Raw genomic sequence first — 55,474 nt, 5'->3', positions numbered from 1 at the left:
GAACAGTGGGCAGCAATACTCAATCTCCGCTGATCAGCGTAGGATCGGGACTCATTTGACGCGAATCAAACCGCCAAGGCTGGTGGGACGTCACAATCTGACGCGTACGTAGCAGGATGCAGGACCATGTCGATGAGTCAACACAGCCCCAAGATTTTCGCCGGCGCGCTGATCGCGCTATTGCTGGCGGCCGGTGGCCTGGGCTACTGGAAATCCTTGCATGACCGCCTGCCCGAAGGCCTGGCCATGGGCAACGGGCGGCTCGAAGCCACCGAAGTCCAGATCGCCAGCAAGGTGCCCGGGCGCCTCGCCGAAGTACTGGTGGATGAAGGCGATAAAGTCAGCCGCGGCCAGTTGCTCGCCCGCATCGATACCCGAACCCTCGAAGCCCAGCGCGCCCAGGCCGAAGCCGAAGTGACCCGCGCCCGCGAAAACTACGCCGCCGCCCAGGCCAACGTGCAATTGCGCCAGAGCGAACAACTGCTCGCCAGCCAGGAGCTGAAGCGCATCCGCGAGATGTTCCAGCGTAAATACGCCAGCCAGCAGTTGCTCGACCAGCAACAGGCGCGCTTCGACACCAGTAACTCGGCGGTGGTCGCCGCGCGGGCACAGCTTGCGGCGATCAAGGCGGCGATTGGCGCCGCCGAAGCCCAGGTCGCGCAACTGACCAGCGAAATCGACGACAGCAGCCTGCGCGCGCCAATCAATGGCGTGATCCAGCTGCGCCTGGCCGAGCCGGGCGAAGTGCTCGGTGCCGGTGGCCGGGTGCTGCTGCTGATCGACCCCAGCGACCAATACATGAACCTCTACCTGCCCGCCTCCACCGCTGGCCGGCTGACCATCGGCGACGAGGCGCGGATCGTCCTTGACGCCCTGCCCGACCAGACGCTGCCGGCGAAAGTCAGCTTCGTCGCGGCCAAGGCCCAGTTCACACCCAAGCAGGTGGAAACCCGCGACGAGCGGCAGAAGCTGGTATTCCGGGTCAAGCTGCGCCTGACCGCCCCCGACGCCGTGCCCCAGGCCAAACCCGGCATGCCCGGCGCCGGTTATGTGCGCACCGCCACCGTGGACTGGCCGGCCAACCTGCAATGAACGGGCTGGCCCTGCAAGCCCGGGGCATCCGCCACCGCTATGGCGCGCTGGAGGCCCTGCATGACATCACCTTCGACCTGCCCGCCGGCACCCGCTGCGGCTTGATCGGCCCGGACGGAGCGGGTAAATCCAGCCTGCTGGGGCTGATCGCCGGGGTCAAACGGCTGCAGCAGGGTGAACTGGATGTGCTCGGCGGCCCGATCGGCAAGCGTTCGCACCGCAGCAGCTTGTACCCGCGCATCGCCTTCATGCCCCAGGGCCTGGGTGGCAACCTGTACCCGGACCTGTCGATCAGCGAGAACATCCGCTTCTTCGCCACCCTGTTCGGCCTGTCCCGCGCCGAATGCGACGCGCGCATGCACACGCTGCTGGAGGCCACCGACCTCGCGCGCTTCGCCGAGCGCCCGGCGGGCAAACTGTCTGGCGGCATGAAACAGAAACTCGGCCTGTGCTGCGCGCTGATCCACGAGCCCGATCTGCTGATCCTCGATGAGCCCACCACCGGTGTCGACCCGCTGTCGCGGCGGCGCTTCTGGGAGCTGGTCGAGCATGTGCGCCAGCAACGCCCGCAACTGACGCTGCTGGTGGCAACGGCCTACATGGAAGAGGCCGAACAGTTCGAACACTGCCTCATGCTCGACCGCGGCCGGCTGATCGGCGCCGGCGCCAGCCATGAGCTGGCCAATGTCACGCCCAGCGGCAAGCTGGACGAAGCCTTCACCTACTTCCAGGGCGACAGCCACCACAACGCCGAGCCGCTGCACATCCCGCCGCGGGACACCGGCGACGCGAGCATCGCCATCGAAGCCCACGAACTGACCCTGCGCTTCGGCGACTTCACCGCCGTGAACAAGGTCAGCTTCGCCATCGGTCGCGGCGAGATTTTCGGCTTCCTTGGCTCCAACGGTTGCGGCAAGACCACCACCATGAAAGTCCTCACCGGCCTGATGCCGGCCAGCGAAGGCAGCGCCACCCTGCTCGGTCGCGCGGTGGACGCCAAGGACCTGGCCACGCGCAAGCGGGTCGGCTTCATGTCGCAGAGCTTCTCGCTGTACGGCGAACTCAGCGTGCGCCAGAACCTGGAACTGCACGCGCGGCTGTTCGACCTGAAACCCGCCGACAGCACGCCGCGCATCGCCGAGCTGATCCAGCGCTTCGACCTCGGCGACGTCGCCGACCAGCAGTCCGGCGCTCTGCCGTTGGGCCTGCGCCAGCGTCTGTCGCTGGCCGTGGCGGTGCTGCACCGTCCGGAAGTGCTGATCCTCGACGAGCCCACCTCCGGCGTCGACCCGGCCGCCCGCGACGACTTCTGGCGATTGCTGATCGAGCTGTCGCGGGAACAAGGCGTGACCATCTTTCTCTCGACCCACTTCATGAACGAGGCGCTGCGCTGCGACCGCATCTCGCTGATGCACGCAGGCTCAGTGCTGGCCTGCGACACCCCGGCCGCCTTGCAGGTGCAGTACGGCGGCGCGACCCTGGAAGACGCCTTCGTCATGTGCCTGGAACACGCCCAGGGCGGCGCGCCCGAGACGCCCGCAACCAATCTCGACACACCGGCGGCTCCCGCCAGTCCGCCGCCTCGCCGGGGTTTCAGCCTGAACCGGCTGGTCGCCGTGGCCAGCCGCGAGGGCAAGGAACTGCTGCGTGACAAGGTGCGCCTGGCGTTCGCCCTGCTGGGTGCGTTGTTCATGATGGTGATCTTCGGCTTCGGCATTTCGCTGGATGTGGAAAACCTCGCCTTCGCCGTCTACGACCAAGACCAGAGCCCGCAAAGCCGGGCCTATCTCGAAGCCTTCCGTGGCTCGCGCTACTTTGCCGAGCAGCCGCCAATCCGCGATCCGCGACAACTGCACCAGCGCCTGCAGCGCTCGGAGATCAAGCTGGCCCTGGAGATTCCCCCCGGCTTCGGCCGCGACCTGCTTGCCGGTCGCCAGCCGGTGGTCGCGGCCTGGCTCGACGGCGGCATGCCGTTCCGCGCCGAAACCAGCCGCAACTATGTCGAAGCGGTGCATCAGGCCAATCTCGAACAACTGGCGGCGCTGAGCAGCCCGGCGCAGCCGCGCCAGGCAGCGGTCAAGCTGGAGACGCGCTTTCGCTACAACCAGGATGTGGTCAGCGTGAACGCCATCGGGCCCGGGGTCATGGCGCTCATTCTGGCGTTCATCCCGGCCATGCTCACCGCCCTCGGCATCGTCCGCGAAAAGGAGCTGGGCTCGATCACCAACTTCTACGCCACGCCGCTGACCCGCCTTGAGTTCCTGCTCGGCAAACAGGCGCCGTACCTGGCGGTGAGCCTGGTCAACCTGGTGCTGCTGGTGGCGATGAACCGCTGGCTGTTCGGCGTACCCTTCAAGGGCAGCGCCCTGGCACTGGCGTGCGGCGGTGTGCTGTACCTGCTGGCGACCACCAGCCTCGGCCTGCTGATCTCGGCCTTCACCCGCACCCAGATCGCCGCGATCCTCGGCACCATGATCCTCACCAGCCTGCCGACCATCCAGTTCTCCGGGCTGATCGTGCCGCGCTCATCCCTCGATGGCTCCGCCGCACTGATGGGCCAGTTGTTCCCCGCAGGCTACTTCCTCGATATCGCCGTCGGCACCTTCACCAAGGCCCTGGACCTGCGCGAGCTGTGGCCGCAATGCCTGGCGCTGCTCGGCTTCTTCGTCGGGTTCACCGGGCTCAGCCTGATCATGCTGAAGAAACAGGAGGCCTGATGCAGCGTCTTGCCCACATTCTGCGCCTGGGTCTGAAAGAGCTGACCAGCCTGCGCCACGACAGCGTCCTGCTGCTGTTCTTGCTCTACGCCTTCAGCGTGGCGATCTACATGCCAGCGGCGGGCTCGGTGATCGGCGTGCACAACGCCAGCGTCGCGGTGGTCGATGAGGACCAGAGCCTGGTCTCGCGCAAGCTGACCGAAGCGCTGCAGCCCCCGGAATTCCAGGCCGCCGTGCCATTGGCCTACGACCAGCTCGACCGCAGTCTGGACAGCGGCCTGTACACCTTCGTCATCAATATTCCGGTGAATTTCCAGAGCGACCTGCTGGCCGGGCGCTCGCCGGAATTGCAGATCAACGTCGATGCCACGGCCATGAGCCAGGCGTTCATGGGCGCCGGCTATATCGGGCGGATCTTCGAACGCGAGTTGCTGGACTACGCCAGCCCTGCCGGCAGCAGCAGCCGCAGCCCGGCGCTGCTGGAGCCTCGCGCGCTGTTCAACCCGAACCTGGAAGGCGGCTGGTTCCTGGCGGTGATCCAGATCGTCAACAACATCACCATTCTTGCGATCATCCTCACCGGCACCGCCCTGCTGCGCGAGCGCGAGCACGGCACCCTAGATCACCTGTTGGTGCTGCCGCTGACCGCACTGGAAATCATGCTCGCCAAGATCGGCAGCAACTTGCTGGTGGTGGTGTTGTGCACCTGGGTGTCGCTGGAGGTAGTGGTGAAGTGGGCGCTGGGCGTGCCGTTGGCCGGCTCGCTGCCGCTGTTTCTGGGGGTGACGGCGCTGTACCTGTTCGCCAGCACGGCGCTGGGGATTTTTCTCGCCACGCTGGCGCGCTCGACGCCGCAGTTCGGGTTACTGGCGATCCCGGTGATCATCCCGATGCTGCTGCTCTCGGGCGGCAGCACACCGCTGGACAGCATGCCGCAATGGTTGCAGTGGGTGATGCAGTTGTCGCCGTCCACCCACTTCGTCAGCCTGGGCGCCGCGATTCTGTTTCGCGACGCCGGCACCGCAGTAGTGTGGCCCGACCTGCTGGCCCTGGCGGCGATCGGCCTGGCATTCTTCGCGATCGCCCTGGCACGTTTCCGCCGCAGCCTGGCCTCGTGATTACTGAACGATCAGGTTGTTGAACAGCAGGTCTTCGACGACCGGCCGCCCCTCTTCGTTGGCCAGGACCTGCTGGACCTGCTTGAGGGCTTCCTGACGCAGTTTTTCCTTGGCTTCGACGTTGCTCATGCCGTCCAGGCTCTGCTGGGTGAACAGTGCCACCAACTGGTTACGGATCAGCGGCTCGTGGTGCTTGACCGCAGCTGCGTCGGCATCGCCTTCGACCTTCAGCGCAACATCGGCCTTGTACACCCGCAGGCGCGGGCTGCCATCGAGGGCATAGTTGCCAACCAGGGGCGGCGACAGGCTGATGTAAGCAACCTTCGGCGCTGCTGCTTCTTCCTTCTCTTCGGCCATGGCCGCCACTGGCAGCGTCAGCGCCAGTACCATCAAGATCCACGCTTTCACGAATTCGCTCCTCAAACAGTTGGCGCCAGCATACCCAGCGCGCCGGCCAAACCCAAGCCCGGGCTTATGCCAGCCTATTCAGGCCAGGCCATGCTCGTTGACCCGGCACCTTGCATACCTACACTTATCGGCCACCACCCGCAAAGGAATAGCCCTGATGAAAGCCGTGTTGTGCAAAGCCCATGGTCCGGCCCGTGATCTGGTGCTGGAAGACGTCGCCAGCCCGACGCCGAAGAAGAATGAAGTCCTCCTGGACGTACACGCCGCCAGCGTCAACTTCCCGGACACCCTGATCATCGAGGGCAAATACCAGTTTCAGCCGCCGCTGCCGTTCTCGCCGGGTGGCGAGGCCGCCGGGGTGGTCGCCGCGGCGGGCGAGAATGCCGGCGCGCTCAAGGTCGGTGACCGGGTCATGGCCCTGACGGGTTGGGGCAGCTTCGCCGAACAGGTCGCGGTGCCGGCCTATAACGTGCTGCCCATCCCGGAAGGCATGGACTTCGCCACCGCCTCGGCCTTCGGCATGACCTACGGCACCTCGATGCACGCGCTGCGCCAGCGCGGCCAGTTGCAGGCCGGCGAAACCTTGCTGGTGCTGGGTGCGTCTGGCGGCGTTGGCCTGGCGGCCGTGGAAATCGGCAAGGCCATGGGCGCGCGGGTGATCGCTGCGGCCAGTAGCGCGGAGAAACTGGAAATCGCCAAGGCCGCGGGCGCGGACGAACTGATCGATTACAGCCAGAACAGCCTGAAAGACGAGATCAAGCGCCTGACCGGTGGCAAGGGTGTCGACGTGATCTACGACCCGGTGGGCGGCGACCTGTTTGACCAGGCCGTGCGCGGCCTGGCCTGGAACGGCCGACTGCTGGTGGTGGGCTTTGCCAGCGGTCGAATCCCGGAGTTGCCGGCCAATCTGGTGCTGCTCAAGGGCGCGGCGGTGCTCGGCGTGTTCTGGGGCTCGTTCGCCCAGCGCCAGCCAGCGGACAACGCGGCGAATTTCCAGCAACTGTTTGCGTGGTTCGCCGAGGGCAAGTTGAAGCCGTTGGTGTCGAAGACCTATCCATTGGCCGAGGCCGGGTTGGCAATCGAACAGTTGGCGGGGCGCAAGGCGGTTGGGAAGTTGGTGGTGAAGGTCAGATAAACCGACGTTGCAGCCCTTCGCGAGCAAGCTCGCTCCTACAGTCAGCGGCACTCAGTGTAGGAGCGAGCTTGCTCGCGAAGCGGCCCCCAAGGCTCAATCACTGACCATGGCAGCGCCTGTACCGCGCCTCCAGATTGCGGTCCGGCATGGCATGGCTGCGCAACGCTTCCAGGGTCTGCTCGACATAGTCGCGGGTCGTGCCGTAGCGCCCTTTGGCGCTGGCGAGGATATGGGTGAGCAGGCTGTCCGGCAGATTCCCCGCGTAGCACGGCAGATGCCGCTCCAGCACGAACCCCAGCGCCTGCACCTTGCTGCCGTCATCCAGCCGGCAATTCAGCCAGTGCGGACGATACGCAGGGTACGGCATCTCGCGCTGCCACAGCGCCAGCAACGAATCCTGCAGTTTGTCTTCCGGCAACCGATAGGCGAACCCGCTGCACGAACCACCCCGGTCCAGACCAAACACCAGCCCCGGACACTCCGGCGTGCCGCGATGCTCATGCGACCACAGGTACAACCCGCGGTGATAACCATGAACCCGCCCGCGCCGCCGCTCGGTGGACTGGCACTCCGGGCGCCAGATCAACGAACCGTAGGCGAACAGCCAGACCGGGCCGCCTTGGTGCAGGGCCATGGTTTGCTGGACAGAGTCGAGAAGTTGCTCCCGGGACAATTGCTGACCGAAATCAAGTACCGGGGGATACGCAAGGGGAAAAGGTGCAGATTCGATTACCGACATAGCCGCCGCCAAAGTTCCTCGTGAAATACCGAAGTACCTCACTATAGAGCCAACGCACTCAATAGACACTTACCGTACGGCAGACAACGGTTCGGAAACAAGCCCCCGCTCGCCTAAACACCGCGAAATACGGGAGTTTCAGAAGATCGAAGGACACTATTACAAGTGTAGCGATACTTTTTCGCGGCGCAGGCAATAATTAAAAGGCGGGCGTTTGCTTATAAGCCTTACTTGGACACTCGGTTATAAACCGGCGCGCTGTTGCAACGCGCCTTATTACTCAAGTTAGCCGCGTGGGGCATAAGCGAATACATCGGCGCGCATCTGGTGCGCATCCATGCCGGCATTCACCAGGGCATCGAGGGTGGCATAGACCATGGCCGGCGAACCGCTGGCATAGACATGGATCCGCGACAGGTCGTCGAGGTCCTCGCAGACCGCCTCGTGCAGCAAGCCGCAGCGCCCGTCCCAGCCACACAGGTCGCTCACGACCTTATGCAGGAACAGGTTCGGCAGTTGTTCCCACTGCGCCCACGCGTCGATGCTGTAGAAGTCCTCAGGCCGGCGCACGCCCCAGTACAGGTGCACCGGGTGCTTGAAGCCCTGTACGCGGCAATGCTCGATCAGGCTGTGCATCTGCGCCATGCCGGTGCCTGCAGCGATCAGCACCAGCGGACCTTCCGGCAATTCGGCGAGGTGGGTGTCGCCGAACGGCATTTCGATGCGGGCCATGCGGGTGCGCTGCAGTTGCGCGATCAGATCCAGTGCGCTCTTTTCCCGCGCCAGCACGTGCATTTCCAGGTCACGGCCACCGTGCGGTGCCGATGCCAGGGAAAAAGCCGCCTTGTCGCCGCTTTCGCGCTCGATCAACAGGTACTGCCCGGCGTGGTAGCGCGGCGGTTTGCCGGCTGGAGCGCGCAGACGCACGCGCCAGACATCGCCACCCACCTCGGCGCACTCGCTCAACTGGCACGCCAGCGTGCGCACGGGCAGCTCGCCCAGGGCGAGCACGCCGTCCCAAAGCAGGATGCAATCTTCCAGCGGTTCAGCGATGCAGGTGAACAGCTCACCGTGATCGCGGACTTCACCGTCCTGGCGCACCCGGCCCTCCACCAGCAGGGCGGCGCAGACGTGGCAGTTGCCATTGCGGCAGCTCTGCGGGCAGTCATAACCCAGGCGCTGTGCCGCTTCCAGAATCCTCTCTCCGGGCTTGAGCGCCAGTACGGCTCCGGACGGCTGCAAGGTTACCTGCATCAATCTATTCCCAACTGGTTCCACAGTTCATCGATCCGCTTGGTAACGGCCTCGTCCTTGACGATGACCCGGCCCCACTCACGCGTGGTTTCGCCCGGCCACTTGTTGGTGGCGTCCAGGCCCATCTTCGAACCGAGGCCCGAGACCGGCGAGGCGAAGTCGAGGTAATCGATCGGCGTGTTCTCGATCAGCACCGTGTCGCGCTTGGGGTCCATGCGCGTGGTGATGGCCCAGATCACGTCGTTCCAGTCCCGCGCATTGACATCGTCGTCGGTGACGATAACGAACTTGGTGTACATGAACTGTCGCAAAAACGACCAGACGCCCAGCATTACCCGCTTGGCGTGCCCCGGGTACTGCTTCTTCATGGTGACCACCGCCATGCGGTAGGAGCAGCCTTCGGGTGGCAGGTAGAAGTCGGTGATTTCCGGGAACTGCTTCTGCAGGATCGGCACGAACACTTCGTTCAGCGCCACGCCGAGAATCGCCGGCTCATCCGGCGGACGGCCGGTGTAGGTGCTGTGATAGATCGGCTTGGTGCGGTGGGTGATGCGCTCGATGGTGAACACCGGGAAGCTGTCGACTTCGTTGTAATAGCCGGTGTGGTCGCCGTACGGGCCTTCAGGCGCGGTTTCGCCGGGGTGGATCACGCCTTCCAGGATGATCTCGGCGGTCGCCGGCACCTGCAGGTCGCTGCCACGGCACTTCACCAGCTCAGTGCGGTTGCCCCGCAGCAGGCCGGCGAAGGCGTATTCGGAAAGGGTGTCTGGCACCGGCGTGACAGCGCCGAGGATAGTCGCCGGGTCAGCGCCCAGGGCCACGGCCACCGGGAATGGCTTGCCAGGATTCTTCTCGCACCACTCGCGGTAGTCGAGGGCACCGCCGCGGTGGCTGAGCCAGCGCATGATGACCTTGTTGCGGCCAATCACCTGCTGGCGATAGATGCCGAGGTTCTGCCGTTCCTTGTTCGGCCCGCGGGTGACGGTCAGACCCCAGGTGATCAGCGGCGCGACGTCGCCTGGCCAGCAATGCTGGATCGGCAGCATGCCCAGGTCGACATCCTCGCCCTCGATGACCACTTCGTGGCAAGGCGCGTCCTTGACCACTTTCGGTGCCATGGCCACGACCTTCTTGAAGATCGGCAGCTTGGACCAGGCGTCCTTGAGCCCTTTTGGCGGCTCGGGCTCCTTGAGGAAAGCCAGCAGCTTGCCGATTTCCCGCAGTTCGCTCACCGACTGGGCGCCCATGCCCATGGCCACCCGCTCCGGGGTGCCGAACAGGTTGCCGAGAACGGGAATGTCGTAACCGGTGGGGCGCTCGAACAACAGTGCCGGCCCCTTGGCCCGCAGTGTGCGGTCGCAGACTTCAGTCATTTCCAGGACCGGCGAAATGGGGACCTGGATGCGCTTGAGTTCTGAGCGCTGCTCCAGGCCACGGATAAAGTCGCGCAAATCGCGATACTGCATGCGTGAGCCTCGTATTGGCCGTATCGGTCGGGACGGGCAGTGTAGCGCCGAACCGGGCCAGTCAGAATAGTCCGTAAGATAGATAGCAAAAAGCCGGGTTTCCCCGGCTCTTGCCTACAGCGAGTGCTTACTTGCGCTTCATCGACAGGAAGAACTCGTCGTTGGTCTTGGTCTGCTTGAGCTTGTCGACCAGGAACTCGATGGCGGCGATTTCGTCCATCGGGTGCAGCAGCTTGCGCAGGATCCACATGCGCTGCAGTTCGTCGTCGGCGGTCAGCAGCTCTTCGCGGCGGGTGCCCGAACGGTTGATGTTGATGGCCGGGAACACACGCTTTTCAGCGATGCGACGGTCCAGAGGCAGCTCCATGTTGCCGGTGCCCTTGAACTCTTCGTAGATCACTTCGTCCATCTTCGAGCCGGTTTCAACCAGCGCGGTAGCGATGATGGTCAGCGAACCGCCTTCCTCGATGTTCCGTGCGGCACCGAAGAAACGCTTCGGTTTTTCCAGCGCGTGGGCATCGACACCACCAGTCAGTACCTTGCCGGAGCTCGGGATCACGGTGTTGTAGGCGCGAGCCAGACGGGTGATGGAGTCGAGCAGGATGACCACGTCTTTCTTGTGCTCGACCAGGCGCTTGGCCTTCTCGATGACCATTTCGGCCACTTGCACGTGACGGGTTGGCGGCTCGTCGAAGGTGGAGGCAACCACTTCGCCGCGCACGGTGCGCTGCATTTCGGTCACTTCTTCCGGGCGCTCGTCGATCAGCAGGACGATCAGGTGGCACTCGGGGTTGTTGCGGGTAATGTTCGCCGCGATGTTCTGCAGCATGATGGTCTTGCCCGCTTTCGGCGGGGCGACGATCAGGCCGCGCTGGCCTTTGCCGATCGGGGCGCACAGGTCGATGACGCGACCGGTGAGGTCTTCGGTGGAACCGTTGCCGGCTTCCATCTTCAGGCGCTTGTTAGGGAACAGCGGCGTCAGGTTTTCGAACAGGATCTTGTTCTTCGCGTTTTCAGGACGGTCGAAGTTGATGGTGTCGACCTTGAGCAGTGCGAAGTAACGCTCGCCTTCTTTTGGCGGCCGGATCTTGCCGACGATGGTGTCGCCGGTGCGCAGGTTGAAGCGACGGATCTGGCTTGGCGAAACGTAGATGTCGTCTGGGCCGGCCAGGTAGGAAGAATCCGCCGAACGCAGGAAGCCGAAGCCGTCCTGGAGAATCTCCAGCACGCCGTCACCGGAAATTTCCTCGCCGCTTTTCGCGTGCTTCTTCAACAGGGAGAAAATCACATCCTGCTTGCGCGAACGGGCCATATTTTCTATGCCCATCTGTTCGGCCATTTCTAGCAGATCGGTAATCGGCTTTTGCTTGAGTTCAGTCAGGTTCATAAGGGGATTGAGGTAATCATGTAAGAAGGGAGATTAAGCATCTGGCTTAATGAGGCCGCGCCGCAGAGAAGGCGACAGGATCGCGCACAAGTTCGAATTGGAAGGCGGCGGCGGTGTGCAGGGGGCATTGAAGAAACAATGCGAGGCCGAATTTAACACCTGCTTTTTCTGGCGTCTAGTCACCAGAATGAGAAAAGCCCCGACAAATGCGGGGCTTTTACAGACTCAGATATTGGCGTCGATGAACGCTTGCAACTGAGATTTCGACAGGGCGCCGACCTTGGTGGCTGCAACCTGGCCGTCCTTGAACAGCATCAGGGTCGGGATACCCCGAACACCGTGCTTGCCCGGAGTATCCGGGTTTGAGTCGATGTTCAGCTTGGCGATGGTCAGCTTGTCGTTGTAATCCTCGGCGATAGCGTCCAGGACCGGAGCGATCATTTTGCAAGGACCGCACCACTCAGCCCAGTAGTCGACCAGTACAGGGCCCTCAGCCTGCAGTACGTCGGCCTCGAAGCTGGCGTCGGTAACGTGTTTGATAAGATCGCTGCTCATGGAAATCTCCAGGTTCGGAAGCAAAAAAACGTTGCCCATCATAACGGCCCTCTCTGCCGACAGGAAGCCGCCAGCGATTGAGTCTGTCTATGGTAGTTCATGATCTTGGGTATCGGCTGTCACACAAAAGACACAATTCCTACGCGAAACTGCGCCATATCAAGCCTTGCACTGCTCCGCGTTGGCGTAAACCGACTATCGTGGCAGGATTGCCGGGTTAACGACCGAGAAGCCATCACATGCCGCATTCCACTGCCAAGAACCTTTCCCTGATCGCCGCCATTGACCTTGGCTCCAACAGTTTCCATATGGTTGTAGCCAAAGCCCATCACAGCGAAATCCGCATCCTCGAGCGGCTCGGCGAGAAGGTTCAACTGGCGGCTGGCATCAATGAAGAGCGCCAGCTCAACGAAGAATCCATGCAGCGCGGCCTCGATTGCCTCAAGCGCTTCGCCCAACTGATCAACGGCATGCCCCAGGGCTCGGTGCGCATCGTCGGCACCAACGCCCTGCGCGAAGCGCGCAACCGTGGCGAGTTCATCCGCCGCGCCGAAGAAATCCTCGGCCATCCGGTGGAAGTGATTTCCGGCCGCGAGGAAGCCCGCCTCATTTATCTGGGTGTTTCCCATACCCTCGCCGACACCCCTGGCAAGCGCCTGGTGGCCGACATCGGCGGCGGCAGTACCGAGTTCATCATCGGCCAGCGCTTCGAACCGCTGCTGCGCGAAAGCCTGCAAATGGGCTGTGTCAGCTTCACCCAGCGTTATTTCCGCGACGGCAAGATCACCCCGGCACGCTACGCCCAGGCCTACACCGCGGCGCGCCTGGAACTGATGAGCATCGAAACCGCCCTGCACCGCCTGGGCTGGGATGAAGCCATCGGTTCGTCCGGCACCATCCGCGCCATTGGTCTTGCCATCAAGGCAGGCGGCCTGGGCAACGGTGAAGTCAACGCCGAAGGCCTGGCCTGGCTCAAGCGCAAGCTGTTCAAGCTGGGCGAGATCGAGAAGATCGACTTCGACGGCGTCAAACCTGACCGCCGGGCGATCTTCCCGGCGGGCCTGGCGATCCTCGAAGCGATTTTCGACGCCCTCGAACTGCAACGCATGGACCACTGCGACGGCGCCCTGCGCGAAGGCGTGCTCTATGACCTGCTCGGCCGCCACCATCATGAAGACGTGCGCGAGCGCACCCTCACCTCGCTGATGGAGCGCTACCACGTCGATCAGGGCCAGGTCGCCCGGGTCGAGCGCAAGGCATTGCACGCCTTCGACCAGGTGGCCACGGCGTGGGATCTGCAGGACGGGATCTGGCGTGAACTGCTGGGCTGGGCGGCCAAGGTGCATGAAGTGGGCCTGGACATCGCCCACTATCACTACCACAAGCACGGCGCCTACCTGATCGAACACTCCGATCTGGCCGGCTTCTCCCGCGAAGACCAGCAAATGCTGGCCCTGCTGGTACGTGGCCACCGCCGTAACATTCCCAAGGACAAGTTCGCCGACTTCGGCGACGAAGGCGTGAAGCTCATTCGCCTGTGCGTGCTGCTGCGCTTCGCCATCCTGTTCCACCACATCCGCGGCACCCAACAGATGCCGAAGGTGGAACTGCACGCCAATGGCGACAGCCTGGCCATCGCGTTCCCGGATAACTGGCTGGAAGAGAACCAGTTGACCCGGGCCGACTTCGAACAGGAAGCCGAGTGGTTGGCCCGGGTCGGTTTCGTCCTCAGCGTACGATAAGCACCGGATTGCTCAGGCGCTCGAGCAGAGTCGCCTGAACACTGCGTGGGTTCTGGTTGCCGGTCGGCGTGCTGCGTACGTAGCGGCCGTCCGGTTGCAGGATCCACGAGTGGGTGTTGTCGGTCAGGTACCCTTCCAGCTCTTTCTTCACCCGTAGCAGCAGTTTCTTGCCCTCGACCGGGAAGCAGGTCTCGACGCGCTTGTCGAGGTTGCGCTCCATCCAGTCGGCGCTGGACAGGAAGATCTGCTCATCGCCGCCATTGAGGAAGTAGAACACCCGGGTGTGCTCCAGGAAGCGGCCGATGATCGAGCGCACCTGGATGTTGTGCGAGACGCCGGCGATGCCCGGACGCAGGCAGCACATGCCACGCACCACCAGATCGATGCGCACGCCCGACTGGCTGGCCTTGTACAGCGCGCGGATGATCTTCGGATCGGTCAGCGAGTTGAACTTGGCGATGATGTGCGCCGGCTTGCCTTCCACGGCGAACTGGGTTTCCCGCGCAATCATGTCGAGCATGCCTTTCTTCAGGGTGAAAGGCGCGTGCAGCAACTTCTTCATGCGCAGGGTCTTGCCCATGCCGATCAACTGGCTGAACAACTTGCCGACGTCCTCGCACAGGGCGTCGTCGGAGGTCAGCAGGCTGTAGTCGGTGTACAGGCGGGCGTTGCCGGCGTGGTAGTTGCCGGTACCCAGGTGCGCGTAGCGGACGATCTCGCCGGCTTCGCGACGCAGGATCAGCATCATCTTGGCGTGGGTCTTGAAGCCGACCACACCGTAGATCACCACGGCACCAGCGGCCTGCAGGCGGCTGGCCATCTGCAGGTTGGACTCTTCGTCGAAGCGCGCGCGCAATTCGATCACCGCAGTGACCTCCTTGCCGTTACGCGCCGCGTCCACCAACGCATCGACGATTTCCGAGTTGGCGCCGCTGCGGTAAAGGGTCTGACGCACGGCCAGGACGTGCGGGTCCTTGGCGGCCTGACGCAGCATGTCCACGACCGGGGTGAACGACTCGAACGGGTGCATCAGCAGGATGTCCTGCTTGCTTACCACGCTGAAAATGTTCTCGCTGTTCTGCAACAGCTTGGGGATCGCCGGGGTGAACGGCGTGTATTGCAGCTCTGGATGGCTGTCCAGGCCGGTGATGCTGAACAGGCGGGTCAGGTTGACCGGCCCATTGACCTGATACAGCTCGCTCTCGCTCAGGCTGAACTGCTTGAGCAGGTAGTCGGACAGGTGTTTCGGGCAAGTGTCGGCGACCTCAAGACGCACTGCGTCACCGTAGCGACGGGAGAACAGCTCGCCGCGCAGGGCGCGGGCCAGGTCTTCCACATCTTCGGAGTCCAGCGCCAGGTCGGCGTTACGGGTCAGACGGAACTGGTAGCAGCCCTTGACCTTCATGCCCTGGAACAGGTCGTCGGCGTGCGCATGGATCATCGACGAAAGGAATACATAGTTGTCGCCAGGACCACCGACCTCTTCCGGCACCCGGATAACCCGCGGCAGCAAGCGCGGCGCCGGGATGATCGCCAGGCCGGAGTCGCGACCGAAGGCATCGATACCTTCCAGCTCGACGATGAAGTTCAGGCTCTTGTTCACCAGCAACGGGAACGGGTGAGTCGGGTCGAGGCCGATCGGCGTGATGATGGGCGCGATCTCGTCGCGGAAGAAGCGACGCACCCAGGTCTTGAGCTTGGTCGTCCAATGACGGCGACGGATGAAGCGGATCTGGTGCTTTTCCAGCTCCGGCAGCAGCACTTCGTTGAGGATGGCGTACTGGCGCTGCACTTCGTGGTGCACCAGGTCGCTGATCCGCGCCAGTGCCTGGTGCGGCTGCAGGCCGTCGGCGCCGGCCTGCTCGCGAGCGAAGGTAATCTGCTTCTTCAGGCCCGCAACACGAATTTCGAAGAACTCATCCAGGTTGCTGGAGAAGATCAGCAGAAACTTCAGCCGCTCCAGCAGGGGATAGGACTCATCCAGCGCCTGCTCCAGCACACGGATGTTGAACTGCAACTGCGACAGTTCGCGATGGATGTAAAGGCTGCTTTCATCCAGGCCCGGCACCGCGACAACGGGTGCCGGAGCAACCGCCGGCGCCTCTGCCGGGGGAGCGGCGACCACCTCGGGTTCTGGCGGGGTTTCCACCAGTTGCTCGGGAACGGCTGGTGCATCCTTAACAGCGTCTTCGATCAGTGCTTCGTTATTCATCTTGCGTTCCTGAAGGGCGTTACTGCCCTCTCATCAATTGTGCGGCGCGTACAGCGAAGTAAGTCAGGATGCCGTCGGCGCCCGCTCGTTTGAAAGCGGTGAGCGATTCGAGAATGACGCCCTCGGAGAGCCAGCCATTCTGGATCGCAGCCATGTGCATCGCGTACTCGCCACTGACCTGGTAAACGAAGGTCGGCACCTTGAACTCGTCCTTGACCCGCTGAAGGATATCCAGATATGGCATGCCTGGCTTGACCATGACCATATCGGCGCCTTCGGAGAGGTCGGCTGCCACTTCGTGCAGCGCCTCATTGGTGTTGGCCGGATCCATCTGGTACGAGGCCTTATTGGCCTTGCCCAGATTGAGCGCCGAGCCCACCGCATCGCGGAACGGACCATAGTAAGCGCTGGCGTACTTGGCCGAGTAGGCCATGATGCGCACGTTGACGTGGCCGGCCAGTTCCAGGGCTTCGCGGATGGCCTGGATGCGGCCGTCCATCATGTCCGACGGAGCGACCACCTGGGCGCCGGCTTCGGCGTGGGACAGGGCCTGGCGGACCAGTGCATCGACGGTGATGTCGTTCTGCACATAGCCTTCTTCATCAAGGATGCCGTCCTGACCGTGGGTGGTGAACGGGTCAAGCGCGACGTCGGTAATCACGCCCAGTTCCGGGAAGCGTGCGCGCAGGGCGCGGGTAGCGCGCTGGGCGATGCCTTCGGGGTTCCAGGCTTCGGCGCCATCGAGGGATTTGTTTTCCGACGGGGTCACCGGGAACAGTGCCAGCGCCGGAATGCCCAGCTCGACCCACTCCGCCGCCGCTTCCAGCAGCAGGTCGATGCTCAGGCGCTCGACGCCTGGCATGGAGGCCACTTCCTCGCGGCGGTTTTCACCGTCCAGCACGAATACCGGCAGGATCAGATCATCGACAGTCAGGACATTCTCGCGAACCAGGCGACGAGAAAAGTCATCACGACGGTTGCGACGCAGGCGGGTAGCTGGGAACAGACGATTGGCAGGGGTAAAGCTCACGGCAGACTCCTGAGCCCGCGCGGACAGGCGGGCGCGACAGTTATAAGCGGCCATTATGACGCTTGTGTGACAGGCGGGGACAACCCTGCGACCTACAGACGCAGGCATTGTCCCTTGTAGGAATTGTTCACGTCGAGACACATTTGGACACTTTCCCCAAAGCGCCCGAAGGGGTAGGCTGCGCGTTCATTTCGCCAGCATCCAGAAAATGCTTCAAGAATTCCTGCAAGATTTCGGCTACTTTGCCCTTTTTCTAGGTACGTTTTTTGAAGGCGAGACCATCCTGGTACTGGCCGGATTCCTTGCGTTCCGCGGATACATGGACATCAACCTGGTGGTGCTGGTGGCGTTCTTCGGCAGCTATGCCGGCGATCAGCTCTGGTACTTCATGGGCCGTCGTCATGGGCGCAAGTTGCTGGCACGCAAGCCGCGCTGGCAGTTGATGGGCGACCGGGCGCTGGAGCATATCCGCCGCCACCCGGACATCTGGGTGCTGAGTTTCCGTTTCGTCTACGGCCTGCGTACCGTGATGCCGGTCGCCATCGGCCTGTCCGGTTATCCACCACGCCGCTACCTGTTGCTCAACGGCATCGGCGCGGCAGTCTGGGCGCTGGCCCTGGGTGCCGCCGCCTACCACTTCGGCGCGATTCTCGAAGGCCTGTTGGGCAACGTGAAGAAGTACGAGCTATGGGTGCTCGGCGGCCTGCTGGTGCTCGGCGCCCTGCTGTGGCTGCGCCGCCGGTTCAAGGCCGCGCGCATTGCCAAACAGGAAGCGGCGGCTCAAGTACAGGCCGATCAGGCTGAGCAGGCTGTAACCGAGCAGCGCGACCCACCCCAGGGCGGTGACCGGCCCTAAACCGGTCACACCGGCCAGCGCATAGGCCGGCAGGTTCAGCCCCAGCCGCGCCAGTTCCAGGCGCCGCGCCCAGGGACGGTTCTCCAGCGCCGTCCCCAACACGAACAATCCAAACGCCATCATCCCCCAGCCCAGCAGCAACGCTGCCAGCGGCAGGTGCCCGCCTGCGTTCATCAGATAGCTGCCCAGCGCCACATAGACCGCGAATTGCAGCAGCACGTAAAGCTGCTGAGCCCCACCCAGTGGCACCTCGAACTTGCGGAAATTCGTCAGATCCTGCTTCGCCTGTGGATAACGTTGCACCACATCGGCCGGCCGCCAGCCAGTCGGCATGAACCAGATCCGCAGCTTGTCCCACCAGTGCCCTGTACGCCGCGCATCCGCCCAGAGCTGGGCGTAGAACTGCAGATTGGCCCACAGCGGATTCCAGCTCGCCAGCGGCGTGGTCACCCCGAACACCACGGGTTCGTTATCGTCTTCTTCGAGGAAGGTGCCGAACAGCCGGTCCCAGAGAATGAACACGCCACCGTAGTTGCGATCTATGTAGATAGGATTCTGCGCATGGTGGACGCGATGATTGGACGGCGTGACAAACAGCCATTCATACCAGCCGAGCTTGGGAATGTGCCGGGTATGCACCCAGAACTGATACAGCAGGTTCAGCGCGCCGACGCTGACGAACACCAGCAGTGGCACACCCAGCACCGCCAGCGGCAGGTAGAAGATCCACGACAGCAGAAAGCCGGTACTGGTCTGACGCAGCGCAGTAGAAAGGTTGTAGTCCTCGCTCTGGTGATGCACCGAATGCGCGGCCCAGAGGATGTTGCGTTCGTGGCCGAAGCGATGCAGCCAGTAGTAGCAGAAGTCATAGGCAACAAACGCCAGCACCCACACCCACCAGGCATCTGCCGGCAATTCGAACAGCGCCAGATGCTCCAGGGCAATGGCGTAACTGACCAGCCCGACCCCCTTGGTCAACAGCCCTGTGGTGGTCGACAACACCCCCGCACTCAGGCTGTTGACGGCATCCGCCAACCGATAATTGCTCACGCCACGCCAGCGGTCAGCCAGCAGTTCGACCGCGATCAATACGAAGAAAAACGGCACGGCAAGCAGGATGAAGTCCATGGCGAGTCCATTTTCTGGCAATGGATCAAGATTAGGCCCGCAATGCGGGAATCCCTATGGCGACAACTGCCAAATTAGACGACATTTAGCGCCTCGAATCGGGAGTAGAAAGCATGACCAAAAAAGTTGCTGTGATTCTGTCAGGCTGCGGCGTCTACGACGGCGCGGAAATCCATGAAAGCGTCATCACCCTGCTGCGCCTCGACCAGCGCGGCGCGCAGGTGCAGTGCTTCGCGCCGAATATCGCGCAACTGCACGTGATCAACCACCTCACCGGCGAGGAAATGCCCGAGTCGCGCAATGTGCTGGTGGAGTCCGCACGGATCGCCCGCGGCAATATCAAGGACCTGCGCGAAGCCGATGCCAACGACTTCGACGCGCTGATCGTGCCGGGTGGCTTCGGCAGCGCAAAAAACCTCTCCAACCTGCTCCTTGAAGGCGCCAACTGCACCGTGCACCCGGATGTCCTGGCCCTGGCTGAAGCGTTCGCCGAAGCCGGCAAGCCGGTAGGCCTGATCTGCATCTCGCCGGCGCTGGCGGCGAAGATCTACGGCCCGGGCGTGGTCTGCACCATCGGCAACGATGCCGAGATCAGTGCAGCCATCGTCAAGATGGGCGGCACCCACGAAGAGTGCGATGTGCACGGCATTGTCGAAGACACCGCGCGCAAGTTGGTCAGCACCCCGGCCTACATGCTCGCCCAGTCCATCAGCGACGCCGCCGGCGGTATCTACAAGCTGGTCGACCGCGTACTGGAACTGACCCACGAAGGTGAGTGACCGAGGCTAGCCGGGCTGACGGCTCGGGCCTCAGCCCGGGAACTGCCGCGCCAGCCGCGTCAGGATGCGGTCGAGGGCATTGGCGAACGCCTGCTTTTCGCGTTCGCCATAAGGCGCCTGACCGCCGCCGACCTGGCCCTGCTCACGCAGGTCGGTGAACAGGTTGCGCACCGCCAGGCGCTCGCCCATGTTGCGCTCATCGAACTCGCGGCCACGCGGGTCGAGGGCAGCGACGCCCTTCTTCACCAGCCGGTCGGCCAGCGGCACATCACTGCAGATCACCAGTTCGCCGGGGACCGCGTGTTCCACCAGGTAATCATCGGCGGCATCCGGCCCGCTCGGCACCACGATCAGCTTTACGCAGGCGAAAGGCGGCTTGGCCTGGGGCCCGCCGGCCACCATCACCACTTCAAATTGACGCTTGAGCGCGAATTTAACGATCTGATCCTTCGCGGCCTTGGGGCAGGCGTCGGCATCGATCCAGATACGCATCATTGAGTTATCCACAGCGAGACGAAACAGGCGGGCAGTATCCCCGCTCGCCCGCCCCGCTTCAAATCAATGCGCCGAAACGCGGCGCCGCTCGCTGAACCAACTGCGGCCATACAGCACCACGATCGCCAGCAGAGCTGCGGCCTGGGCGGCCAACGAATAAGCGTCGGCGTGGATGCCCAGCCAGTCGAAGTCGAAGAACGGCACCGGCCGGGTGCCGAAGATCCCGGCCTCCTGCAGCGCCTTGACGCCGTGCCCGGCGAACACCACCGATAGCGCGCACAGCAGCGCTGCGTTGATGCTGAAGAACAGCGACAGCGGCAACTTGGCCGAGCCACGCAGGATCACCCACGCCAGCCCCACCAGCAGCACCAGCGCCGTGGCGCCGCCCGCCAGCACCGCCTGATGCCCGGCCGGGCCGGCCTGCAACCAGAGGGTTTCGTAGAACAGGATCACCTCGAACAGTTCGCGGTACACCGAGAAGAACGCCAGCATGGCAAAGCCGAAGCGACCGCCGCCGCCGACCAGGCTGCTCTTGATGTAGTCCTGCCAGGCCGCGGCATGCCGACGATCGTGCATCCACACGCCGAGCCAGAGCACCATCACGCAGGCGAACAGCGCCGTGCAGCCTTCGAGCAATTCGCGCTGCGCGCCGCCCACATCGATCACATACGCGGCCAGCGCCCAGGTGCCGAAGCCCGCCAGCAACGCCAGCCCCCAACCGATGTTGACGCTGCGCACCGCCGCCTGCTGCCCGGTGTTGCGCAGGAACGCGAGGATGGCCGCGAGCACGAGGATCGCCTCCAGACCTTCGCGCAACAGAATCAGCAAGCCCGAGATAAAACTCAGCGACCAGCTCAGGCCATCACTGCCCAACAGGCCGGCGCACACCTTCAGCTTGGCTTTGGCCTCGGCCAGACGCTGGCTGACCTGCTCCAGCGGCAAGCCGTCCTGAAGCGACTGACGGTAAGCCATCAGGGCTTTTTCGGTGTCTTTGCGCACGGTGCTGTCGACGTTGTCGAGCGAGCTTTCCACCAGTTCGAAGCCTTCCAGATAAGCCGCCACCGACAAGTCGTAGGCTTGCTCGTGGTCGCCGCGCTGGTAGGCCGCCAGGCTCTGGTCGAGGGTGGTGGCGGTGTAGTCGAGCAACTGCCCCGGACCGCGCTGGACCTGTGGCGGCTTCGCCCGCTGGGCACGGAATGCAGGTAGCGCTTGCGCGCCTTGGGCCGCTTCGATTTCGGCCGGGGTCTGACGTGCCAGGTCGGCGAGGTTGAACGGTTTGTCACTGACGGCCTTGGCCGGGTCGGCACTGAAACCGGCGATGTAGGTAGCCAGGTCCCAGCGCTGACGCTCGTCGAGCTGGTCGGCGAAGGACGGCATGTCGGTGCCTTCGATGCCCAGGCCGAGGGTGTTGTACAGATCGAACAGGCTCAGGCGGTCGAGACGCGCGACATCCCGCAGGTTAGAGGGCGGCGGCTCCAGACCGAGGCCCGCCGGGCCATCGCCAGCACCGCTGTCGCCGTGGCACACCGAACAATGCTGGGCATAGAGCGGCGCGCCGCGTGTCGGGTCGGGGGTGATGACCGGGGCCTGGCTGACTTCATACGCCAGTGCCAGTTCAGCGCCCAATTGCCGGGCCTGACGCGTCACGCTGGCGCCATCCTGATGTTCGCTGATGGCCTGGCGCAGATGACTGACGCCGTCCTGCAACGCCTTGCGCTGAGGCCGCTCCGGCAGGTCGGCGAGCAACCCTTGCAGGGCCCCGACGAACTCCAGTTGCTTGCCATGGCCGGCCTTGTCCACCGCGTTGCCGGACTGCACCGTGTCCGGGTAATCCGCGCCGATGGCGTCCAGCAGGTGCAACGCCTTCGCCGCCCCCTCGACAGGTTCAGCCAGTGCCGCGGCACTGCCCAGGACCAGCATTGGCCACAACAGCCAGGCGAACAAGCGGGAGCGGGAAATCATGGGGCCAGTCTCGGACGGTAGCGATGAGGCGAATATTGTTCACCGCCGTCCAGGCGGGCTCAAGACGAATCGTAAAAATTAGCAACAATTTCATTAATCGCCCTTCCGAATGCCGCGGAAGTTACCGTTCATCGGGCACTTCGGAGATAATGGCACTCGTACTGGCACTCACCTTCGGTAACAATCCGCACGTCTTGGAGTAACGAAGTCCGCCCCTATACTGCGCGCCTTTCGTTATGCCCTAACGGAATCAAAGAACAATTCAAAAGCACTTTTCGGCCTTCCGAAAGACCCCAACCTCTGTTCAGGGAAGAAGCAATGAAGTCCCGTGTCTTCACCTTTGCCGCGCTTTTCGTGGCACTCCAGCTGACAGGCTGCTCTGTGTTCCGCAGCTACGACAGCGAACTCCAGGAAACCAACCAGCACCTGAGCAGCGGCAACATCGATGCCGCCCTGGCCGTGCTGGAGAAAAACAACACAGGTGAAGACAAGGATCTTCTCTACTACTTCGAAAAAGGCGAGTTGCTACGCTCCAAGGGCGACCTGAGCGGCAGCCAGACCGCCTGGCGCGCAGCCGACGGCCTGGTGTTCAAATGGGAAGAGTCGGTCAAGCTCGATACCGAGAAATACCTGAGCCAGTTCGGCAGCTACCTGGTCAACGACAAGGTTCGCCGCTACGAAGGCTATGACTATGAAAAAGTCATGCTGACCACCCAGATGGCCCTGAACCTGCTCGCGCAGAACGACTTCGACGGCGCCCGCACCGAAATCAAGAAAACCCACGAGCGTGAGGCAGTGATCGCCGAACTGCGCGACAAGGAATACCTCAAGCGCGAGGAAGAGGCCGAGAAGGAAGGCGTCACGACCGAGTACAAGGACCTGCGCGGCTACCCGGTCGCCGCCCTTGATGCGCCCGAGGTCATCGGCCTGAAAAACAGCTACCAGAGCGCCTTCAGCCATTATCTGTCCGGTTTCGTATACGAGGCCCTGGGCGAACAGGGCCTTGCCGCACCAGGTTATCGCAAGGCTGCCGAACTGCTGCCCAACACGCCGTTACTGGAACAGGCCCTGCTCGACCTCGACAAGAGCGCCGACAACAGCAGTGAGCCCGCCCCCGTCGCCAGCAAGGACAAGGGCAAGCGCAAAGGCAAGGCCAAAGAAGTCGTCGTGGAAAAACCCAAGAGCCAGGACAGCGACGTGCTGATCGTGGTCCAGAGCGGCCTGGCGCCAGCCCGTGATTCGATCCGCATCCCGTTGCCGCTGGTGATCAGCGGCAATCTGGTGATCACCCCGCTGTCGTTCCCGATCATCCGTGAAGACACGTCCACCGCCCATGTCGGCCAGGTCACGCTGGACGACAAGTCGCTGTCGCTGACCACGCTCAACAGCACTTCAGCCATGTCTCGTCGGGCCTTGCGCGACGACATGCCGGGCATCATCCTGCGCACCAGCGTGCGCGCCGTCACCCGTGCGGTGGCGCAGAAACAGATCAACGACGTCAACCCGCTGGCCGGCCTGGCCGTAGGCATCGCTTCGGCCATCACCGAAGGCGCTGACACCCGCACCTGGCGCACCCTGCCCAACGAAACCCTGGTCGCCCGCGTGCGCCTGAGCCCGGGCGAGCACCAGTTGAGCCTGCCTTCAGGCCTGGGCGGCAGCAAAATCGTGGTCAACGTCGATCGTCCTTATCAGGTCGTTTCCCTGCGCGTCGTTGGCAACCAGGTCTTCGCCGCCGGCTCCGCCAGGCTCCTCACACCTCCGGCTCCGGCAGCCGCCGTCGCCACCCTCAAGTAACCAAGGACTGTCATGCGCTTCAAACTCGCCATCGCCCTCGCCGCCGCCTTGCTGGCCGGTTGCGCCACACCGCCGCCCGCTCCCGGCAGCGCCGCCAGCAAAGTCGTGGTCATGGGCAAGCTGAAGAACATCGAGACCGGCCCGATGCGGGTCGCCCGCGAAAACGGCTTTCTCACCGTCAAGGTCGCGCTGAACAACACCAGCGGCAGCAACAAGACCCTCTTCTACCGTTTCGCCTGGCTGGGCAACGACGGCTTCCCCGTCGCCGATGAGGAAAGCTGGAAAACCCTGACCCTGTACGGTTCGCAATCCAGCGTCCTGCCAGCGATTGCGCCAGTTCCCCAGGCCACCGATTTCCGCCTCGAAGTCCAGTCTCAGTAATTTTTTTCCGGAGTTTTCTACATGAAGTTTGTCCAGCTTTCCCTGCTCGCCGCCGTCGTTGCCCTGGCCAGCGGCTGCTCGTCGCCCTCCCCCGTGCTGGGCGGCAAGAACATCAGCTACGGCGACAGCAAGGCCGTCGAACTGGTGACCAATGAATTCGGCTCCACCGACCTGCAAATGATCGCCGAAACCATGACCCGCTCCCTGGCCCAGTCCGGCGTGCTGCAAGGTCGTCCGGTGGTTCAGGTCTACGACGTGAAGAACAAGACCAGCGAGTACATCGATACCCGCGAGATCACCACCTCGATCAAGACCCAGTTGATGAAGTCCGGCACCGCCCGCTTCGCCAGCGACAACAACCAGATGCAGAGCCAGGTCGACCAGCTCAAGCTGCAGAACCAGAGCGGCCTGTACAAGAAAAACACCGTCGCCAAGACCGGCAACATGATCGCCGCCAAATACCGCCTGGAAGGCTCGATCAGTTCGATTGTCAAGCGCAGCGAGGACTACAAGGACGTCTTCTACAAATTCAGCCTGCAACTGATCGACGTCGAAAGCGGCCTGGCCGAGTGGATGGACGAGAAAGAAATCCGCAAGACCACGGAGCGATAAGCGATGCGCGCATGGATGGGAATTCTGGGCCTGGCCTGCGCCTTTGGCGTACAGGCGGCCCCCAAGGTGGCGGTCACCGACCTTGCGTATCAAGAACGTGTGGAGCAGTACATCCACATCGTTTCTGCGCAGAACAGCTCGCAGGCGAGCATGTATCACGCCAGCGGCTCGTCGAGCTACAACGAGTTCGAGAGCAGCCAGAGCTACATCGAGCAAACCGAGCTGCGCAAGTTCAGCGGCGACATCAAGGGCGAGATCATCAAGTCCGGGATGTTCCAGTTGGTGCAGGGCACACCCTACACCGCCGACGCCAAGGGTGACGTCTACGACATCATCAAGCGCATCAAGGCCGGCCACTTCAAGGGCGCAGACTATGTGCTGTTCGGCACCTTGTCGGATGTCGACTTCGAGCAGGACACCAACGCCATCGACAACACCAACAGCTATTCGGCGGTGTTGGGCCTGACCCTGGTGGCTGACTTCAGCCTGATCAACACCCGCACCTACGAAATCACCTCGGCGTTCACCGCCATGGGTGAAGGCCAGCAAACCAAGCTGGTCAACGGTCGCGACGCGAAAATCAGCCTGAGCCGGCCGAAGGTGGTGCGTGAAGTGTCGAAGGAGCTGGGCATCGATGTCGCCCGGCAACTGGCCGAGCAGTTGGGCGGACCGGTACCGGGACAGCCTCGCAGCTACCAGGGTGGCAACAACCTGCCGCCGGATGAGCCAGCGCGGGTTCTGCGCTAAGGCACAAAAAAGCTCGCTTCAAGCCCCTTGCCCAAAATGCCTGGGGCTTGAAACGAAGCAGCGGTCAGGCAACACCGGCTTCAAGCCTCGCAGCCGCAAGATGGCGCTCGCGAAGCAAGAGAAAGAGTGGCAATGCCAGTGACGGCCCGACGGCAAGGCTGCACAACGGCAACCACAGTCGAGGGATCGCCAGCCTGCGACCTTCGGCAATCACGAACACAATGACCACCAGTCCTGAAACCAGGACATCAGCCCAAGCGAATGCTGCGATGGAGTCAGCGGTTGCCTGCTGCAACAGCAGCGGTACATCGAGGCTATGCGCCGCAAGCCAAGGGACGAACTGCGAAAGGGGCAACGCCGCGCCCGCAAAGCAGAAGAAAAGATAGATGACCTGCATGTGAACTCCTGTAAGGGCCAACCTGGCGTCATGCCAATCACGCCGCCACTGGCCGTCTCTGGCTGAAATGGTCGGCTAAAGATCTCCAAATTGCTTACAGCCTGGCGCCGCAGCGTACGCCATGCCTGAACTCGCGCGAAACAAAAAAGGCGACCTTCTCAGGTCGCCTTTTGCATTGCAGATCGAATCAGACCGGCGCCCGGCGAATGGTCGCCAGCAAGGTCGCCGCGCCCAGGAACAGGCCAGCGAAGGTGCGGTTCATCCGGCGTTGCTGCTTCGGCGTACGCAGCAGGCGCAGCACGCGAGAGGCCAGCCCGGTGTAGCCGGCCATCACCAGCAGGTCCACGCTGATCATCGTCACGGTGATCGCCACGTATTGCGGCAGCAGCGCCTCGTGCGGGTTGATGAACTGCGGCAGCACCGCGAGCATGAAGACCAGTGCCTTGGGGTTGCTGACGTTGACCAGGAAACCACGGAACACCAGGCTCAGCGGTTTGCCGATGGGCCGGACCGCAGCGTCGTCGGACAGGTCAGCCGGCAATGCTCGCCATTGCTTCACTGCCAGGTAGATCAGATAGGCCACGCCAAACCACTTGATGATCTGGAACGCCGTGGCCGACGCCGCGAGGATAGCGCCGACGCCGGCGGCAATGATCGCAATCTGCAGGATCAGGCCCAGTTGCAGGCCCAAGGCGTTCCAGTAACCGCGCCAGAAGCCATATTGCAAACCGCAGGACATGGAGGCGATAGCCCCTGCACCCGGCGACAGACTGATTACCCAACAGGCGGCGAAAAAAGCCAACCACGTTTCCAGCGACATGACACACCTCGGCCAAAAAATCGGTTCAAGGCCTCACGCTAATCCGCCGGAAAAAAAATCACCACAAAATTTTGCAGCGACCGCTCAATGACCGCTCGACTTGTCATCGGTCACCAGTGGCAAGACATCAGTGCCGCGCCAGCGCCGCACGGACTTCTGGAAGAACTGGCTGTTCGGCACCTGCACCAGCGCGCCGCCGGTTTCCGGCAGTTCCACCAGGGTGGTGAACAGCAGGTTGATGGCCGTGACCCGGCCCTTGATGCCCGGCTTGTCGGTGGTGTCGACCAGTTCCACTACGTCGCCGATGCGGAACGGGCCGACGGTGAAGATCAACACCGCGCACAGCAGGTTCGATAGCACGCTCCAGATCGCGAAGAACGCCACCGCAGCGACCGCGACAAAGCCCGACAGCGCCGTCCACAACACCGTGGCGGAAACCCCGAGACGCTCCAGCACAAACAGCAACGCGCTGCCCATGATCAGCCAGCGCAAACCACCGCGCAGCGGCACCATCAGTTGCGGCGGAAGCGGGTAGCGCTCGCTCAGGCGTTTCAGGCAGCGGGCAACCACGCGTTGCAGAACGAACGCCACCACCAGGATCAGCAGGATCTGCAAACCCATCCAGAACGGTCCGATCCACTCCACCGGCAACATCTGCCGCAACGACTCCATCAGGACAATGCCTCCAGCTCCGCCTGCATGTTTTCCAGCACTTCGAGCGCTTCCATCCAGGCTTCTTCCAGTTCTGCCTCGCGACTTTTGAGCTGGGCCTGACGGGCCAGCAGGTCACGCAGTTCGTCCTTGCGGGCGGCCTCGTAAACACCGCTGTCGCCGAGACTCGCTTCGACTTTCGCCAGTTCCGCGTGCAGCTTGCCCAGCTCGGCTTCGAGCTTGTCGGCCTCGCGCTTGTGCGGCGCCAATTGTTGGCGCAGGGCTGCGGCGGCCTGGCGCTGGGCCTTCTTGTCGGTCTTGTCGGGGTTGGCCGACGTCGTACTGACCGGCGCGTTGCGCTGGCGATACTCCACCAGCCAGCGAGCGTAATCGTCGAGGTCGCCATCGAAGGCTTCCATCTTGCCGTCGGCGACCAACAGGAACTCGTCCGTGGTGCTCTTGAGCAGATGACGATCGTGAGAAACCACCACGACGGCGCCGCTGAATTCCTGCAGCGCCATGGTCAGCGCCAGGCGCATTTCCAGATCGAGGTGGTTGGTCGGTTCGTCGAGCAGCAGCAGGTTCGGCCGCTCCCAGGCGATCAGCGCCAGGGCCAGGCGGGCTTTCTCGCCACCGGAGAAATTCAGCACCGGCTCATCGCAGCGATTGCCACGGAAATCGAAACCGCCGAGGAAGTCGCGCAGCGTCTGCTCACGCTCGGTGGGTGCCAGGCGCTGCAGGTGCAGCAACGGGCTGGCCTTGCTGTCGAGGGAGTCGAGCTGGTGCTGGGCGAAGTAGCCAACCACCAGATTCTCGCCACGGACCAGGCGACCGGCCAATGGCTCCAGCTCGCCCGCGAGGTTTTTGATCAGCGTCGATTTACCCGCGCCGTTCGGGCCCAGCAGGCCGATACGGGCACCCGGTGCCAGTTGCAGCTTGATCTTCTCCAGCACGGTTTTGTCGCCATAACCCAGGCGGGCTTCGGCGAGGTCGAGCAGCGGGCTGGAGATCTTCTCGGACTCACGGAAAGCGAAGTCGAACGGTGAGTCGACGTGGGCCGCCGACAGTTCTTCCATGCGTTCCAGAGCCTTGATCCGGCTCTGCGCCTGACGGGCCTTGGTCGCCTGGGCCTTGAACCGGGCGATGTATTTTTCCATGTGGGCGCGCTGCGCCTGTTGCTTCTCGTACGCCTGCTGCTGTTGCGCCAGGCGCTCGGCCCGGGCCCGCTCGAAGGCGCTGTAGCCGCCGCGGTAGAGCGTCAGCTTGCACTGCTCGACATGGGCGACGTGATCGACCACGGCATCGAGGAAATCACGGTCGTGGGAGATCAGCAGCAGCGTGCCGGGGTAGCCCTTGAGCCAGTCTTCCAGCCAGAGGATCGCGTCGAGGTCCAGGTGGTTGGTGGGTTCGTCGAGCAGCAGCAGGTCGGAGGGGCACATCAGTGCCTGCGCCAGGTTCAGGCGCATCCGCCAGCCACCGGAGAAGTCGCCGACACGGCGGTCCATCTGCTCGTTGCTGAAGCCCAGTCCGGCCAGCAGCTTGCGCGCCCGCGCATCGGCGGTGTAGCCGTCAGCGCTGTCGAGCTCGATATGCAGTCGCGCCAGGGCGATGTTGTCATGGGCGGCTTCGGCGGCGACAAGCGCGTCCTGGACCTTGCGCAGGTGCACATCGCCGTCCAGCACATAGTCCACGGCCAGGCGGTCGAGGGTGTCGACCTCCTGGCGCATGTGGGCGATACGCCAGTCGCCGGGCAACTGACAGTTGCCGGCATCGGGGGTGAGCTCGCCGCGCAGCAAGGCGAACAGGCTGGACTTGCCGGCGCCGTTGGCACCGATCAAACCGGCTTTATGGCCGGCGTGCAGGGTGAGCTCCGCGCCTTCTAGCAGGCGTTGCGGACCACGCTGTAAAGTGAGGTTCGAGAGTCTGATCATAATGGCCGCGGAGTCTACCAGCTTCGATGGCAACTGGCGCGAGTGGGACCATGCACACCGACCTGTGGAATTTCGCCATCGGGCTCTATGCCCGGCCTGGCGTGGAACAAGCCTGCCTGGAACTCCAGGCGCAGGGCGCGGATGTCTGCCTGCTGCTGTGCGCGGCGTGGCTGGACCGACGCGCAGTCGTGCCCAGCGATGAGCGCACCGAGCAATTGCGGCAACTGTCTGGCCCGTGGCAGCGCGAGGTGGTGCAACCGTTGAGGTCACTGCGACAGCAATGGCGCGCGCAAGCGACTGCGGACAGCCAACTGGCGGCGTTGCGCGAGCGAATCAAGGGGCTGGAACTGGATGCGGAGCGCCTGCAACTGGAACGTTTACAGGGTATTTGTGCCGGCTGGCCGGACGGGGACAAAGCCCCGCCGGATAGCTGGCTGGCACGGCTGGCGCCGGCCATCTCCCATCACCACGACGCGCTGCAGGTGCTGCGCGCCGCAGTGGTGACGACTCAGGAAGCCGTCGACGGAGATTGAGTGGTTGCTGCTGGAGCGCTGGCTGGAGCGGACGCCGCAGGAGCCGGCGACGCTGCCGGTGCTGGTGCTGGTGCTGGTGTAGCGGCAGGGGTAGCGGGCTTGGCGGCAGGTTTCGCTGCTGCTGGCTTGGCAGGAGCCTTGGCGGCGGCGGGTTTGGCTGGCGCTTTGGCAGCAGCCGGTTTGGCTGGCGCCTTGGTGGCCGCTGGCTTGGCTGGAGCCTTCGCGGCTACCGGTTTGGCCGGTGCCTTGGCGGCGACGGGTTTGGCTGCTGGCTTGGCCGGGGCTTTGGCGGCGGCCGGTTTGGCGGCTACTGGTTTGGCGGCGGCAGGCTTGGCAGGCGCTTTGGCTGCGGCAGGCTTGGCAGCCGGTTTGGCTGGAGCTTTGGCGGCTACCGGCTTGGCAGCAGGTTTGGCCGGCGCCTTGGCAGCAGCGGCTTTCGCGGCTGGCTTGGCTGGGGCTTTGGCAGCTACCGGTTTGGCGGCTGGCTTGGCCGGCGCCTTGGCGGCAGCAGCTTTTGCGGCTGGCTTGGCAGCGGCTTTGGCAGCTACCGGCTTGGCGGCAGCTTTGGCCGGGGCCTTGGCAGCAGCAGCTTTCGCGGCGGGTTTGGCGGCAGGCTTGGCAGCAGCAGGCTTGGCGACAGTTTTGGCCGGCGCCTTGGCAGCAGCGGCTTTTGCGGCTGGCTTGGCAGCAGTCTTGGCGGCTGGTTTCGCGACAGGCTTGGCCGGTGCGCGAGTGGACAGAGCCTTGGACGCGGCTTCACGAACTTTGCCGACACCCTGCGCCAGCTTCAGGCTTTGCTGCGCATCACGCTTGAGTTCAGCAATATAAGTCCGGGTTTGCGCTTGACGCTCTTTCAACGACTCGAGCAGTCCTTCCAACTCACTTACTACACTTTTTGCCTTGTCCTGCGCCTTGGCTTTACCAACGGCAGCAGCATCCTGAAGTTTGAGGCGAGACTTGTGCAGTTTTTCCTGAGCCTTGCCACGTTGTTTTTCCAACTTGGACAGGAGTTTTTCCGCATCAGCCAGCGCTTGCGAGCAGGCGTTCTCCAAATGCTCGAGCAGGCTGCCCGAGAGTTGTTGTAGCAGGTGCAAAGGCGTATTGACTGGCTTCTTGTTGGCCGACATGGCTTACCTCCTGGCTGACGAAATTGCGGCTCATACTAGACCTGTGCTGCTATCGCCGCTAGGGCATGTTGACCGCAAGGGAGACGCCGCGTTGCATGCCTGGGCAAAGTTGTTATCGCTGCAGCTCGAAAACAAGTGTAGATGCTGTATTTCCGACTGCCGATAATTAACTAATTGCTCCATGCCGACGGCATAATCAACACCGCTCGAAACTCTTCTTCGGTCTTTTCGGAGCCTGCCCGTGCCGCGCTATTTGTTGCTGTCATTAGTCCTCATGCTGCCGCCGGCTTTCGCGGAACAGAACACCCCCGCCACATCGGATCACGACCTCGCCTACAGCCTTGGCGCCAGCCTGGGCGAGCGCCTGCGCCAGGAGGTTCCGGGGCTGCAACTCCAGGCGCTGATCGAGGGACTGCAACAGGCTTATCAGAACAAGCCGCTGGCGCTGAGCCAGGCGCGTATCGATGCCGTCCTCGCCAGGCACGACGAGCAGGCCACTGCCGCCGCCGCGCAATCGCAGGTCGAGCAGGCACTGGCAGCGGAAAAGCGCTTCATGGCCAACGAGCGCGGCCGCGCCGGTGTGCGTGAACTCAGTGACGGCGTGCTGATGACCGAGCTGCAAGCAGGCAACGGCGCCAAGCCGAAAACGGGTGGCAGGGTGCAGGTTCGTTATGTGGGGAAATTGCCGGATGGCACGGTGTTCGATCAGAACAACCAACCGCAGTGGTTCAAACTGGGCAGTGTGATCGAAGGCTGGCAAACGGCGTTGCCGGAGATGGCGACAGGTTCGAAGTACCGCCTGGTAATCCCTTCGGCGCAAGCCTACGGGGCGGACGGTGCGGGCGATCTGATCGCGCCGTACACGCCGCTGGTATTCGAGATTGAATTGCTCAACGTTGCCGACTGACAGGCCGGCAACGTCATCGCACATGGATCAGGCCTGAGTGGCAACCTCTTCCTTGTGCGCGGTGTGCAGCACCTCGATCAGGCAGTCTTCCAGCTCGAAGCGCTCGCGCAACTGCCCACCGAGCTTACTCAGCTCTTCGGCGAAACGCTCGGCGTCCTTGCATTCACCTTTGTGGCAATTGTCGTTGAAGGTCAACGCGAGCTGAGTGCTGTCGTTGATGCGCGGGTTGATCTGTTCGGCCAGTTTCAGCCCACCATCATCGCCAAACGCCTTGGCTTCGCTGACCAGCTGTTCACAGATTTCGAAGTGCCAGGCGGAAACATAATCCACGAGAATCTCGCAGAAGCGACCATTGGCTTTCTTGTCGGCAAATGCCTGCTTGGCATCGCGCAACTCGCGGAACGCAGTTACCAACTCTCCGCGCTCGTTCAGCCAGCGGTCAATGAGCTTGTGAACCCCACCCCAGCGTTCCTGAGCATTCTGACAACTATCTAACATGGCGGTCTCATCCCTAGTGGGTCGTGCCCCTGCGCCCCGTATCTCAAGGCTGAGATACAAAAAGGAATAACGGCAGAACGGCATTGAGCAGCAGTGTTTTCGGTATGCGTGCAGGGGAGATTATTCCCGCACGCCCTTGGCTTCAAGGTACGCAGGTGACTAGTTTCATACAAGTGTTTAAGCCTGCGACGCATCGCCACCGGTGATTCAAACGACCGGCGGCCCCCTTTCATGACCGCGCCGGGTTGGGCGGGTTCACCTCACGCCAAGGTAACAATCTCGACACCACCATCACACCGAGCCCGAGAAACGCCAGCAGGCTCAATTCCGGCACACTCAGGTCCATGAAACTCCAGGTGATCGGCACGCATTCGGCCGCCCCCACCAACATGCCTTGCAACCACTCTTCGAGGCTTCCCTGCTCGACCAGATAGTCCATCGACTGCAGGCAAGGCGTGTCGCCAGTAGGAAAAAGCCCCTGCAGCCAAACATGCCGGGTTGCGAGCAGCGCACCCGCAATGGCCAGAGCCAGGCACAACCCGAGATACCTGCGAGCAACCCGGTGGGGCGGGCGATGAATCAGCCCGCACAGGCAGACCAGTGAGAACCCCGCCAGCAACAGTCGCTGCCCCTGACACAGCGGACAGGCAACCTGCCCCAGACCGAATTCGAGGTAAAACGCGCCGCAAAGCACCAGAAAAGAAGCCAGGAAAGCCGGGAAGAAGATTGAACGCAGACAAGCCAACGGCATGGCAAAACCAAGGCAGGAAAGAGATTGCGCAACGGTAGAGGAAACGCCCCCGTTGTTTCAAGAAGCAACCAAGTAGACAAATCGCTGATTTTTCTGGAATTTTCGCTGAACAGGATAGGAAAAATCCTCAAACCTGCGCAGGAAGAATTACCCTGCAACCACCGCGGACCAACCCTGCCGGTCAGCCCGCGGCGTCGATCACGCCCGCACCGGATCCGGCAGCGGCAACGCCAAGAGGCGTTCGTCGAGCAGGCCCAGGCCTTCCTGGAACAGCACGTTGCTGCGCTCGTTGTCGCCCAGACCGGCCAACAGCCGCGCCAGTTCGGCGCAGGTTTCCGGGTTGCGTTGCAGGCGCAGGCTGGCTTCCAGATAGTCGCGGGCTTTGCCCCACAGACGGTTCTGCAGGCTCAGACGGCCCAGGGTCAGCAACAGGCTCGGATCGTCGGCGTGCGTCTTGAGCCAGCCTTCGGCGGTCTGCAACTGGCGCGCCGGATCACTGCCGCGCACCAGGCCGTAGAGGCGCGCGAGATGGCTTTCGTACTCACGCTTGAGCGCGGTGCGCAACACTTCCTCCGCAGTGCTCTCGGCGCCCAACTGGCGCAGTTGCTCGGCGTAGGCCAGCACCAGTTGCGGCTCCTGGCGCTGGGCGTTGGTCAGTTGTTGCCAGGCACGCTCCAACGATTGCCGGGCTGCCTGACCATCGTCCTCGCGCTGCACCGCCAGGCTCAGGTTCTCGCCCCAGGCACGACGCTCGAGGTCCGCCAGCTCCTTCGCCGACAGCACCTTGTCTTTGCGCAACTCCGGCATCAGCCGAATCAGCGCCGACCAGTCGCCACGCTGCTGGTACAGACGCTGCAACTGACGCAGTACCTGCGCGTTGTGCGGATGACGCTCATGCATGGCCTGCAGGGTGACCAACGCAGCCTCGGTATCGCCGCGATCGACCTGTAGCTGCGCGTGCGTCAGGGCGATGGCCAGTTCCGCCTGTGGCTGACGTTCCAGCGCCCGCTCCAGCAGGTTGTCACTGTCTTCGGTACGGCCCAGCTCGTTGGCGGCACGAGCTGCACCGAGGTAGTACAGCAGTGGCTGGCGTTCAGCCTCGGCGGCGCGGTGCAGGTGTTTTTGCGCACTGGCCCAGCGACCTTCGGCGAGGTCCATCTGGCCCTGCTCGATAGCGATACGGGTACGGCGGCTACGGTTGTGCCGCGACCATGGATTGACCAGCCCGGTGGAGGTGAACACCAGACCGATCACCACGCGCAGCAACCACAACGCCAGAATCACGGCCGCCACCAACGCGAGGGTCGCCCACAGGCTCGACTCGTATCGGAACGTATCGTACGCGATCAGGACATAGCCGCTGTGCCGGGCCACGGCGATACCCAACAGGGTGGCGACGACGATCGCCACCACCACCAGCAGGTAGGCGCGCTTCATGGCTTGGCCTCCGGGGTTTTATCTTCGACGGGCTGACGCAGTACCGCTTCCTCGGCCGGCATATGACGCCGCTCGAGGTACGCCTGCACGGCGCTGAGGCTTTCGGCCAGGTCCGGCGTCACCACCGTCACCGGCGCCTTCACCAAAGCATTGAGCTGGTCGAGCATCAAGCGGCCCTGGTCGTTATCGCGGTTGAAGTTGGCCAGCAGCACACCACGGGCCTCATCCAGTGCCTGGGTGTAGACCTTCGCTTCGCCATTGAGTGCAGCCCACTGCGCCTGCTCCAGCGCCAGGCTGAGGGCCAGGCGCACTTGGCTCAGCGCCTGCCCGGCGAGCAGCGGCTTGATGTTCTGATCGGCATTGAAATCGATGCGGAAGTAGCGGGAGATCTGCTCCCACCATTGCGACCAGCGACTGACGCCATCGCCATCGGCAGTCAGGCCGGACAAGGATTCACCGCCAGCCTTGAACTCCGGCGCCTGCACATTGAGCTGCACCACCTGCTCACGCAGTGCGGCCAGCTTCAGGAACAAGCCGGTGCGGTCCGGCTGCTCCACGCTGTTCAGCGCGGCCAGGCTGCGGGCCAGTTGCTCGCGGGCGGCGAACGAAGCGGGGTCGCTCTGTTCACGCAGAATCTGATCCGCACCTTCGACCAGCGCGCGGGCGCTGGCGATATCCTGCAAGGCGGACAAGCGCAAGCTGGCCAGACGCAGCAGGTGCTCCGCCTCGGCCAGGCGCCAGTCCTTGCGGCTGGCTCCGAGCACGGTTTCGAGGCGCTGGTTCAGGCGTTGCTGATCACCCTGCAATTGCGCCACCAGACGGCGGCGGTCTTCCAGCTCGCTGGCCGGCGGCAGGCTGCTCAATTGGGCCGAGAGTTGCTGCTCACGGGCCTGCAGGGCTTCGGTCTGTTCGTTCAGTTGACGTACCTGGTCAACCTGGAGCTGGCTCGACTGCTGCAAGTGACGAACCTGCCATAACCCCCAGCCTCCGGCAGCCACACCCGCGGCGCCGAGCAGCAGGGCGAGGATCGCCAGACCATTGCCAGAGCGCCCGGATGACTCGGGCGCGGGTTTCGTCGAAGCCTCGGACGTCGTTTGCAGATCATCGTTGGGCAAGGCTGTTTCGCTCACGTATCCATCCTTTGCATTGGGGCGCGTCGCATCAGCTTAGCGCCTTAGAAAGCGGGTGCAGGGGTTTCCCGCAGCGCCGCCAGCAAAGCCGCGGCACTGGCGCCGCGACAATCCACCACGTTCTGCGCACCGGCCTGGCGGGCAATTTCAGCCACCCGCGGGCTCGGTACGAACAAGGGCAACCGCGCCAGACGCGGCCAATCCTGCGCGGCCAGCGCCCGCAGGTGTTCAAAACCCTGTCCACTGCTGACCACCAGGCCATTCAGGCGTTCCGCCGAGACCCGCTGCGTCAGGGTATTGGCAGGGTAGTTCGGCAAGCCACGGCGGTACAGCGGCAGATAGTCGACATGTGCACCGAGCGCGGTCAACTGCGAGGCCAGCAGTTCGCGACCGTCTTCACCGCGCAGGATCAACACGCGCGGTGCCGGACGGGTCAGCGCCGCCTGCAATTGCGGCAAGCGCAACAGGGCTTCGCTGTCATCGCCGTTGTCGGGAAAGTGCGCCGTCAGACCATGGCTTTCGAGCACGCCGGCAGTGCCGGCACCGACACTGAACCAGGCCAGTTCAGGCAACTGCGGCCAGTGCTCGGCAAGCAACTCGAGGCCAAGCCGGGCTGCCGGTTTGCTGACCACGATAACTGCGCAGTAGCGATCGAGGTTGTGTATCAGCGCCTGATACTGATCCAGGACCGTCAGCGCCTCGATTTCCAGCAGGGGCATGCAACTGCCGTATGCACCCGCCTCGGCGAGGGTGGCGGCCAGCGCCGCGCAGTCCTCGGCGGGCCGGGTCAGCAGCAGCCGCCAGCAGGTCACGGGTGACCGGCCTCGCCGTACACAGCCTTGAGGATGTCGCCAGCGCCTTGCGCCAGCAGTGCCTCGGCGACCTGGATACCCAGCGCCTCGGCTTGCGCACGCGGGGCGCGGGCGTCGGCACTGAGCAGCGCGCCGCCACTGGGCTCGCCCACCAGACCGCGCAGCCACAGTTGCTCGCCTTCAAGCACGGCGTAGCAGGCGATTGGCACCTGGCAGCCACCGTTGAGGTGCTTGTTCAGCGCGCGTTCGGCGCTGACGCGGTCGGCGGTGTCAGCATGGTGCAGCGGCGCCAGCAGGGCGTGGATTTCGTGATCGGCACTACGGCACTCGATGCCCACCGCGCCCTGGCCGCCCGCCGGGAGGCTGTCGTCGATGCTGATGGAGGCGGTGATGCGGTCTTCGAAACCAAGGCGGATCAGGCCGGCGGCGGCGAGGATGATCGCGTCGTACTCACCGGCATCCAGCTTGGCCAGGCGGGTGTTGACGTTGCCGCGCAGGAAGCGGATTTCCAGATCGGGCCGGCGTGCCAGCAACTGGGCCTGACGGCGCAGGCTGGAGGTGCCGACGATGCTGCCGGCCGGCAGCGCTTCGAGGCTGGAGAAGGTGTTGGAAACGAAGGCGTCGCGTGGGTCTTCGCGCTCGCAGATGCAGAACAGGCCCAGGCCTTCGGGGAAATCCATCGGCACATCCTTCATCGAATGCACAGCGATGTCGGCTTCCTGCTCAAGCAGCGCGGTTTCCAGTTCCTTGACGAACAGGCCCTTGCCGCCAATTTTCGACAGCGGCGAATCGAGCAGCTTGTCGCCACGGCTGACCATCGGCACCAAGGTCACGATCAGTCCCGGATGGGCCTGTTCCAGACGGGCTTTGACATATTCGGCCTGCCACAGGGCAAGGGCACTTTTGCGAGTGGCAATGCGGATTTCGCGAGTGGACATGGAACGATCCGTAGCAGAAAGATTCGCCGGATAATAACAGCTCCGCCAAAGCCTCTTGCAGATCTATGTCATCTGAAAAGTGACCATCCCTGGTCGCCTGGCTTTCCTGCCCCGCCCTAAAGCTGCTGCATCATTTTGCGCACACCCGCCACATGACGCCGGCTGACGATCAGCGCATCGCCGTTGAGCCCCTTGAGGAACAACTGGAAGTGCCCGAGCGGCGTTCGCTGCAGGCGCTCGATGCGGTCGCGGGCCACCAGCGCGTTGCGGTGGATGCGTACGAAACGCTCGCCGAACTCGTCTTCCAGAGCCTTGAGCGGCTCATCCAGCAAGACCTCGCCGCCTTCGTGGCGCAAGGTCACGTATTTGTGGTCAGCGATGAAGTAGATCACCTGGTCGAGGGGGACCAGTTCGATGCCTTTGCGAGTCCGCGCGCTGATATGGCTGCGCGGGCCGCTGCCGCTTTCGGCGGCGGGGCGGGTGAGAGCCGCCAGTTGCGCACGGTTGGGCCGGTCGGCCTTGCGCAGGGCGTTGTGCAGGTCTTCGCCCTGCACCGGCTTGAGCACGTAGCCCACGGCGCTGTCCTTGAGGGCCTGCACGGCGAACTCGTCGTCCGTGGTGCAAAACACCACGGCCGGCGGGGATTCGCGCTCGCAAAGACGGGCAGCGACCTGCAGGCCGTCAACACCCGGCATACGCACGTCGAGCAGGACCACGTCGGGCTTCAGACTGTCGATCAACGCCAGAGCCTCGTCACCATTGGTGGCGCTGGGCTCCAGCACGGTATAGCCCTCCAGGTCGCCGAGCAGCCGGCTCAGGCGTTCGCGGGCTTGGGGTTCGTCATCAACGATCAGGACATTCATATTGCGCTGGATTCCTGCGTGAGTCTCGCACAAGGGTAACGTAGACAGGTGAGGTGACGACCGTCACGGCGATCCACGCTCAGACTCGCACGATGGCTAAAGATTCACTGGTTCGACAGCAAACATGCCGATCCTTTGTCCAACTGTAGACGGTTGCCGGAACACTGCCGTTCAATCGATAAATATCCCGTGCAGCTGCGACACCAACCCGCATTCGTGCCGACTTCCGGGCCTCGTAGCAGCCGGCAACCCTGTTATCATCTGCGGCACTTTTTCCCGTTCACGCCTTCAACGAGCGAATCCATGAGCACTGACAAGACCAACCAGTCCTGGGGCGGCCGCTTCAGTGAGCCCGTCGACGCCTTCGTCGCCCGCTTCACCGCCTCCGTCACCTTCGACCAGCGCCTGTACCGCCACGACATCATGGGTTCGATCGCCCACGCCACGATGCTGGCGAAGGTCGGCGTGCTCACCGACGCCGAACGCGACACCATCATCGACGGCCTGCAGACCATCCAGGGCGAGATCGAGGCCGGCAACTTCGACTGGCGCATCGACCTCGAAGACGTGCACATGAACATCGAAGCGCGTCTGACCGACCGCATCGGCATCACCGGCAAGAAGCTGCACACCGGGCGCAGCCGCAACGACCAGGTGGCCACCGACATCCGCCTGTGGCTGCGTGACGAAATCGACCTGATCCTCGCTGAAATCACCCGTCTGCAGCAGGGGCTGCTGGAGCAGGCCGAGCGCGAAGCGGAAACCGTGATGCCCGGTTTCACCCACCTGCAAACCGCGCAGCCCGTGACCTTCGGCCACCACCTGCTGGCCTGGTTCGAAATGCTCAGCCGCGACTACGAGCGCCTGGTCGACTGCCGCAAGCGCACCAACCGCATGCCGCTGGGCAGCGCCGCGCTGGCCGGCACCACCTACCCGATCGACCGCGAACTGACCTGCCAGTTGCTGGGCTTCGAAGCCGTGGCCGGCAACTCGCTGGACGGCGTGTCCGACCGCGACTTCGCCATCGAATTCTGCGCCGCCGCCAGCGTGGCGATGATGCACTTGTCGCGCTTCTCCGAAGAACTGGTGCTGTGGACCAGCGCCCAGTTCCAGTTCATTGATCTGCCGGATCGCTTCTGCACCGGCAGTTCGATCATGCCGCAAAAGAAAAACCCGGACGTTCCCGAGCTGGTTCGCGGCAAGACCGGCCGCGTGTTCGGCGCCCTGACCGGCCTGCTGACCCTGATGAAAGGCCAGCCACTGGCCTACAACAAGGACAACCAGGAAGACAAGGAACCGCTGTTCGACGCCGCCGACACCCTGCGTGACTCGCTGCGTGCCTTCGCCGACATGATCCCGGCGATCAAGCCGCGTCACGCGGTAATGCGCGAAGCAGCCCTGCGCGGCTTCTCCACCGCGACCGACCTGGCGGACTATCTGGTACGCCGCGGCCTGCCGTTCCGTGATTGCCACGAAATCGTCGGCCATGCAGTGAAATACGGTGTGGAGACCGGCAAGGACCTGGCCGAGATGAGCCTGGACGAACTGCGTCAGTTCAGCGACCAGATCGAGCAGGACGTGTTCGCGGTGCTGACCCTGGAAGGTTCGGTCAACGCCCGCGACCATATTGGTGGTACCGCGCCGGCGCAGGTTCGCGCTGCCGTGGCCCGCGGCCAGGCCTTGCTGGCCAGCCGCTGATCGGTAACCCATCGCCGGCAAGCCGGCTCCCGCAGTGGGAGCCGGCTTGCCGGCGATGAGGCCCGCAAGATTTTCTCAGCTACGCGCCTTGACCACCTGCTCCAGGAAGGTCGGGAACTGCGCCGCCTTGGCTTCATTGATCGCCAGCACATGCGGGTTCTGTGCGAACTGCTCCAACAGTGCGCTGGCCTGCGGGAAGTCTTCCAGCAAGTCCACGCCATGGGCTTTCTTGCCCACGGCACGGGCCAGATCGACGCTGAAGCAGAAGAAGATATCCGCCACCGTCAGGCTCTCACCCGCGACGTAAGGGGTGAACACCCCGTTGCGCTTGAGGGTTGCGATGCCGTTCTGCAATTCGGTCCAGGCCTTTTCCTTGATCGCCTCGGGCACCTCGGCGCCGAAGAAGGTCTGAGGGTAGAACGCGCGCGCCGGCAGCTCTATATACAGCTCCATCTCCTTGACCAGCTCCCACACCTTGGCACGGGCGAACGGCTCGCTCGGTAGCAACGCCTTGCCCGGCTGGGTCTGCTCGATGTAATCGAGGATCAGGTCGGTTTCGCTGAGGAAGCCGTGCTCGGTCTCCAGCACCGGCACCTTGCCCCGCGGGCTGATTTTCAGCGAGCTTGGCGCCTGACCGCCAAAAAACAGTACCTCCTCGAACGGCAGGCCTTTTTCCAGCAGTGCCAGCTTGACCATGTTGTAGTAGTTGCTGACTGCGAATCCATGAAGCTTGAGCATGAAAACAGCCTCCAGGCCGTAAGGGGTTGGCCGGGGTGTTATAGACCCAATGCCTGGTACTGACCAGCATCATCCAAGCGGCAGATACCCCGGCATTGTCTCCAAGGCCGTGGCAAACTGGCTGCCTCATCCCGAGGAGCGCGCCCATGAGCGACCACGATATCGACACCGACGATGAAGAAGCCTTCGCCGAATCGACCCTGACCCAAGCCATCGAAAACCAGATTGAAAGCGGCGAACCGCCGGCAGCCAAGGCGGCGTTCAACAAGCTGACCCTGGTGGGCTATGAGCGTGAAGACATCCTCAACCTGATGGCCCATGTCCTGGCCATCGAAATCGATGCCATGCTTGAAGATGACCGCGCCTTCAACACCGAATGGTATGAAACCGCGCTGCGCGCCCTGCCCGAGCTGCCGCCAGAGAAAGACTGACGCAAAGCCAGGCGAGGCTGACTACACTGCAAAACCAGGCATCCGCAGAGGTGCCGCCCTCCTTTTTCTTGAAGTCCGGAGTATCTATGTCGTTTACCCCCGATTTGGTTGCCGAACTGGAAATCCTCGCGCTGTTCAATCTCGACAGCACTCAGGAAGGACTCAAAGTCCACAACACCGCCGCTCCCCATATCATCGCGGCGGCCAAGCGCCTCTACGAGAAGAAGCTGATCGACCAGCCCGATGGCGGCTACCTCACTCAACTGGGCCACGATGCCGCAGAAGCAACCCAGCAATTGCTGACCATCCTGAACGTCGCCGAACCGGCCTGACCGCCTCCCTCCTCCGACAAGCCCGCGCTTACTGCGGGCTTGTCACGACAGATTCGGTGGCGCCGACAAACGGCGCTGGAAATCTGACGTCAAAAATCAAATAGCGCTTATTCCTACAACGCGACAACGGCTAAACTCGCCCATGCCTTCATGACGGCCGGTTTAAAGCTCGCGATGAATCACCCCCAGGAAATCCGCCCGAACCTCGATCAGGGCATCGATCGAAAAGTCCTCAGCCAACTGCGCAAGCGCTTCCTGGACCTGAACCAAGGGCGCCTGGCGCGGGCCATGGAAGGACTTTCCAGCCGCCAGCAACAGGTCCTGACCCTGCTGCCGCTGTTCTTCCACGTCAACCATCCGCTGCTGCCCGGTTATGTGTCCGGCACGACGCCTGCCGGCGTGTCCGCTTATGAACCGACGCCCCTGGCCCTGGCCGATGCGCAGCGCCTGACCCGCTCGTTTTCCTACAAAGCCAAACGCGGCGAGCAATGGCTGCCGATCCACGGCCTGTTCCTGATGGGTAGCCTGGGCACGCTGGCCCAGGCCGAGCAAAGTGATATGGACATCTGGGTCTGCCACGCCCCGGACCTGGGCGAGGCCGCGGTGGCCGAGCTGCGCAAGAAATGCCAGTTGCTGGAAATCTGGGCCGCCAGCCAGGGCGCCGAAGCGCACCTGTTCATGATCGAACCGCGGCAGTTCATCACCGGCGAGCGCGAAAGCCGCCTCAGTTCCGACGACTGTGGTACTACCCAGCATTACCTGTTGCTGGACGAGTTCTACCGCACCGCCATCTGGCTGGCCGGACGCACACCGCTGTGGTGGCTGGTGCCGGTCTACGAAGAGGCCAACTACGCCCGCTACACCGAAACCCTGCTGTCCAAGCGCTTCGTGCCCGGCGACGAAGTGCTCGACCTCGGCAACCTGTCGCACATCCCGCCCGGCGAGTTTGTCGGCGCCGGCTTGTGGCAGTTGTTCAAGGGCATCGAATCGCCCTACAAGTCCGTGCTCAAGCTGCTGCTGACCGAGGTCTACGCCAGCGAACACCCGGACGTGCGCTGCCTGAGCCTGCACTTCAAACAGGCGGTGTTCGCCAACGTGCTGGACCTGGACGAACTCGACCCGTACATGATGGTGTACCGGCGCATCGAGCAATACCTGCAACGCCGAGGCGAACACCAGCGCCTGGAACTGGTGCGGCGCAGCCTGTACCTGAAGGTGAACCGCAAGATCAGCCAACTGGCGCGGCAGCGTTCCAACTGGCAGTCCGCGTTGCTGGAGCGCCTGACCCACGAATGGGGCTGGGACGAACGACAACTGGCGCTCCTGGACAGCCGCAGTCAATGGAAGGTGCGTCAGGTCGCGGCCGAGCGGCGGGTGCTGGTGGCCGAGTTGAACCACAGCTACCGCTTCCTCGATCAGTTCGCACGCAACCTGGGCGCCACCGCCAGCATCAACCAGCGCGACCTGAACATCCTCGGCCGGCGCCTGTATGCCGCCTTCGAGCGACGCGCCGGCAAGGTCGAGTTCGTCAACCCGGGCGTCGCCCCGGACCTGGCCGAAGACACCCTGACCGTGGTCCAGTCGCCCGACCGCAAGGAACCCGGGCAAACCCATTGGGGGCTGTACAACGGCAACCTGACCGCCCATGAGTGGGAGCATTTCACGCCGATCAAGCGCAGCCGCGACCTGCTCGACCTGCTGGCCTGGGCCCATCGCAACGGCGTCATCGACAGCTCCACACGGCTGGCCCTGCACCCGGGCAGCAGCGACCTGAGCGAGTACGAGCTATTCAACCTGATCGGCAGCCTGCAACAGAGCGTGGTGCTGCCGCTGAGCACCGTCAGCGATGCGCGTCTGCTGCAACCGAGCGTGGCGGACAACGTGCTGTTGCTGGTGAACGTCGGTGTCGATCCGCTGCGTCATCACCGCGACCTGAACATCCTGATGACCACCGAGCGCACCGACTCGCTGAGCTACGCCGGCGTGCGGGAAAACCTGGTGCTGACCCTCGACCAGATCACCCTCAATAGCTGGAACGAAGTGCAGGTGCTGCGCTACGACGGCGAGCATGCGTTACTGCGCTGCCTGCGCGACTACCTCAACAGCCTCGACGATACCCCCGCGCACGCGCGGCACCGGCCAGGTCTGCGGGTGCGCAGCTTCTGTCACAACCGCGCGCTGGCGATTGCCCAACGGGTGGAAGAAGTGTTCACCACCGCTCAGTCGCTCCACGACCAGCACCTCGACTATCGCTACCTGATTCAAGTCCAGCAGCACACCCATGTGCTGGAACTGCTCGCCAGCGGCGTGAACCTGGTGTCTCTGGAGAGCCAGGCGCGCCTGCTTACCTACCTCGGGCAGGAACGCAGCAGTTACAGCCCGCTGGCGCTGGACGGCAACGTGCTGGAAGACCACGACCTGGCGCTGGTTCTGCCGCTGGGGCAGCCGCAGTGCATCCAGGTTTTCTACCGGGTGCAGGACGCCTTGGCGGACGTCTACGTGCTGGATGAGTACAACGTGCTGTGGCAGCAACGCCTGCCGTTCCACGACGACAGCAGCTTGCTGCTACCGCTGCAGCGCTTCTTGCAGTCGGTGGTGTTCCGGCGCAATGCGCGGTTGCCGATGGACGAGCAACAAGCCCATCCACTGGACATCCTCTATTACCGGCTATTGCCTTCGGGCACGGGCCGCGCCCGCCAGGTCGAACCGTGGCAGGCCCCGGAACTGGCGCTGGATCAGCCTTACTACGAAGTTCAGGCGATCATCCAGGCAGCCGCCGACGATGCGCTGCACGTCACGCTGTACTGCAATCAGAAAGAGTTTTCCGAACTGGATCACGGCGACCAGCTCTACACCGTGGTCGCCCGGGAAATCATCGAGCAGCGCCGGGATGCCCAGCGCTATCGTTGCTACATCACTGACCTGGACCTGTCGGACCTGCTCGCCGATGGTCAGGGTTCGAGCATTCTCTACCTGCGCTACAAGCAGGAGCTTGAGCGCTTACTGAACCAGGCGCTGGCGGCGGCCTGATCAGAGGTCGAAATCGCCTGCGGCTTCTGGCTGGTATTCGACTTCCAGCAGCTTGAGCTTGAGGGTCTTGCCACCCGGCGCCGGCCAGTCGATCTGCTCGCCTACCGACAGGCCCAGCAGCGCGCAGCCGATCGGCGCGAGGATCGACACGTTGCCTTCCTTGCCGGCGTCCTTCGGGTAGACCAGCGTCAGGTGGTAGTCCTTGCCGGTAGCTTCCTCGCGGCAGTGCACGCGGGAATTCATGGTCACCACGCCGGCCGGGATTTCCTCGTGACCGACCACCTGCTCGGCACGGTCCAGCTCGCCCTGCAGGGCCAGCACACCCGGAAAACCTTCATCGAGACTGTCGATCAGACGCTCGAGACGCTGCACGTCCAATCGGGTGAGGGTGAGGGAGGGCTTGGTGCTCATGATCCGGTAAGACTCCTTTTTGCAGATCGAATAAAGCAAAACCCCGCCCAAGGGCGGGGTTTTGACGGTTCGGCTTCGGCCGATGAAGACTGACACTACCACAGCGGGACAAATTCACAAGAGGTGGCCCTTCGCGAGCAAGCTCGCTCCTACCGGGGGGCGGGCGGTTTGCGATTGCCTGGGAGATCTGTAGATACCCATGCAGCGATGAGGCCACCCAAAACACCCCGATTCAGGAGGTCGCCATCAACCGTCGCTCACCCGCCTGAGCGCAAATCTCGCGCCGCCGCTGGTCATCTGCCGACCGCCACTCACGAATGTCCTCGACATGCCGGAAGCAGCCAATGCACACCCGCGCTTCGTCGAGACGGCAGGTGCTGATGCAGGGTGAAGGGACGGCCGGGCTGACATTGCTGTACAGCGGCTTGGCCGGCCTGATGGCGGTGGTCATCTCAGATCTCTTCGAAATCGAGTTTTTCGCCGGCGCGCTCCCAGACGATGCGTTCAAGCATCTCGCCCAGCAGTTCTTCGGTCTTCTCGCACGTCCACTTGCCGCTTTCTTCGTCGAAGTCGAAGTGGAAACCGCCGGAACGGTCCGCCAGCCACAGTTGGCGCAGGGGCTCCTGGCGGCTGAAGATCAACTGGCTGCCGTTGTCGAACTTGACGGTCAGCACGCCGGCCGAATTTTCCATGTCCAGGTCCATGCCGCTTTCATCGAACAGGTCTTCCAGTGCCTGTTGGGTGGCGTCTACCAGATCGTGAAAACGCGCTTCGCTCAAACTCATTGCAAGAACCTCGAAAATGTCTGCTCAACACGCAAGCCGGGCAAGATACGAGCGCAGCGCTTCGAATGCAAAGACAAACGCGCCGCGCTCACTGCACCGCCCGACGGCGGACCGGCTACATAGGCAAGGCGTCGGGCGCTCGGTATACTCCGGCGCAATACTGCTTAAATTAAAGGATTTCGCCATGAAGCGCCTGATTTCCTCCCTCGCGGCGCTCGTCGCGGTTGCCTGCCTCGTCTCCGCCTGCGGTCAGAAAGGCCCCCTGTACCTGCCAGAAGACGGCAAGGACGGCAAGAAGTCGCAATCGCACCAGCACCAGTAAGGGGCACCGATGGACGCTTTCAACTACCGCGACGGCGCGCTGTTCGCGGAAGGCGTAGCGCTGTCGGCGATTGCCGAGCGCTTCGGCACCCCGACCTACGTCTACTCCCGGGCCCATATCGAAGCCCAGTACCTGAGCTACGCCGATGCCCTGCAGGGCATGTCGCATCTGGTCTGCTTCGCCGTAAAAGCCAACTCGAACCTCGGCGTGCTTAACGTCCTGGCGCGCCTCGGCGCGGGCTTCGACATCGTTTCCGGCGGTGAGCTGGAGCGGGTCCTGGCCGCCGGCGGACGGGCCGATCGCGTGGTCTTCTCCGGCGTCGGCAAGACCCGTGAAGACATGCGCCGCGCCCTCGAAGTCGGCGTGCACTGCTTCAACGTCGAGTCGACCGAGGAGCTGGAACGCCTGCAAGTGGTCGCCGCCGAGATGGGCCTGCGTGCTCCGGTCTCGCTGCGCGTCAACCCGGACGTCGATGCCGGCACCCACCCGTACATCTCCACCGGCCTGAAAGAAAACAAGTTCGGCATCGCCATCGCCGATGCCGAAGATGTCTACATTCGCGCCGCGCAGTTGCCCAACCTGGAAGTGGTCGGTGTCGACTGCCATATCGGTTCGCAACTCACCTCCCTCGATCCTTTCCTCGATGCACTCGACCGCCTGCTGGCGTTGGTCGATCGCCTCGGCGAGTGCGGCATTCTGCTGCGCCACCTGGATCTGGGCGGCGGTCTTGGCGTGCGTTACCGCGATGAAGCGCCGCCGCTGGCCGGCGACTACATCAAGGCCGTGCGTGAACGCCTCGGCGACCGCGACCTGGCACTGGTCTTCGAGCCGGGCCGGCATATCGTCGCCAACGCCGGCGTGCTGCTGACCAAGGTCGAGTACCTCAAGCACACCGAACACAAGGACTTCGCCATCGTCGATGCGGCAATGAACGACCTGATCCGCCCGGCGCTGTACCAGGCCTGGATGGACGTCAGCGCCGTACAGCCGCGCCAGGGCGAGCCGCGCACTTACGATGTGGTCGGGCCGATCTGCGAGACCGGCGACTTCCTCGCCAAGGACCGCTCCCTGAACCTGGCCGAAGGCGATCTGCTGGCCGTTCGTTCGGCGGGCGCCTATGGTTTCGTCATGAGCTCCAACTACAACACCCGTGGCCGCAGCGCCGAAGTGCTGGTCGATGGCGACCAGGCGTTCGAAGTGCGCCGCCGCGAGACCGTAGCCGAGCTGTTTGCCGGCGAAAGCCTGCTGCCGGAGTGACCCGATGCTTTTGCGTTTTACCAAGATGCACGGCCTGGGCAATGACTTCATGGTCCTCGACCTGGTCAGCCAGCACGCGCACATCCTGCCCAAGCACGCCAAACAGTGGGGCGACCGCCATACCGGGATCGGCTTCGACCAGTTGCTGATCGTCGAGGCTCCGAGCAACCCGGAGGTGGACTTCCGCTACCGGATCTTCAACGCCGACGGTTCCGAGGTCGAGCAGTGCGGCAACGGCGCGCGCTGCTTCGCCCGCTTCGTGCTGGACAAGCGCCTGACCGCGAAGAAGACCATCCGCGTCGAAACCAAGAGCGGCATCATCGAGCTGGACGTGCGCAACGACGGCCAGATCTGTGTCGACATGGGCCCGCCTCGGCTGGTCCCGGCGGACATCCCGTTCCAGGCACCGAGCCAGGCGCTGAGCTACCCGCTGGAAGTTGGCGGGCAGACGGTCGAGCTGGCCGCCGTGTCCATGGGCAACCCTCACGCCGTACTGCGGGTCGATGACATCAATGCCGCGCCGGTCCACGACCTGGGCCCGCAGATCGAGAACCACCCACGCTTCCCGCAGCGGGTGAACGTCGGTTTCCTCCAGGTCATCGATCGTCACCGCGCGCAACTGCGCGTCTGGGAACGTGGCGCCGGGGAAACCCAGGCCTGCGGCACCGGCGCCTGCGCCGCGGCGGTGGCCGCCATCAGCCAGGGCTGGATGGATTCGCCGCTGCTGATCGACCTGCCCGGCGGACGTTTGTCCATCGAATGGAACGGCCCGGGCCAGTCGGTCATGATGACCGGCCCGGCAGTTCGGGTGTATGAAGGACAGGTTCGTCTATGAGTGAGTGCCAGCCATGACCGATCAGCCCCAGGCGCCAGCCGAAGAGCCCAGCGACAACCTCGCGGAGGGCTCAACGCCCACCGTCGGGGCTGAGGCCGTGATAGCCTTCCTGCGCGCCAATCCCACCTTCTTTGTCGAACACGATGACTTGCTGCTCGACATGCAGATCCCCCACCAGCGCGGCGACAGCGTGTCGCTGGTGGAACGCCAGCTCAAGCTGCTGCGCGACCGCAACATCGAAATGCGTCACCGCCTTTCCCACCTGATGGATGTCGCCCGCGACAACGACCGGCTGTTCGAAAAGACCCGCCGGCTGATCCTCGACCTGCTTGATGCCGATAGCCTGGAAGCCGTGGTCATGGCGGTCGAAGACCGTCTGCGCCAGGACTTCCAGGTGCCCTTCGTCAGCCTCATCCTGTTTGGTGAAAACGCCACGCCAGTGGGCCGCTGGGTCACCACCGGCGAAGCGCAGCAAGCCATTGGCGGGCTGCTCTGCGGTGGCAAGACAGTCAGCGGCAGCCTGCGCGACCACGAACTGGACTTCCTGTTCGGCGAGGCGCGCAAGGACGTCGGCTCCAGCGCCGTGGCCGCAGTGGAAAACCAGGGTCTGCACGGTGTGCTGGCGATCGGCAGCCGCGACCCGCATCACTACAAGAGCACCGTCGGCACGCTGTTCCTCGGCTACATCGCTGAAGTGCTCGGCCGGGTCATCCCCCGCGTCACCCAGACACTGCGCCCGGTGCGCTAGTGGAACGCCAGTTGGAGGCGTTCCATGCGCACCTGCGCAATGAACGCCAGATGTCCGAGCACACCCAACTGGCCTATCGCCGCGACCTGGACAGCGTCCTCGCCTGGTGCGCCACCGCCGGCATCAGTGACTGGAAATCCCTGCAGATCCAGCAACTGCGCCAGTTCATCGCCCGCCGCCATCACCAGGGCCAGTCATCCCGCAGCCTCGCCCGCCTGCTCTCGGCGGTGCGCGGCTTCTACCGCTACCTGAACCGCGAAGGCCTGTGTGAGCACGATCCGGCCAACGGCCTGGCGGCGCCCAAGGGCGAGCGGCGCCTGCCGCGCACCCTGGACACCGACCGCGCGCTGCAACTGCTGGAAGGTGGGGTCGAGGACGATTTCCTCGCCCGTCGCGACCAGGCGATTCTCGAACTGTTCTATTCCTCCGGCCTGCGCCTTTCCGAACTGACCAGCCTGAACCTGGAGCAACTGGACCTGCCCGCCGGGCTGGTGCAAGTGCACGGAAAAGGCAGCAAGACCCGCGTCCTGCCGGTCGGGCGCAAGGCACGTGAAGCGCTTGAGCTCTGGCTGGCACTGCGGCCAATGAGCAACCCGCCAGATGGCGCCGTCTTCGTCAGCCAGCAAGGCCGCCGCCTCGGTCCGCGCGCCATCCAGTTGCGGGTACGCGCCGCAGGCGAGCGCGAGCTGGGGCAGAACCTGCACCCGCACATGCTCCGCCACTCCTTCGCCAGCCATTTGCTGGAGTCGTCCCAGGACTTGCGCGCGGTCCAGGAGATGCTCGGCCACGCCGATATCGCCACCACGCAGATCTACACTCACCTTGATTTCCAGCACCTGGCGGCGGTCTACGACAGCGCCCACCCTCGTGCCAAACGCAGCAAAGGCAGCGACTCATGAGTATCGAGCTGATCACCTTCGACCTTGACGACACCCTGTGGGACACCGCGCCGGTGATCGTCAGCGCCGAGGCCGTCCTGCGCGACTGGCTGGCGGCCAATGCGCCGAGCCTGGGCGGCGTGCCGGTCGAGCATCTGTATGCCATTCGCGAACGCCTGGTGCAGGCCGAGCCCGGCCTCAAGCATCGCATCAGCGCCTTGCGCCGGCGCGTGCTGTTCCATGCCCTGGAGGATGTCGGCTACAGCGAGGCGCGCGCCCGCGAGCTGGCCAACGAGGGGTTCGAGGTGTTCCTCCACGCCCGTCACCAGATCGATATCTTCCCCGAGGTGCAGCCGGTGCTGGAGATTCTGCGCCACCATTACACCCTCGGGGTGGTCACCAACGGCAACGCCGATGTCCGCCGCCTGGGCCTGGCCGACTACTTCAAATTCGCGCTCTGCGCCGAAGACCTGGGGATCGGCAAGCCGGACCCGGCGCCCTTCCTTGAAGCCTTGCGCCAGGGCGGCGTCGAGGCGGGTGCCGCAGTGCATATCGGCGATCACCCCGGCGATGACATCGCCGGGGCGCAACAGGCCGGCCTGCGCGCGGTGTGGTTCAACCCCCAAGGCAAAGCCTGGCAAGCCGACAGTCGCCCGGACGCGGAAATCCAGCGCCTGTCGCAATTGCCGGAAGTGCTCGCTCGCTGGCGCTAAACCCCGAACGCAAAAAAGCCCGCTGCAATGGCGGGCTTTTTCGTTACAGCGGCCTCAGATAGGACGGCTACCGTATTTGTTGTCAGGCTTCTTGGGCGGGTCGGCAACCACGTTGGCTTCGACTTCCTGCACTTTGCCGCCGCGAGACAGGAACTCCTCCATCGCACGGGCAATAGCGTCACGCTCCTTCTGCTTGGCTTCCATGCTGGGCATTTCGTCGACCGCTGCCGCGGCCTTGGACTTGCCCTTGGCAGCCGGCGCCGGGCTGTCATCGCCCGCGTCGTCCGCTACATCGTCGGCTGCCGCTTCGAGGCCTTCATCACCTTCGTCTTCGTCGCCTACTTCGAGGTCATCGTTTTCCAGATCGTCGTCGCTCATGTTCTACCTCATGACTTGCGAAAAGCAGATTAGTTATAGACCAGCAACCGTGGAGGTTTACGACCGCTGGAGAAAAAACAGACCTCGGGTAACCCGTGATCGACAGCACCCGCCGTGTCGCCTGACGAGCGCCGTGCAGGCTACTTTGAGCCTGACCAAATAAAGAGCTGCCGGTTCAACCGCACCGGACTTTACCCCGCCGACAGGGCCTGCTCATCGACAAGCCTAGCAAAGGGCCATGAAGTGTGTGAACAGGCCATCATCACTCCACGGCGCGCATTCTAGCGTGCCCGATGAAAAAGCAAAGTGCCTAAATCTCCCGGATGCCTGTAAGTTTTCCGCTGACAATCCAGACGCCGTCGCTCAATGCATTCCCGCAGCGATGAACCTGAGGCGAAAAATCGTTTGCGTCGCCAACACGGCCAAAATCAGGACGAAAAAATGCCCGGCGAACCGGGCAAGTTTTTTCGAGGACAGTTACAGGTTGTAGCCGCGCTCGTTGTGTTGTGCCAGGTCGAGACCGACCGACTCTTCTTCTTCGTTTACACGCAAGCCCATGACCAGATCCAGCACCTTGAGGATCACGTAGGTGACGATCGCGGTGTAGATCACGGTGAAGCCGACACCCTTGGCCTGAATCCAGACTTGAGCGCCGATATCGGTAACGGTGCCGAAGCCGCCCAGGGCCGGTGCTGCGAACACACCGGTGAGGATCGCACCGACGATACCGCCGACACCGTGCACGCCGAAGGCGTCCAGCGAATCGTCATAACCCAGTTTGCGTTTCAGGCTGGTGGCGCAGAAGAAGCAGACCACACCGGAAACCAGACCGATCACCAGGCCGCCCATCGGGCCAGCGGTGCCGGCAGCCGGAGTGATGGCAACCAGGCCGGCAACCACACCCGAGGCGATGCCCAGTGCGCTTGGTTTGCCGTGGGTGATCCACTCGGCGAACATCCAGCCCAGCGCGGCAGCGGCAGTGGCGACCTGGGTCACCAGCATGGCCATGCCGGCGGTGCCGTTGGCAGCGGCGGCGGAGCCGGCGTTGAAGCCGAACCAGCCAATCCACAGCATGGCGGCGCCGATCAGGGTGTAACCCAGGTTGTGTGGTGCCATCGGTGTGGTCGGGAAGCCTTTACGCTTGCCCAGCACCAGGCAGGCCACCAGGCCAGCAACACCGGCGTTGATGTGCACCACGGTGCCGCCCGCGAAGTCCAGTACGCCCCAGTCCCACATCAGGCCGCCGTTGCCGGACCAGACCATGTGCGCGATCGGTGCATAGACCAAGGTGAACCAGATAGCCATGAACAGCAGCATCGCGGAGAACTTCATACGCTCGGCGAAGGCACCGACGATCAGGGCCGGAGTGATGATGGCGAAGGTCATCTGGAAGACGACGAACACGGCTTCCGGGAAGGCCGCAGTCAGGCTTTCCGGAGTCACGCCGGCGAGGAATGCCTTGGACAGACCGCCGACGAAGGAATTGAAGTTGGTGACGCCCTGCTCCATACCAGTGGTATCGAACGCCATGCTGTAGCCGTAGACGACCCAGAGCACGCTGATCAGGCCGGTAATGGCGAAACACTGCATCATCACCGAGAGGACGTTCTTCGAACGCACCATGCCGCCGTAGAACAGCGCCAGGCCAGGAATGGTCATGAACAGGACGAGGGCAGTTGCGGTAAGCATCCAGGCGGTGTCGCCGGAATTGAGCGCCGGGGCTGCTGCCGCCGCCGCGGTTTCCTCGGCAAATGCCAGGCCAGGCATTACGAGGGACAAAAGGGCTCCTAGCCCTGCGAACTTACGCAGAGTCATGTTGTTATCTCCTGGGGCGTTGGGTTTGGGGCGGCTTGTTTAGATCGCGTCGGTATCGGTTTCGCCGGTACGGATGCGGATAGCCTGTTCCAGATTCACCACGAAAATCTTGCCGTCACCGATCTTGCCGGTGTTGGCAGCCTTGGTGATGGCTTCGATGACCCGGTCCAGATCCTTGTCGTCGATGGCGACATCGATCTTGACCTTGGGCAGGAAGTCGACCACGTACTCCGCGCCGCGATACAGCTCGGTGTGACCCTTTTGACGACCGAAACCTTTGACTTCAGTGACAGTGATGCCCTGCACGCCGATTTCGGACAGCGACTCGCGCACATCGTCCAATTTGAACGGCTTGATGATGGCAGTGACTAGCTTCATGAAACTTTCTCCCGAATTGGTGGACTTGCCCCAGGAAAACAAACCCGACTCAAGTCTAAGCGCAGTGCCTGGCTTTGTAACGCTTCGTCGGCTTTATATGCCCGGTCCGACACCAGTACCGCTCCTGACAAAACACACGTATTCGCTCTGCCTGAGCACTGCCTCGTCACGGGGACTGCATCAGTGCATGGGTCACGATGGTCTTAGCAGAAACCTTGCCATGTCTGACAAAACCCCGGATTACAACGACTTGGGAGCGATTCACGATCTTGGCCAGTCGCCAGCAGGCGAGGGACGCACAACAACGGTGCATGACCATTCCCGGGCATGCTCAAAAATCGTGCAGTCAAAGGCCGCCATTGCCCCGTGCTACACTGCCGCCCCTCTTTGCCAGACAGGACAGCCGATCATGCTCGCGCCCAAAGCCTTTCTCGATGCCCTGAGCGACCAGGCCTCCCGCCTGTTCAGTGGCGACGCCTCGCAGCCACGCAGCGAACTCGAAAGCCAGTTCAAGGCCCTGCTGCAAAGCGGCTTCAGCAAGCTCGACCTGGTCAGCCGGGAAGAATTCGACAGCCAGATGGTTGTGCTCGCTCGCACCCGCGCTCGCCTTGAAGCGTTGGAATCCAAGGTCGAAGAACTCGAAGCCCGCCTCAACCCCATCACCAGCGAGTAAGCGTCACGCACCCGCCCCCCGCAAATGTTGGCCAGCGCCGAAAGCTGGCCACATCATGTAATGATTTTTTCTTGACGCCATTGAAGCGCCATCACCCGCTGTGATGAAATGCCCGTTCGCGCGAAGCCAACAAGGCTTCGCCCTGCCTGCTTCAGGGATGACCATTTTCACTACGCCCCTTCGCGAGCGCCCTGAGGTTCTGTCGTGAGCATCAGGAGCGCACCATTGACCCCCTCTCAGAATCCGATCGGCTCACGGACTTTCCGTGCAACGGCCCTGGCCCTTTCCGTCGCGCTCTTCACCAGTGGCTGCGCTACCGTGCAAAACTTCGCCGCCAGCCACAGTGAAAGCGTCAACTGCATTACCGGCGGCGCCATCGGTGCCGTCACGGGTGCCGCGGCCGGCGCCATGGTCAAGAAGAACAAGAAGGAAAAGGGCAACGGCTCGATCATCGGCGGCGCACTCATCGGCGCCACCGCCGGTTGCGCCATCGCGCTGGTGTACAAGAACCGCATCGACAAGCTCGAGAAGGTCGCCAAGGAAGAGAACCTGCGCCTGCAGACCGAAACCCTGAAGACCGCAGAACCGGGTGCCGCACCGGAAGACGCCGGTTTCGTCGCCCAGGTCGAAGACCAGGGCATGTTCCCGCTGGGCAGCGCGGCCCTGACCGCCGACGGCCAGCGTCAGGTGCGCAAGCTCGCCAGCGCCTTCGCCAGCAAGCCGGGTGAGAAAGACACCACGGCCATCCTGGTGGTCGGCCACACCGACGCCACCGGCAGCGCCGCGACTAACCAGAAGCTTTCGGAACAACGCGCCCGCGCTGTCGCCAGCATTCTGGCCGAGCAGGGCATCAGCGCCGACCGCATGTACTTCCAGGGCGCGGGCGCTTCGCGTCCGGTGGCCGACAACACCGACGTCACCGAGCGGGCGAAAAACCGCCGCGTGGAAATCGTCGAAGTGAATGACGTGCAGACCCTGGTCAAGCGCATCAACGCCGAGCAGAACAACCCGAAATACCTGGCCCACGGTACGTCGACCACGGCTCCGGCCGCCCCGGCTCAAGGCAAGGCAACCGCCAGCAGCGGCAAAACCGCGTCGGGCAAGAACACCAGCGTGGCCAAGTCCGGCAGCGACAAGTCCGCCACCACGGTCGCCAAGACCGGGACGGACAAGACCAGCACCACCGTCGCGAAAACCGACGCCAGCAAAGACACCAGCAGCGAGTCCACGGCGCAGTCGCCGGTCGTGACCAGCACGCAAGGCAAGTCCAGTGAAGTCGCCTCGGCCAAAGCGCCAGCCAGTTCCGCCAGCCCGTTCAAAGGCACAGCGGTGGACTTCGGCGGCAAGCCGGCCAGCACCAACCAATGGACCCTGGGCCAGGCCATCACGCCCAAGAGCGGCGGTTTCGCCCTGATCTCCAGCGCGCAGGCATCGCAGATCCCCATGAGCAGTTGTGAAGCCGACCAGCCGCGCGAAAGCGGCAAGGTGTTCAACCTGGCCAGCGGCAAAGCCGTGGAAAACCGTGCCACCACCGACTACCTGCCCGGCTACAACAACCGGGTCTGGGCTGAAACGGTCAACGGCCACCTGGTGACCATTTCGCCAGTGTCCATCCTGCGCGAATCCGCCGCGGTGGATCGCCAGCCGT

At 63.3% G+C, this 55,474-nt stretch carries 54 protein-coding genes and 3 pseudogenes (2 of these 57 only partly in view); 26 read left to right on the top strand and 31 right to left on the bottom strand.

Going from position 1 to position 55,474, the window contains the following annotated elements:
• The 4 genes from DM374_RS16070 to DM374_RS16055 all read left to right on the top strand — a co-directional run.
• Positions 1-33: the final stretch of an EVE domain-containing protein gene (locus tag DM374_RS16070; RefSeq protein ID WP_095156436.1), read on the top strand. The gene continues 417 nt to the left of window position 1, outside the view; the window shows 33 of its 450 coding nt (coding positions 418-450); its start codon lies off the left edge, out of view; it ends in the stop codon at positions 31-33.
• Between the two features lie 99 nt (positions 34-132).
• Positions 133-1,092, top strand: a complete 960-nt coding sequence (locus DM374_RS16065) for an HlyD family secretion protein (RefSeq protein ID WP_110970748.1) — start codon at positions 133-135, stop codon at positions 1,090-1,092.
• A complete protein-coding gene (gene rbbA / locus DM374_RS16060) occupies positions 1,089-3,809 on the top strand; it encodes a ribosome-associated ATPase/putative transporter RbbA (protein WP_110970747.1) in 2,721 nt (906 codons plus the stop codon). The genes DM374_RS16065 and rbbA overlap by 4 nt, the downstream gene beginning before the upstream one ends.
• Positions 3,809-4,927 (top strand): ABC transporter permease, encoded by a 1,119-nt coding sequence (locus DM374_RS16055; RefSeq protein ID WP_110970746.1) that lies wholly within the window; start codon positions 3,809-3,811, stop codon positions 4,925-4,927. Before rbbA ends, DM374_RS16055 begins: the two co-directional genes overlap by 1 nt.
• Here the strand turns inward: DM374_RS16055 and DM374_RS16050 are convergent, their stop codons facing one another.
• Complete coding sequence (locus DM374_RS16050) at positions 4,928-5,335, bottom strand: flagellar basal body-associated protein FliL (protein WP_110970745.1); 408 nt, start codon at positions 5,333-5,335, stop codon at positions 4,928-4,930.
• 157 nt (positions 5,336-5,492) lie between these two features.
• Between DM374_RS16050 and DM374_RS16045 the strand changes: the two genes are divergently transcribed.
• Positions 5,493-6,470, top strand: a complete 978-nt coding sequence (locus tag DM374_RS16045) for an NADPH:quinone oxidoreductase family protein (protein WP_110970744.1) — start codon at positions 5,493-5,495, stop codon at positions 6,468-6,470.
• Positions 6,471-6,567: 97 nt separating this feature from the next.
• Here the strand turns inward: DM374_RS16045 and DM374_RS16040 are convergent, their stop codons facing one another.
• The 5 genes from DM374_RS16040 to trxA all read right to left on the bottom strand — a co-directional run bounded on the left by DM374_RS16040 (position 6,568) and on the right by trxA (position 11,871).
• Positions 6,568-7,209 (bottom strand): gamma-glutamylcyclotransferase, encoded by a 642-nt coding sequence (locus DM374_RS16040; protein WP_110970743.1) that lies wholly within the window; start codon positions 7,207-7,209, stop codon positions 6,568-6,570.
• A gap of 285 nt (positions 7,210-7,494) precedes the next feature.
• Positions 7,495-8,463, bottom strand: coding sequence for a CDP-6-deoxy-delta-3,4-glucoseen reductase (locus DM374_RS16035; protein ID WP_110970742.1), 969 nt, complete (start codon positions 8,461-8,463; stop codon positions 7,495-7,497).
• A complete protein-coding gene (ubiD, locus tag DM374_RS16030) occupies positions 8,463-9,929 on the bottom strand; it encodes a 4-hydroxy-3-polyprenylbenzoate decarboxylase (RefSeq protein ID WP_095156443.1) in 1,467 nt (488 codons plus the stop codon). Before ubiD ends, DM374_RS16035 begins: the two co-directional genes overlap by 1 nt.
• A 127-nt stretch (positions 9,930-10,056) precedes the next feature.
• Complete coding sequence (gene rho / locus DM374_RS16025; RefSeq protein ID WP_110970741.1) at positions 10,057-11,316, bottom strand: transcription termination factor Rho; 1,260 nt, start codon at positions 11,314-11,316, stop codon at positions 10,057-10,059.
• 225 nt (positions 11,317-11,541) lie between these two features.
• A complete protein-coding gene (gene trxA / locus DM374_RS16015; protein WP_110970778.1) occupies positions 11,542-11,871 on the bottom strand; it encodes a thioredoxin TrxA in 330 nt (109 codons plus the stop codon).
• 239 nt (positions 11,872-12,110) lie between these two features.
• Between trxA and ppx the strand changes: the two genes are divergently transcribed.
• Positions 12,111-13,613 (top strand): exopolyphosphatase, encoded by a 1,503-nt coding sequence (gene ppx, locus DM374_RS16010; protein WP_110970739.1) that lies wholly within the window; start codon positions 12,111-12,113, stop codon positions 13,611-13,613.
• Here ppx and ppk1 read toward each other — a convergent pair.
• Both ppk1 and hemB read right to left on the bottom strand, forming a co-directional pair.
• The gene (gene ppk1, locus DM374_RS16005) at positions 13,600-15,825 is read right to left on the bottom strand and encodes a polyphosphate kinase 1 (protein ID WP_110970738.1); all 2,226 of its coding nucleotides are present in this window, start codon (positions 15,823-15,825) and stop codon (positions 13,600-13,602) included. The genes ppx and ppk1 overlap by 14 nt on opposite strands.
• Before the next feature lie 19 nt (positions 15,826-15,844).
• Positions 15,845-16,855 (bottom strand): porphobilinogen synthase, encoded by a 1,011-nt coding sequence (hemB, locus tag DM374_RS16000; protein WP_095156447.1) that lies wholly within the window; start codon positions 16,853-16,855, stop codon positions 15,845-15,847.
• A 208-nt stretch (positions 16,856-17,063) separates the two neighbouring features.
• Between hemB and DM374_RS15995 the strand changes: the two genes are divergently transcribed.
• Positions 17,064-17,711: a DedA family protein gene (locus DM374_RS15995; RefSeq protein ID WP_175652605.1), complete on the top strand. Its 648-nt coding sequence runs from the start codon at positions 17,064-17,066 to the stop codon at positions 17,709-17,711.
• Here the strand turns inward: DM374_RS15995 and DM374_RS15990 are convergent.
• Positions 17,631-18,839, bottom strand: a pseudogene (locus DM374_RS15990) (sterol desaturase family protein); the annotation flags it as partial. The gene DM374_RS15995 and the pseudogene DM374_RS15990 overlap by 81 nt on opposite strands.
• A 113-nt stretch (positions 18,840-18,952) precedes the next feature.
• Between DM374_RS15990 and elbB the strand changes: the two are divergent.
• Entirely contained in the window at positions 18,953-19,618 is a 666-nt protein-coding gene (elbB, locus tag DM374_RS15985) for an isoprenoid biosynthesis glyoxalase ElbB (RefSeq protein WP_110970736.1), read from the top strand.
• A 30-nt stretch (positions 19,619-19,648) separates the two neighbouring features.
• On the opposite strand, the gene DM374_RS15980 is transcribed toward elbB, so the two are convergent.
• Both DM374_RS15980 and DM374_RS15975 read right to left on the bottom strand, forming a co-directional pair.
• On the bottom strand, positions 19,649-20,110 hold the full coding sequence (locus tag DM374_RS15980; protein WP_110970777.1) for a YaiI/YqxD family protein: 462 nt from the start codon (positions 20,108-20,110) through the stop codon (positions 19,649-19,651).
• Positions 20,111-20,176: 66 nt separating this feature from the next.
• Entirely contained in the window at positions 20,177-22,075 is a 1,899-nt protein-coding gene (locus tag DM374_RS15975) for a cytochrome c/FTR1 family iron permease (protein ID WP_110970735.1), read from the bottom strand.
• Between the two features lie 318 nt (positions 22,076-22,393).
• On the opposite strand from DM374_RS15975, the gene DM374_RS15970 reads away from it, so the two are divergent.
• The 4 genes from DM374_RS15970 to DM374_RS15955 are packed head-to-tail and all read left to right on the top strand — an operon-like array spanning position 22,394 to position 25,609.
• Positions 22,394-23,869, top strand: coding sequence for a COG3014 family protein (locus DM374_RS15970; RefSeq protein WP_110970734.1), 1,476 nt, complete (start codon positions 22,394-22,396; stop codon positions 23,867-23,869).
• A gap of 12 nt (positions 23,870-23,881) precedes the next feature.
• The gene (locus DM374_RS15965; protein ID WP_110970733.1) at positions 23,882-24,250 is read left to right on the top strand and encodes a YcfL family protein; all 369 of its coding nucleotides are present in this window, start codon (positions 23,882-23,884) and stop codon (positions 24,248-24,250) included.
• A 21-nt stretch (positions 24,251-24,271) separates the two neighbouring features.
• The gene (lpoB, locus tag DM374_RS15960) at positions 24,272-24,862 is read left to right on the top strand and encodes a penicillin-binding protein activator LpoB (RefSeq protein ID WP_095156453.1); all 591 of its coding nucleotides are present in this window, start codon (positions 24,272-24,274) and stop codon (positions 24,860-24,862) included.
• A gap of 3 nt (positions 24,863-24,865) precedes the next feature.
• Complete coding sequence (locus DM374_RS15955) at positions 24,866-25,609, top strand: penicillin-binding protein activator LpoB (protein ID WP_110970732.1); 744 nt, start codon at positions 24,866-24,868, stop codon at positions 25,607-25,609.
• A 64-nt stretch (positions 25,610-25,673) separates the two neighbouring features.
• On the opposite strand, the gene DM374_RS15950 is transcribed toward DM374_RS15955, so the two are convergent.
• The 4 genes from DM374_RS15950 to DM374_RS15935 form a co-directional block, all read right to left on the bottom strand.
• Positions 25,674-26,006: a DUF2834 domain-containing protein gene (locus DM374_RS15950; protein WP_110970731.1), complete on the bottom strand. Its 333-nt coding sequence runs from the start codon at positions 26,004-26,006 to the stop codon at positions 25,674-25,676.
• Positions 26,007-26,193: 187 nt separating this feature from the next.
• A complete protein-coding gene (locus tag DM374_RS15945) occupies positions 26,194-26,826 on the bottom strand; it encodes a LysE family transporter (RefSeq protein WP_110970730.1) in 633 nt (210 codons plus the stop codon).
• Between the two features lie 84 nt (positions 26,827-26,910).
• Positions 26,911-27,498 carry a mechanosensitive ion channel family protein gene (locus tag DM374_RS15940; RefSeq protein WP_110970729.1) on the bottom strand — a complete coding sequence of 196 codons (588 nt, stop codon included), beginning with the start codon at positions 27,496-27,498 and terminating at the stop codon, positions 26,911-26,913.
• The gene (locus tag DM374_RS15935) at positions 27,498-29,408 is read right to left on the bottom strand and encodes an ATP-binding cassette domain-containing protein (protein WP_110970728.1); all 1,911 of its coding nucleotides are present in this window, start codon (positions 29,406-29,408) and stop codon (positions 27,498-27,500) included. Before DM374_RS15935 ends, DM374_RS15940 begins: the two co-directional genes overlap by 1 nt.
• A 50-nt stretch (positions 29,409-29,458) precedes the next feature.
• On the opposite strand from DM374_RS15935, the gene DM374_RS15930 reads away from it, so the two are divergent.
• Entirely contained in the window at positions 29,459-29,941 is a 483-nt protein-coding gene (locus DM374_RS15930; protein ID WP_110970727.1) for a TIGR02444 family protein, read from the top strand.
• On the opposite strand, the gene DM374_RS15925 is transcribed toward DM374_RS15930, so the two are convergent.
• Positions 29,917-31,068 carry an AlgP family protein gene (locus DM374_RS15925; RefSeq protein WP_110970726.1) on the bottom strand — a complete coding sequence of 384 codons (1,152 nt, stop codon included), beginning with the start codon at positions 31,066-31,068 and terminating at the stop codon, positions 29,917-29,919. The genes DM374_RS15930 and DM374_RS15925 overlap by 25 nt on opposite strands.
• Before the next feature lie 241 nt (positions 31,069-31,309).
• Here DM374_RS15925 and DM374_RS15920 point away from each other — a divergent pair, with 241 nt between their 5' ends.
• Positions 31,310-31,975, top strand: a complete 666-nt coding sequence (locus DM374_RS15920) for an FKBP-type peptidyl-prolyl cis-trans isomerase (protein WP_110970725.1) — start codon at positions 31,310-31,312, stop codon at positions 31,973-31,975.
• 27 nt (positions 31,976-32,002) lie between these two features.
• On the opposite strand, the gene rsd is transcribed toward DM374_RS15920, so the two are convergent.
• The 8 genes and pseudogenes from rsd to DM374_RS15880 all read right to left on the bottom strand — a co-directional run.
• Positions 32,003-32,473 carry a sigma D regulator gene (gene rsd, locus DM374_RS15915; protein WP_095156461.1) on the bottom strand — a complete coding sequence of 157 codons (471 nt, stop codon included), beginning with the start codon at positions 32,471-32,473 and terminating at the stop codon, positions 32,003-32,005.
• Positions 32,474-32,702: 229 nt separating this feature from the next.
• The gene (locus DM374_RS15910) at positions 32,703-33,224 is read right to left on the bottom strand and encodes a disulfide bond formation protein B (protein ID WP_110970724.1); all 522 of its coding nucleotides are present in this window, start codon (positions 33,222-33,224) and stop codon (positions 32,703-32,705) included.
• A 198-nt stretch (positions 33,225-33,422) separates the two neighbouring features.
• Entirely contained in the window at positions 33,423-34,661 is a 1,239-nt protein-coding gene (locus DM374_RS15905) for a heme biosynthesis protein HemY (protein ID WP_110970723.1), read from the bottom strand.
• A complete protein-coding gene (locus tag DM374_RS15900; RefSeq protein WP_110970722.1) occupies positions 34,658-35,791 on the bottom strand; it encodes a uroporphyrinogen-III C-methyltransferase in 1,134 nt (377 codons plus the stop codon). The genes DM374_RS15905 and DM374_RS15900 overlap by 4 nt, the downstream gene beginning before the upstream one ends.
• 44 nt (positions 35,792-35,835) lie before the next feature.
• Positions 35,836-36,603 carry a uroporphyrinogen-III synthase gene (locus tag DM374_RS15895; RefSeq protein ID WP_110970721.1) on the bottom strand — a complete coding sequence of 256 codons (768 nt, stop codon included), beginning with the start codon at positions 36,601-36,603 and terminating at the stop codon, positions 35,836-35,838.
• On the bottom strand, positions 36,600-37,541 hold the full coding sequence (gene hemC, locus DM374_RS15890) for a hydroxymethylbilane synthase (RefSeq protein WP_110970720.1): 942 nt from the start codon (positions 37,539-37,541) through the stop codon (positions 36,600-36,602). Before hemC ends, DM374_RS15895 begins: the two co-directional genes overlap by 4 nt.
• 116 nt (positions 37,542-37,657) lie before the next feature.
• Positions 37,658-38,404, bottom strand: coding sequence for a LytR/AlgR family response regulator transcription factor (locus DM374_RS15885; protein ID WP_110970719.1), 747 nt, complete (start codon positions 38,402-38,404; stop codon positions 37,658-37,660).
• Positions 38,401-38,508: pseudogene (locus tag DM374_RS15880) on the bottom strand (sensor histidine kinase); the annotation flags it as partial. The gene DM374_RS15885 and the pseudogene DM374_RS15880, both read right to left, overlap by 4 nt.
• A 199-nt stretch (positions 38,509-38,707) precedes the next feature.
• Here DM374_RS15880 and argH point away from each other — a divergent pair.
• Positions 38,708-40,102 (top strand): argininosuccinate lyase, encoded by a 1,395-nt coding sequence (gene argH / locus DM374_RS15875; protein WP_110970718.1) that lies wholly within the window; start codon positions 38,708-38,710, stop codon positions 40,100-40,102.
• Between the two features lie 75 nt (positions 40,103-40,177).
• On the opposite strand, the gene DM374_RS15870 is transcribed toward argH, so the two are convergent.
• Positions 40,178-40,840, bottom strand: coding sequence for a glutathione S-transferase family protein (locus DM374_RS15870; protein ID WP_110970717.1), 663 nt, complete (start codon positions 40,838-40,840; stop codon positions 40,178-40,180).
• A 146-nt stretch (positions 40,841-40,986) separates the two neighbouring features.
• Here DM374_RS15870 and DM374_RS15865 point away from each other — a divergent pair, with 146 nt between their 5' ends.
• From DM374_RS15865 to DM374_RS15855, 3 genes are all read left to right on the top strand, one after another.
• Positions 40,987-41,271, top strand: coding sequence for a hypothetical protein (locus tag DM374_RS15865; RefSeq protein WP_110970716.1), 285 nt, complete (start codon positions 40,987-40,989; stop codon positions 41,269-41,271).
• Between the two features lie 86 nt (positions 41,272-41,357).
• Positions 41,358-41,603 carry a TIGR02647 family protein gene (locus DM374_RS15860; protein WP_110970715.1) on the top strand — a complete coding sequence of 82 codons (246 nt, stop codon included), beginning with the start codon at positions 41,358-41,360 and terminating at the stop codon, positions 41,601-41,603.
• 174 nt (positions 41,604-41,777) lie between these two features.
• Entirely contained in the window at positions 41,778-44,633 is a 2,856-nt protein-coding gene (locus DM374_RS15855; RefSeq protein WP_110970714.1) for a class I adenylate cyclase, read from the top strand.
• Here the strand turns inward: DM374_RS15855 and rnk are convergent, their stop codons facing one another.
• The 3 genes from rnk to cyaY form a co-directional block, all read right to left on the bottom strand.
• Complete coding sequence (gene rnk, locus DM374_RS15850) at positions 44,634-45,044, bottom strand: nucleoside diphosphate kinase regulator (protein ID WP_110970713.1); 411 nt, start codon at positions 45,042-45,044, stop codon at positions 44,634-44,636.
• 232 nt (positions 45,045-45,276) lie between these two features.
• A complete protein-coding gene (locus DM374_RS15845; protein ID WP_110970712.1) occupies positions 45,277-45,495 on the bottom strand; it encodes a DUF1289 domain-containing protein in 219 nt (72 codons plus the stop codon).
• A gap of 1 nt (position 45,496) precedes the next feature.
• Positions 45,497-45,829 carry an iron donor protein CyaY gene (gene cyaY / locus DM374_RS15840; protein ID WP_095156475.1) on the bottom strand — a complete coding sequence of 111 codons (333 nt, stop codon included), beginning with the start codon at positions 45,827-45,829 and terminating at the stop codon, positions 45,497-45,499.
• 184 nt (positions 45,830-46,013) lie between these two features.
• Here cyaY and lptM point away from each other — a divergent pair.
• The 6 genes and pseudogenes from lptM to DM374_RS15810 form a co-directional block, all read left to right on the top strand.
• Positions 46,014-46,148: pseudogene (gene lptM / locus DM374_RS15835) on the top strand (LPS translocon maturation chaperone LptM); the annotation flags it as partial.
• A 12-nt stretch (positions 46,149-46,160) separates the two neighbouring features.
• Positions 46,161-47,408 (top strand): diaminopimelate decarboxylase, encoded by a 1,248-nt coding sequence (lysA, locus tag DM374_RS15830; protein WP_110970711.1) that lies wholly within the window; start codon positions 46,161-46,163, stop codon positions 47,406-47,408.
• Positions 47,409-47,412: 4 nt separating this feature from the next.
• The gene (dapF, locus tag DM374_RS15825; protein ID WP_095156478.1) at positions 47,413-48,243 is read left to right on the top strand and encodes a diaminopimelate epimerase; all 831 of its coding nucleotides are present in this window, start codon (positions 47,413-47,415) and stop codon (positions 48,241-48,243) included.
• A 13-nt stretch (positions 48,244-48,256) separates the two neighbouring features.
• Positions 48,257-48,991: a DUF484 family protein gene (locus DM374_RS15820; protein ID WP_110970710.1), complete on the top strand. Its 735-nt coding sequence runs from the start codon at positions 48,257-48,259 to the stop codon at positions 48,989-48,991.
• Positions 48,991-49,890, top strand: coding sequence for a tyrosine recombinase XerC (xerC, locus tag DM374_RS15815; RefSeq protein ID WP_110970709.1), 900 nt, complete (start codon positions 48,991-48,993; stop codon positions 49,888-49,890). The genes DM374_RS15820 and xerC overlap by 1 nt, the downstream gene beginning before the upstream one ends.
• A complete protein-coding gene (locus DM374_RS15810; protein WP_110970708.1) occupies positions 49,887-50,582 on the top strand; it encodes an HAD family hydrolase in 696 nt (231 codons plus the stop codon). The genes xerC and DM374_RS15810 overlap by 4 nt, the downstream gene beginning before the upstream one ends.
• A gap of 54 nt (positions 50,583-50,636) precedes the next feature.
• On the opposite strand, the gene sutA is transcribed toward DM374_RS15810, so the two are convergent.
• From sutA to glnK, 3 genes are all read right to left on the bottom strand, one after another.
• Positions 50,637-50,960, bottom strand: a complete 324-nt coding sequence (sutA, locus tag DM374_RS15805) for a transcriptional regulator SutA (protein WP_095156482.1) — start codon at positions 50,958-50,960, stop codon at positions 50,637-50,639.
• 477 nt (positions 50,961-51,437) lie between these two features.
• Positions 51,438-52,775 carry an ammonium transporter gene (locus DM374_RS15800; RefSeq protein ID WP_110970707.1) on the bottom strand — a complete coding sequence of 446 codons (1,338 nt, stop codon included), beginning with the start codon at positions 52,773-52,775 and terminating at the stop codon, positions 51,438-51,440.
• Between the two features lie 39 nt (positions 52,776-52,814).
• On the bottom strand, positions 52,815-53,153 hold the full coding sequence (gene glnK / locus DM374_RS15795; protein ID WP_002555808.1) for a P-II family nitrogen regulator: 339 nt from the start codon (positions 53,151-53,153) through the stop codon (positions 52,815-52,817).
• Positions 53,154-53,562: 409 nt separating this feature from the next.
• On the opposite strand from glnK, the gene DM374_RS15790 reads away from it, so the two are divergent.
• Both DM374_RS15790 and DM374_RS15785 read left to right on the top strand, forming a co-directional pair.
• Positions 53,563-53,826 carry an accessory factor UbiK family protein gene (locus tag DM374_RS15790; RefSeq protein ID WP_110970706.1) on the top strand — a complete coding sequence of 88 codons (264 nt, stop codon included), beginning with the start codon at positions 53,563-53,565 and terminating at the stop codon, positions 53,824-53,826.
• 225 nt (positions 53,827-54,051) lie between these two features.
• Positions 54,052-55,474 carry the 5' portion of an OmpA family protein gene (locus DM374_RS15785; protein ID WP_225422517.1) on the top strand. 251 nt of this gene lie beyond the right edge of the window, so the window shows 1,423 of its 1,674 coding nt (coding positions 1-1,423); the start codon lies at positions 54,052-54,054; the stop codon falls past the right edge of the window.

It is taken from the genome of Pseudomonas huaxiensis (assembly GCF_003231275.1).
Taxonomy (GTDB): domain Bacteria; phylum Pseudomonadota; class Gammaproteobacteria; order Pseudomonadales; family Pseudomonadaceae; genus Aquipseudomonas; species Aquipseudomonas huaxiensis.
This window is presented reverse-complemented; position numbering and strand designations above follow the sequence as displayed.

Coding starts and splice junctions, on each gene's coding strand:
- DM374_RS16045 (WP_110970744.1), top strand. CDS start 5,493: ATGAAAGCCGTGTTGTGCAAAGCCCATGGTCCGGCCCGTGATCTGGTG.
- ubiD (WP_095156443.1), bottom strand. CDS start 9,929: ATGCAGTATCGCGATTTGCGCGACTTTATCCGTGGCCTGGAGCAGCGC.
- DM374_RS15925 (WP_110970726.1), bottom strand. CDS start 31,068: ATGTCGGCCAACAAGAAGCCAGTCAATACGCCTTTGCACCTGCTACAA.
- DM374_RS15870 (WP_110970717.1), bottom strand. CDS start 40,840: ATGCTCAAGCTTCATGGATTCGCAGTCAGCAACTACTACAACATGGTC.
- DM374_RS16065 (WP_110970748.1), top strand. CDS start 133: ATGAGTCAACACAGCCCCAAGATTTTCGCCGGCGCGCTGATCGCGCTA.
- argH (WP_110970718.1), top strand. CDS start 38,708: ATGAGCACTGACAAGACCAACCAGTCCTGGGGCGGCCGCTTCAGTGAG.
- DM374_RS15845 (WP_110970712.1), bottom strand. CDS start 45,495: ATGACCACCGCCATCAGGCCGGCCAAGCCGCTGTACAGCAATGTCAGC.
- DM374_RS15980 (WP_110970777.1), bottom strand. CDS start 20,110: ATGCGTATCTGGATCGATGCCGACGCCTGCCCCAAGGCCGCGAAGGAT.
- DM374_RS15855 (WP_110970714.1), top strand. CDS start 41,778: ATGAATCACCCCCAGGAAATCCGCCCGAACCTCGATCAGGGCATCGAT.
- DM374_RS15945 (WP_110970730.1), bottom strand. CDS start 26,826: ATGTCGCTGGAAACGTGGTTGGCTTTTTTCGCCGCCTGTTGGGTAATC.
- rsd (WP_095156461.1), bottom strand. CDS start 32,473: ATGTTAGATAGTTGTCAGAATGCTCAGGAACGCTGGGGTGGGGTTCAC.
- DM374_RS15970 (WP_110970734.1), top strand. CDS start 22,394: ATGAAGTCCCGTGTCTTCACCTTTGCCGCGCTTTTCGTGGCACTCCAG.
- DM374_RS15965 (WP_110970733.1), top strand. CDS start 23,882: ATGCGCTTCAAACTCGCCATCGCCCTCGCCGCCGCCTTGCTGGCCGGT.
- DM374_RS15955 (WP_110970732.1), top strand. CDS start 24,866: ATGCGCGCATGGATGGGAATTCTGGGCCTGGCCTGCGCCTTTGGCGTA.
- DM374_RS15810 (WP_110970708.1), top strand. CDS start 49,887: ATGAGTATCGAGCTGATCACCTTCGACCTTGACGACACCCTGTGGGAC.
- rbbA (WP_110970747.1), top strand. CDS start 1,089: ATGAACGGGCTGGCCCTGCAAGCCCGGGGCATCCGCCACCGCTATGGC.
- sutA (WP_095156482.1), bottom strand. CDS start 50,960: ATGAGCGACGACGATCTGGAAAACGATGACCTCGAAGTAGGCGACGAA.
- elbB (WP_110970736.1), top strand. CDS start 18,953: ATGACCAAAAAAGTTGCTGTGATTCTGTCAGGCTGCGGCGTCTACGAC.
- hemC (WP_110970720.1), bottom strand. CDS start 37,541: ATGTCCACTCGCGAAATCCGCATTGCCACTCGCAAAAGTGCCCTTGCC.
- DM374_RS16055 (WP_110970746.1), top strand. CDS start 3,809: ATGCAGCGTCTTGCCCACATTCTGCGCCTGGGTCTGAAAGAGCTGACC.
- cyaY (WP_095156475.1), bottom strand. CDS start 45,829: ATGAGTTTGAGCGAAGCGCGTTTTCACGATCTGGTAGACGCCACCCAA.
- DM374_RS15790 (WP_110970706.1), top strand. CDS start 53,563: ATGCTCGCGCCCAAAGCCTTTCTCGATGCCCTGAGCGACCAGGCCTCC.
- DM374_RS15975 (WP_110970735.1), bottom strand. CDS start 22,075: ATGATTTCCCGCTCCCGCTTGTTCGCCTGGCTGTTGTGGCCAATGCTG.
- DM374_RS16035 (WP_110970742.1), bottom strand. CDS start 8,463: ATGCAGGTAACCTTGCAGCCGTCCGGAGCCGTACTGGCGCTCAAGCCC.
- DM374_RS15905 (WP_110970723.1), bottom strand. CDS start 34,661: ATGAAGCGCGCCTACCTGCTGGTGGTGGTGGCGATCGTCGTCGCCACC.
- DM374_RS16040 (WP_110970743.1), bottom strand. CDS start 7,209: ATGTCGGTAATCGAATCTGCACCTTTTCCCCTTGCGTATCCCCCGGTA.
- trxA (WP_110970778.1), bottom strand. CDS start 11,871: ATGAGCAGCGATCTTATCAAACACGTTACCGACGCCAGCTTCGAGGCC.
- dapF (WP_095156478.1), top strand. CDS start 47,413: ATGCTTTTGCGTTTTACCAAGATGCACGGCCTGGGCAATGACTTCATG.
- glnK (WP_002555808.1), bottom strand. CDS start 53,153: ATGAAGCTAGTCACTGCCATCATCAAGCCGTTCAAATTGGACGATGTG.
- DM374_RS15885 (WP_110970719.1), bottom strand. CDS start 38,404: ATGAATGTCCTGATCGTTGATGACGAACCCCAAGCCCGCGAACGCCTG.
- DM374_RS15995 (WP_175652605.1), top strand. CDS start 17,064: ATGCTTCAAGAATTCCTGCAAGATTTCGGCTACTTTGCCCTTTTTCTA.
- DM374_RS15950 (WP_110970731.1), bottom strand. CDS start 26,006: ATGCAGGTCATCTATCTTTTCTTCTGCTTTGCGGGCGCGGCGTTGCCC.
- DM374_RS15940 (WP_110970729.1), bottom strand. CDS start 27,498: ATGGAGTCGTTGCGGCAGATGTTGCCGGTGGAGTGGATCGGACCGTTC.
- DM374_RS15800 (WP_110970707.1), bottom strand. CDS start 52,775: ATGACTCTGCGTAAGTTCGCAGGGCTAGGAGCCCTTTTGTCCCTCGTA.
- DM374_RS15935 (WP_110970728.1), bottom strand. CDS start 29,408: ATGATCAGACTCTCGAACCTCACTTTACAGCGTGGTCCGCAACGCCTG.
- DM374_RS15820 (WP_110970710.1), top strand. CDS start 48,257: ATGACCGATCAGCCCCAGGCGCCAGCCGAAGAGCCCAGCGACAACCTC.
- DM374_RS15860 (WP_110970715.1), top strand. CDS start 41,358: ATGTCGTTTACCCCCGATTTGGTTGCCGAACTGGAAATCCTCGCGCTG.
- lpoB (WP_095156453.1), top strand. CDS start 24,272: ATGAAGTTTGTCCAGCTTTCCCTGCTCGCCGCCGTCGTTGCCCTGGCC.
- DM374_RS15910 (WP_110970724.1), bottom strand. CDS start 33,224: ATGCCGTTGGCTTGTCTGCGTTCAATCTTCTTCCCGGCTTTCCTGGCT.
- ppk1 (WP_110970738.1), bottom strand. CDS start 15,825: ATGAATAACGAAGCACTGATCGAAGACGCTGTTAAGGATGCACCAGCC.
- ppx (WP_110970739.1), top strand. CDS start 12,111: ATGCCGCATTCCACTGCCAAGAACCTTTCCCTGATCGCCGCCATTGAC.
- DM374_RS15930 (WP_110970727.1), top strand. CDS start 29,459: ATGCACACCGACCTGTGGAATTTCGCCATCGGGCTCTATGCCCGGCCT.
- rnk (WP_110970713.1), bottom strand. CDS start 45,044: ATGAGCACCAAGCCCTCCCTCACCCTCACCCGATTGGACGTGCAGCGT.
- DM374_RS15865 (WP_110970716.1), top strand. CDS start 40,987: ATGAGCGACCACGATATCGACACCGACGATGAAGAAGCCTTCGCCGAA.
- rho (WP_110970741.1), bottom strand. CDS start 11,316: ATGAACCTGACTGAACTCAAGCAAAAGCCGATTACCGATCTGCTAGAA.
- lysA (WP_110970711.1), top strand. CDS start 46,161: ATGGACGCTTTCAACTACCGCGACGGCGCGCTGTTCGCGGAAGGCGTA.